General features: G+C 32.8%; 44 protein-coding genes (2 of these 44 running past the window's edge). 41 read left to right on the top strand and 3 right to left on the bottom strand.

Going from position 1 to position 57,671, the window contains the following annotated elements; all coding sequences use genetic code 11:
- The 37 genes from IPK06_03790 to IPK06_03610 form a co-directional block, all read left to right on the top strand.
- Positions 1-1,017, top strand: the end of a protein-coding gene (locus tag IPK06_03790; GenBank protein ID MBK7979132.1) for a glycoside hydrolase family 3 C-terminal domain-containing protein. The gene continues 1,356 nt to the left of window position 1, outside the view; the window shows 1,017 of its 2,373 coding nt (coding positions 1,357-2,373); the start codon falls outside the window, past its left edge; it ends in the stop codon at positions 1,015-1,017.
- Between the two features lie 40 nt (positions 1,018-1,057).
- The gene (locus tag IPK06_03785) at positions 1,058-3,028 is read left to right on the top strand and encodes a DUF4838 domain-containing protein (GenBank protein ID MBK7979131.1); all 1,971 of its coding nucleotides are present in this window, start codon (positions 1,058-1,060) and stop codon (positions 3,026-3,028) included.
- On the top strand, positions 2,928-3,617 hold the full coding sequence (locus tag IPK06_03780) for a DUF4838 domain-containing protein (protein MBK7979130.1): 690 nt from the start codon (positions 2,928-2,930) through the stop codon (positions 3,615-3,617). Before IPK06_03785 ends, IPK06_03780 begins: the two co-directional genes overlap by 101 nt.
- A gap of 18 nt (positions 3,618-3,635) precedes the next feature.
- Complete coding sequence (locus tag IPK06_03775; protein MBK7979129.1) at positions 3,636-5,495, top strand: hypothetical protein; 1,860 nt, start codon at positions 3,636-3,638, stop codon at positions 5,493-5,495.
- Between the two features lie 17 nt (positions 5,496-5,512).
- Entirely contained in the window at positions 5,513-8,482 is a 2,970-nt protein-coding gene (locus IPK06_03770; protein ID MBK7979128.1) for a right-handed parallel beta-helix repeat-containing protein, read from the top strand.
- Between the two features lie 58 nt (positions 8,483-8,540).
- On the top strand, positions 8,541-10,286 hold the full coding sequence (locus tag IPK06_03765) for a hypothetical protein (protein ID MBK7979127.1): 1,746 nt from the start codon (positions 8,541-8,543) through the stop codon (positions 10,284-10,286).
- 11 nt (positions 10,287-10,297) lie between these two features.
- Positions 10,298-11,464 carry an exo-alpha-sialidase gene (locus IPK06_03760; GenBank protein ID MBK7979126.1) on the top strand — a complete coding sequence of 389 codons (1,167 nt, stop codon included), beginning with the start codon at positions 10,298-10,300 and terminating at the stop codon, positions 11,462-11,464.
- Between the two features lie 19 nt (positions 11,465-11,483).
- Positions 11,484-12,650, top strand: coding sequence for an exo-alpha-sialidase (locus tag IPK06_03755; protein MBK7979125.1), 1,167 nt, complete (start codon positions 11,484-11,486; stop codon positions 12,648-12,650).
- Positions 12,651-12,673: 23 nt separating this feature from the next.
- Positions 12,674-13,735, top strand: coding sequence for a galactose mutarotase (locus IPK06_03750; protein MBK7979124.1), 1,062 nt, complete (start codon positions 12,674-12,676; stop codon positions 13,733-13,735).
- 24 nt (positions 13,736-13,759) lie between these two features.
- The gene (locus IPK06_03745) at positions 13,760-14,776 is read left to right on the top strand and encodes a hypothetical protein (GenBank protein MBK7979123.1); all 1,017 of its coding nucleotides are present in this window, start codon (positions 13,760-13,762) and stop codon (positions 14,774-14,776) included.
- 95 nt (positions 14,777-14,871) lie between these two features.
- On the top strand, positions 14,872-15,732 hold the full coding sequence (locus IPK06_03740; protein ID MBK7979122.1) for a DUF3078 domain-containing protein: 861 nt from the start codon (positions 14,872-14,874) through the stop codon (positions 15,730-15,732).
- 61 nt (positions 15,733-15,793) lie between these two features.
- On the top strand, positions 15,794-16,048 hold the full coding sequence (locus tag IPK06_03735) for a hypothetical protein (GenBank protein MBK7979121.1): 255 nt from the start codon (positions 15,794-15,796) through the stop codon (positions 16,046-16,048).
- Between the two features lie 23 nt (positions 16,049-16,071).
- Positions 16,072-17,913 (top strand): hypothetical protein, encoded by a 1,842-nt coding sequence (locus tag IPK06_03730; protein ID MBK7979120.1) that lies wholly within the window; start codon positions 16,072-16,074, stop codon positions 17,911-17,913.
- An 86-nt stretch (positions 17,914-17,999) separates the two neighbouring features.
- Positions 18,000-19,112 (top strand): CPBP family intramembrane metalloprotease, encoded by a 1,113-nt coding sequence (locus IPK06_03725; GenBank protein ID MBK7979119.1) that lies wholly within the window; start codon positions 18,000-18,002, stop codon positions 19,110-19,112.
- Positions 19,113-19,297: 185 nt separating this feature from the next.
- Positions 19,298-22,231 carry a TonB-dependent receptor gene (locus tag IPK06_03720; protein MBK7979118.1) on the top strand — a complete coding sequence of 978 codons (2,934 nt, stop codon included), beginning with the start codon at positions 19,298-19,300 and terminating at the stop codon, positions 22,229-22,231.
- A gap of 39 nt (positions 22,232-22,270) precedes the next feature.
- Positions 22,271-24,331, top strand: a complete 2,061-nt coding sequence (locus IPK06_03715; protein MBK7979117.1) for a hypothetical protein — start codon at positions 22,271-22,273, stop codon at positions 24,329-24,331.
- A gap of 20 nt (positions 24,332-24,351) precedes the next feature.
- The gene (locus IPK06_03710) at positions 24,352-25,374 is read left to right on the top strand and encodes a PorV/PorQ family protein (GenBank protein MBK7979116.1); all 1,023 of its coding nucleotides are present in this window, start codon (positions 24,352-24,354) and stop codon (positions 25,372-25,374) included.
- A gap of 31 nt (positions 25,375-25,405) precedes the next feature.
- On the top strand, positions 25,406-26,572 hold the full coding sequence (locus IPK06_03705; GenBank protein ID MBK7979115.1) for a T9SS type A sorting domain-containing protein: 1,167 nt from the start codon (positions 25,406-25,408) through the stop codon (positions 26,570-26,572).
- Positions 26,573-26,628: 56 nt separating this feature from the next.
- The gene (locus IPK06_03700) at positions 26,629-27,762 is read left to right on the top strand and encodes a hypothetical protein (protein MBK7979114.1); all 1,134 of its coding nucleotides are present in this window, start codon (positions 26,629-26,631) and stop codon (positions 27,760-27,762) included.
- A 1-nt stretch (position 27,763) separates the two neighbouring features.
- Complete coding sequence (locus tag IPK06_03695) at positions 27,764-28,639, top strand: TIM barrel protein (protein MBK7979113.1); 876 nt, start codon at positions 27,764-27,766, stop codon at positions 28,637-28,639.
- Positions 28,640-28,697: 58 nt separating this feature from the next.
- A complete protein-coding gene (locus tag IPK06_03690; protein MBK7979112.1) occupies positions 28,698-30,485 on the top strand; it encodes a metallophosphoesterase family protein in 1,788 nt (595 codons plus the stop codon).
- Between the two features lie 12 nt (positions 30,486-30,497).
- The gene (locus IPK06_03685) at positions 30,498-31,265 is read left to right on the top strand and encodes a DUF1080 domain-containing protein (GenBank protein MBK7979111.1); all 768 of its coding nucleotides are present in this window, start codon (positions 30,498-30,500) and stop codon (positions 31,263-31,265) included.
- A 29-nt stretch (positions 31,266-31,294) separates the two neighbouring features.
- Positions 31,295-32,779 carry a Gfo/Idh/MocA family oxidoreductase gene (locus tag IPK06_03680; GenBank protein ID MBK7979110.1) on the top strand — a complete coding sequence of 495 codons (1,485 nt, stop codon included), beginning with the start codon at positions 31,295-31,297 and terminating at the stop codon, positions 32,777-32,779.
- A gap of 27 nt (positions 32,780-32,806) precedes the next feature.
- Entirely contained in the window at positions 32,807-34,210 is a 1,404-nt protein-coding gene (locus IPK06_03675) for a Gfo/Idh/MocA family oxidoreductase (protein MBK7979109.1), read from the top strand.
- A gap of 2 nt (positions 34,211-34,212) precedes the next feature.
- Positions 34,213-35,277 (top strand): PmoA family protein, encoded by a 1,065-nt coding sequence (locus IPK06_03670; GenBank protein ID MBK7979108.1) that lies wholly within the window; start codon positions 34,213-34,215, stop codon positions 35,275-35,277.
- An 11-nt stretch (positions 35,278-35,288) separates the two neighbouring features.
- Positions 35,289-35,957 carry a DUF1080 domain-containing protein gene (locus IPK06_03665; GenBank protein MBK7979107.1) on the top strand — a complete coding sequence of 223 codons (669 nt, stop codon included), beginning with the start codon at positions 35,289-35,291 and terminating at the stop codon, positions 35,955-35,957.
- A 29-nt stretch (positions 35,958-35,986) separates the two neighbouring features.
- Positions 35,987-36,433 (top strand): DoxX family membrane protein, encoded by a 447-nt coding sequence (locus IPK06_03660; protein MBK7979106.1) that lies wholly within the window; start codon positions 35,987-35,989, stop codon positions 36,431-36,433.
- On the top strand, positions 36,430-38,025 hold the full coding sequence (locus IPK06_03655) for a Gfo/Idh/MocA family oxidoreductase (GenBank protein ID MBK7979105.1): 1,596 nt from the start codon (positions 36,430-36,432) through the stop codon (positions 38,023-38,025). The genes IPK06_03660 and IPK06_03655 overlap by 4 nt, the downstream gene beginning before the upstream one ends.
- A 14-nt stretch (positions 38,026-38,039) precedes the next feature.
- On the top strand, positions 38,040-39,041 hold the full coding sequence (locus IPK06_03650; GenBank protein MBK7979104.1) for a polysaccharide deacetylase family protein: 1,002 nt from the start codon (positions 38,040-38,042) through the stop codon (positions 39,039-39,041).
- 30 nt (positions 39,042-39,071) lie between these two features.
- On the top strand, positions 39,072-40,532 hold the full coding sequence (locus IPK06_03645) for an alkaline phosphatase (GenBank protein MBK7979103.1): 1,461 nt from the start codon (positions 39,072-39,074) through the stop codon (positions 40,530-40,532).
- A 97-nt stretch (positions 40,533-40,629) separates the two neighbouring features.
- Positions 40,630-41,913, top strand: a complete 1,284-nt coding sequence (locus tag IPK06_03640) for a hypothetical protein (GenBank protein ID MBK7979102.1) — start codon at positions 40,630-40,632, stop codon at positions 41,911-41,913.
- Positions 41,914-41,953: 40 nt separating this feature from the next.
- Complete coding sequence (locus IPK06_03635) at positions 41,954-42,799, top strand: glycerophosphodiester phosphodiesterase family protein (protein ID MBK7979101.1); 846 nt, start codon at positions 41,954-41,956, stop codon at positions 42,797-42,799.
- Between the two features lie 121 nt (positions 42,800-42,920).
- Entirely contained in the window at positions 42,921-44,027 is a 1,107-nt protein-coding gene (locus tag IPK06_03630) for a hypothetical protein (GenBank protein ID MBK7979100.1), read from the top strand.
- Complete coding sequence (locus tag IPK06_03625) at positions 44,006-44,911, top strand: T9SS type A sorting domain-containing protein (GenBank protein ID MBK7979099.1); 906 nt, start codon at positions 44,006-44,008, stop codon at positions 44,909-44,911. Before IPK06_03630 ends, IPK06_03625 begins: the two co-directional genes overlap by 22 nt.
- Before the next feature lie 131 nt (positions 44,912-45,042).
- The gene (locus tag IPK06_03620; protein ID MBK7979098.1) at positions 45,043-46,143 is read left to right on the top strand and encodes a hypothetical protein; all 1,101 of its coding nucleotides are present in this window, start codon (positions 45,043-45,045) and stop codon (positions 46,141-46,143) included.
- A gap of 31 nt (positions 46,144-46,174) precedes the next feature.
- A complete protein-coding gene (locus IPK06_03615) occupies positions 46,175-47,095 on the top strand; it encodes a dihydrodipicolinate synthase family protein (protein ID MBK7979097.1) in 921 nt (306 codons plus the stop codon).
- Between the two features lie 5 nt (positions 47,096-47,100).
- Entirely contained in the window at positions 47,101-47,781 is a 681-nt protein-coding gene (locus tag IPK06_03610) for a PHP domain-containing protein (GenBank protein MBK7979096.1), read from the top strand.
- Between the two features lie 4 nt (positions 47,782-47,785).
- Here IPK06_03610 and IPK06_03605 read toward each other — a convergent pair whose 3' ends face one another.
- Genes IPK06_03605 through IPK06_03595 form a run of 3 tightly spaced genes read right to left on the bottom strand, consistent with a single transcriptional unit; the run spans position 47,786 to position 53,292 of the window.
- Positions 47,786-50,089 carry a hypothetical protein gene (locus IPK06_03605; GenBank protein MBK7979095.1) on the bottom strand — a complete coding sequence of 768 codons (2,304 nt, stop codon included), beginning with the start codon at positions 50,087-50,089 and terminating at the stop codon, positions 47,786-47,788.
- A gap of 30 nt (positions 50,090-50,119) precedes the next feature.
- On the bottom strand, positions 50,120-52,030 hold the full coding sequence (locus IPK06_03600) for an AMP-binding protein (GenBank protein MBK7979094.1): 1,911 nt from the start codon (positions 52,028-52,030) through the stop codon (positions 50,120-50,122).
- A 38-nt stretch (positions 52,031-52,068) separates the two neighbouring features.
- A complete protein-coding gene (locus IPK06_03595; GenBank protein ID MBK7979093.1) occupies positions 52,069-53,292 on the bottom strand; it encodes a hypothetical protein in 1,224 nt (407 codons plus the stop codon).
- A 232-nt stretch (positions 53,293-53,524) separates the two neighbouring features.
- On the opposite strand from IPK06_03595, the gene IPK06_03590 reads away from it, so the two are divergent.
- The 4 genes in view from IPK06_03590 to IPK06_03575 are tightly spaced (at most 49 nt apart) and all read left to right on the top strand, a layout consistent with a single transcriptional unit that may run on beyond the window.
- Positions 53,525-54,481 (top strand): TIM barrel protein, encoded by a 957-nt coding sequence (locus IPK06_03590; GenBank protein ID MBK7979092.1) that lies wholly within the window; start codon positions 53,525-53,527, stop codon positions 54,479-54,481.
- A gap of 19 nt (positions 54,482-54,500) precedes the next feature.
- Positions 54,501-55,166 carry a DUF1080 domain-containing protein gene (locus IPK06_03585; GenBank protein ID MBK7979091.1) on the top strand — a complete coding sequence of 222 codons (666 nt, stop codon included), beginning with the start codon at positions 54,501-54,503 and terminating at the stop codon, positions 55,164-55,166.
- Positions 55,167-55,171: 5 nt separating this feature from the next.
- Complete coding sequence (locus IPK06_03580; GenBank protein ID MBK7979090.1) at positions 55,172-56,671, top strand: SUMF1/EgtB/PvdO family nonheme iron enzyme; 1,500 nt, start codon at positions 55,172-55,174, stop codon at positions 56,669-56,671.
- 49 nt (positions 56,672-56,720) lie between these two features.
- Positions 56,721-57,671: the 5' portion of a Gfo/Idh/MocA family oxidoreductase gene (locus IPK06_03575; protein MBK7979089.1), read on the top strand. Its footprint extends 366 nt past the window's final position; the window shows 951 of its 1,317 coding nt (coding positions 1-951); its start codon is at positions 56,721-56,723; its stop codon lies beyond the right edge, outside the window.

The raw sequence follows: 57,671 nt of genomic DNA, 5'->3' as shown, positions 1-57,671 counted from the left end.
AAGATGAGGGAAGATAATGGAATAACTGGCGATCAAGCTCCATTGCACTTTAAGAAAAGGTTAGTTGCTTTTAGTAGAGATAAAAAACTTTCCGCGGAAGAAATAAAAAAATACGAATCCGAATCCGATGCCGCAATTATTACATTAGGCAGAAGCGCCGGTGAAAATTATGAAAACGGATACTTACCCATTACGGAAATCGAAATGAATTTAGTAAAAAATGTGTCTGAAACTTTTCATAAAGCAGGAAAAAAAGTAATTGTAATTCTAAACGTTGGGGGTGTTTGGGAAACAGCAAGCTGGAGAGATTATGCAGACGCAATATTATTGATGTGGCAGCCCGGACAAGAAGGCGGTTACGCTATTGCAGATATAATTTCGGGAAAAGTTAATCCTTCTGGAAAATTACCGGATTCATTTCCGTTTAAATATGAAGATGTTCCTTCATCAAAAAGTTTTCCGGGAGAGCCTAAAGATGAACCCGTAAATTCTTATTATGAAGAGGGAATTTATGTCGGTTACAGATATTATAATACATTTAATGTTCCAACAGCATATGAATTTGGATATGGGCTATCTTATACTACATTTAATTATTCTGACCTAATATTGAGCGGCACAACATTTTCATCAGATTTGAAATGTTCTGTTAAAATTACGAATACAGGAAAAGTTGCGGGTAAAGAAGTGGTACAATTATATATTTCAGCTCCTCAGACAGAAATTGAAAAACCGATTCGCGAATTAAAAAGTTTCGCTAAAACAAAAGAATTAAAACCTGGAGAAAGTCAGATAGTTTCATTTAATATTGATGGGAATTCATTAGCTTCATTTTGGAGCGGAATTAGTTCTTGGGTTGTTGATAAAGGAGAATATGAAGTTCAGATTGGTGCGTCGTCAACAGATATTAAACTTAGAGAAAAATTTAATGTCGAGAATAAAATAATTATTGAGAAAGTACACGATGCACTTTATCCAAACTTTATTTTGAAAGAATTAAGTCAAAAGAGCGAATAAAGGCCGAATGTTAAAATTCATAAACAATTGAGATATAATAATGAAAACAAAATTTATGTTTTTAATTTCATTTTTGTTACTTGTATCAGCAGGTAAAATTCATACTCAAAGTAATTTTGTAAAAACAAATGAATGGTTAAAGGATTGGTTTTTAATTGGTCCATTTACTTTAACAGAAAGTATGGATAACATAAATCATCTTCCGGATTTTGAAAAGGATTTTCTTAAGGATTTTGGCGGAGAATATAATTTTACTTTTGATAAAAATAAGAGCATAAATGAAAAAGGCGAAATTCTTAAATGGAAATTGTTAAACTCAAATGATTCAATAATAAATTTGGACGATGCGGTTTCTAAACGTTCTTATATAACCGCTTATGCTTACAAAGAAATCAATGTTGAAAAGGAAGGAACTTATATTCTTGCGCTTGGGACAAATGACGGCGGAAAATTGTGGATAAATAATAAGGAATTATGGGATCATCAAAGCGGAAGAGGTGTAAAACCCGACGAAGATCTAATTCCGGTTCACTTTGATAAAGGCAAAAATAAAATATTATTGAAGATAGAAGAACGGGGAAATTATTGGGGATTCTGCGCAAGAATTCTTCCTTTCAAAGTAGAATCATTTCTTATGAAAAACGGAGTTTTTGAAATTACCGCCTATCCGCAAGGGAATTCCGAACTAAAATTTATGCTTAATGATAATGTAGCGGATGATATTTTTAAATCCGTAAAATTGGAAATTAAGGATGAGACAAATTTACTTTTGTGGAAAGGTGATTGGGATAAAAATAAAACTATGAAACTCCCGATTTTAAATAATAATTATCAGCAGTACAAATTAAATATAAGTGCTGAAAGAACAGATAACAAAATATGGCAGAAGGAAATAAATTTCTTTTCTGGAAATAAAAAAGAATTTACGCTATTTAAAAACAATAAATCCAATTATAAAATAATTTTAAGTAAATCAGCTTCTGCTTCGGAAAAATGGGCAGCCGATGAATTAAACAAAACAATAAAAGAAATCAGCGGCGTTGAATTTAAAATTGAAGATGACAATTGTGTTTTATCGGAAAATGAAATAATCATTGGTTATAACAAACATTCTGCAAAATTATTAGGCGATACATTCAATAAACCAAATTTAATTGACGAATCATATTTTTATAAAAATTGCGGATCAAATATAATTTTAATTGGAGGAGAAGAACGCGGAACAATGTATTCGGTTTTTTCATTTTTGGAAAATGAATTTGGCGTTCGCTGGTATACTCCGAATGTTACATTCATTCCTAAACGGGATGAATTTATATTCAGCTATTTAAAATTTACCGATTCTCCAGCAATCCGTGTTAGAAATGATTTTTATTATGAAGCGTTTGAACCAATTTGGGCGGCGCATAATAAAATTAACGGCGCAATGGGAACCCGCGAACAGATTGGCGGAGTTGAAGGTTATTGGTCAGTTCACACATTTTATAGGTTTATGCCGCCGGCAGAATACTTTACAGAGCATCCTGAATATTATAGTTTAATAGATGGACAAAGAATTTATGAAAATGCACAATTATGTTTAACAAATCCAAATGTTTTAAAAATTATTACCGAAAAATTAAAAGAAGTAATGCGCACTGAACCTGGTAATTTAATTTATTCGGTTTCTCAAAATGATTGGCGAAATCCTTGTCAGTGTGAAAATTGTCAGGCTATTGTTAAAAAGGAAGGCAGCGAGTCAGGTGCTGTTGTTTGGTTTGTCAATCAAGTTGCGGATAATATAAAATCTGAATTTCCTAATAAATATGTCGGCACACTTGCGTATCAATACACTCGTAAACCACCTAAGAATATAAAGCCGCGTGAAAATGTTGTTATTAGATTGTGCAGTATAGAATGCTGCTTTGCACATGATTTTAAAAGTTGTCCCGAAAACCAAGAATTTCTTTCCGACCTGGAAGGCTTGGTCGGCAATTGCACCTCATTTATATATTTGGGATTATGTTGTTAATTTTAGTCACTATATTTTACCATATCCGAATTTTAATGTTCTGCAATCCAACATAAAAACATTCCAAGAAAATAATTCCATAGGTATAATGGAACAAGCCGCTTATCAAAGTCGCGGCGGTGAATTTTCGGAATTACGCGCTTATTTAATTTCTAAACTTTTATGGAATTCAAACGCGGATGTTGAAGATGTAATTAATGATTTTATGTATGGTTATTACGGCAAAAGCGGACAATATGTTAAAGAATATTTTAATTTGCTTCATTCACAGTTAAATGAAGATACTCACATACACCTGGGATTGGGAGTTGATGATGTAATATTTTCCGAAAAATTTATTAAATGCGCCGATAAAATATTTGACAAAGCAATTATTGTTGCCGAAAATGATGAAATTAAGGAAAGAGTGGAAATGGCGCGTTTGCCGTTAATGTATTTGAAGTGTTCAAGATTTCCGGTTAATTCTAAATATGACGGTACATACGATAAATTTAATGAAATTGTTGAACGTGAAGGAATTACACATTTTGCCGAATCGGGTAAGCCGCATATGGAAGCATTTCATAATTATGTAAACAATGCAAAATAAATTATTGAATGAGGTTTTATGAAGCTGAAAATTATCAGATTATTTGCCGCGATTGTAATGTTGTTCTCATCATTAGTATTTTGCCAAACAAAAACAGATAAAATTGAAGATCAATTTGAATTCGCGAAATCCAGAATAAAAGATTTGCGTCTCAGTTCCTACATTACTGCTCACGCGGTTAGAGATCTTTTGAATAATGAAACCGGAAGACGAGAAGCCCTTTCCGTTTTGAGATGTAATGGAATTACAAAAGTATATATTGAAGTTTACAGAAGCGGATTAGCTGTTGATAAAAAATTATTGAGTGAAGTTAAAAATTATTTTGTGAAAAATAACTTTGAAGTTGTCGGCGGAATAGCGACTGTACCTGGAGATACGTTTGGAGTAAAGCAGGAAGGAAAACTAGGCTGGTTCAATTGGCAGAATGAAAAAACACAAACTGATTTGAAAAATGTTGTTAAAATATCGGCCGAAATATTTGATGAATTTATTGTTGATGATTTTTTATGTACCGGCGATACAAGCGCAGAATCTAAATCGGCAAAAGGAATTAGAACTTGGTCGCAATATAGAAGAGAATTGCTGACAAAAATATCTGAAGAAATATTCGTTAAGCCAGCAAAGGAAGTAAATCCAAAAATTAAAATGATCGTTAAATTTCCGCAATGGTATGATAGATTTCACTTATTTGGATACGATCTTTCTACTAAACCAAAAATATATGATGAAGTTTGGGTCGGTACTGAAACTCGTGGTCAATATACTCAGCGGTATGGATTTGTACAGCCTTATGAAGGATTTATAAATTACAGTTGGATAAAAGATATAGTAAAAGATAAGATTGGCGGAGCGTGGTTTGATCATGGTGATTGTGATAAAAATGACTTTATTGAACAAGCTTACCAATCGGTAATTGCAGGTGCAAAAGAAATAGTAATATTTAATTATTTTGATTTGATAAACGGACATGAAGGACATCATTTATTAAGAAACCAATTTGAACAATTAGCCGATTTGGCAAAGTTTATCAGTGAAAATCCTGTGCATGGGATTAAAGCATACAAACCGATTAATAGCGATGCCGGCGGTGATTTGTATATAATGGATTTTATGGGAATGTTGGGAGTTCCGATTATTCCGGTACATGAATATCCTTCGAATTGTAATGTAATATTTTTGCCGACACAAGCAGCGTCCGATAAGAATATTGCTGAAAAAATTAAATCATCTGTAAACAAAGGAGTAAAATTAATTTGTACTGCAGGATTTCTCTCCGCAATGAATAATGACTTTTTGTATAATATTTCCGGCATTGAGAATATCTCCAAAGCAAATCCATTTAATTCTGATCAGATTATTGAAAATAGTAAAGAAATAAAAATTGAACATGGTTTGGATTTAGAATGTAACCTAAAATTAAAAGAAGCGGATGTTCTTCTAGAAGCAATTCACGAAAATAAATCTATACCATTTTTAACGAAAAATAATTATAAAAATTCTGAGATTTATGTTTTAAATACACATACATTTTCTCAAGAAGATTTTGATAAAGTTGGTGAAGTTTTGTTGTGTCCAAAACCTTTGGGCTTATTGGAAATACCTAAAGCATGGACAAATGAAATAAGAGAAATATTTAATTTAGATAAAGATTATAAAATTGACGCGCCAGCCAGAATTTCAATTCAACCTTTTGGGAAATGTAATTATTTAATTCATAATTATAATAACTCTGTTCAGCAAGTGATTTTAAGTTTTGAAGATAGTTCTATTGAAAAGCTTAAGGATAAATTGACTAATTCAACTTATGAATTTGTTAATGGCAAATTTACAATTGAACTTGCGCCAAGATCGCGTATTTGGCTAACAAAAAACAATTAATCTAAACTGGAATTAAAATGAAATTTAAACCCGAGCATATTAACGCATTTTTTGTTTATCATACTTTATTTATAATATTGGTTCTTACTGGACATTTGTTTTCACAAGGAAGATTTCTCAGAGGTGAAATTTACAAAGAGTATAATCTTGAAAACAAAACCGCCGATTTTTATGTGTCGACAAAAGGGAATGATAATTGGTCAGGTAAATTGGCGGAACCAAACGCAAAAAAAACTGATGGACCATTTGCCACAATTGAAAGAGCAAGAATAGCAGTTATTAATCTAAAGCAAAAAATCTATAAAGAAAAACTTCCGCCGGTTGAAAAAAGATTTATAGGTTCAACTCATAAATTCGGCAGTGGAAATGATATTCTTGTTTTAATAAGAGAAGGAATTTATTCAATTGACAGTTCAATTACTTTTTCACCTAATGATGGCGGAGAAAGAGTAGAAACGGATCTTCCGACTGGAGCATTTGAATACCATAAATTAAAAGATTACTTTGTGACTTATGCTTCTTATCCGGGTGAAAATGCGGTAATCTCCGGCGGTAAAAAAATAGCTAATTGGATCAAAGCCGAAAACGGAATTTGGCAGACAAAAGTAAATTTAAGTAAAGTTAAAGAATTATATGTTAATGGGAAAAGACAAACTCTCGCTAGGGCTCCAAATAAGGGATTCTTTAATACAGTCGGTATTCCAACCGATTCAAGCTCATTTAAATTTAACAAAGGTGATTTAAAGAATTGGGAAAATTTATCTACAAATAATTTGACAATGTTCGTAAGATGGGGAACTGTTTTTGGAAAAATATCTAAAATTGATGAAGTAAATAATATTGCGTATTTAGAAAAACCCAATTCGGAAATAATGATCATTCCTCCAAAATACTTTATTGATAATGTTGAATCAATTTTGGATACTGCCGGAGAATGGTTTTATAATAGTTCAAAAAAAATATTGTCATTTTTACCTTCAAATGAAAATACGAATCTTAATGAAGCGGATGTTTATGTGCCTTATTCTAAATCCCTTTTCAAAGTTATTGGAAAGAAAGATAAACCTATTAGAAATTTAAGATTTTACAATTTGGAATTTACTACAACTTCTTTTGGCGGTGAAGCGACTCTTGATCTTGTATACGCAAATAATTGCGAGATTATAAATTGTAAGATCAACAATGTCGGACAAACTCCAATTAAATTAGGTTTGGGCAGTTATAAAAATTTGATTACAAAAAATAAGATTATGAATTTTGAAGGCAGCGGAATTGAATTAAGAGGTGCGGCAAAACCTGAATCTTGGAATGACATGGTTTATGATAATACAATTTCTTACAATGAAATTGAAGGCGGCGAGTATGCGCATATGGGAATTGGCGCGTCAAACACGCTTAGAACAGAAATTAATCATAATTTTGTCTCCAATGTTGGAAGTTACGGCTTAGCAGTAGGCAGTTGGCCTAATGTAGAAGAATCAAGCGATGGAAATTATTTGGTAGAATATAATCATGTTGAATATGCCACAATGCTGAGAGATGATGAAGGCGGTATAGCGGTTTTTGGTTTGAGTCCGGGTTCTATTGTAAGAAATAATTTGGTTCATGATGTACGACCTGCACCAACTAACGAAAATGTTGGATTCTTTTTTCAAAACATGTCGAAAGGATGGAATGCTTTCGACAATATTTATTACAACTTAAAACAAGCTGAAATGAAATTATGTGCCGCATATATTACAGATAATATTTATAAAGATAATTTTTTAATTGAAAAGCCAGTAAACGATCCCGAAAAATTAATCTTGGGAAATCCGAAATTTTATACCGGTTCTGTAATAATAAATGAGAAAAAGGAATATTTAACCGGTGAAAAAGTTTCGATAAAAAGCGAGGTAAAAAATTTAGGTTCAAGTGGAATAGAAAGTGTTGATCTATACATTGATGGTAAAATTGCTGAAAGTAAAAAGTTTCCTATAATTTCAAATAATATTAGAACAATAGAATTTATTTATCAATTTTATGAACCGGGAAAACATAGAATTTCTATAAACGAAAGTTCAGAATTAGAAATAAATGTAAAAGGTGAGCCGTTAAAATTTGTCGTTAATGATATTCGCTCTTCAATGAATAAATTACCATTAGAAGAAAATGTAATTATAAAAAGTGTTGTACAGAATATAAAAAATGCAAAGCAAGAATTCAAAATTGAATTGTTGGTTGATAATAAAATTGCAGAAACCAAGTCAGTCAGTTTAAATGAGAATGAAATTTCGGAAGTAAATTTTTCTATTATTCCTAATTTAGGAAAACATAAAATAACAATTGGAAATTATGAACCGATTGAAATTGAAGTTTACAAAGGTGAGGAGCAGAAAATATCAGATAAGGATCTTTCTACATTTTGCTCAACAACCGCGCAGCCGTGTAATTTTAATTTCTCAATTGACAAAAATATTTTTGAGATTGAAGCTTCCGGCACCGATTTTTTACACGCCGAGGATTCTTATGGTACAATTTATTTGAATAGAAAGATTTCGGGAAATTTTATTGCCTTAGTTAAAGTTCAGAAATTTGGAGAAGGAGTAAGCGAGTGGTTTAGAGCTGGGTTATTCGTTAGAAATGATATTACAAAAAGTAATGTGGATGAAATTGGATGCAAAGGATCATTTTTAGTTTTTTCTACCCCAAAGAGAAATGGTGCGCAATGGGATGAATTTGCCGATGGCTCGATGCACAATACTAAAAGTTTTAATTATGAAAAGAAAAATCCTTTCCCAGTTTGGTTAAAACTGATTAGAGATGGCAATAAATTTATTAGTTATTTTAGTTACGATGGAACAAATTGGGAAATTGTTAGAGATTCACCGGAAATAAAAGATCTTGCAAAATCAATTAACATTGGAATTGCTGGCGGAACAAATGATCGAAGGCCTTCCAAAGTATATTTTGAAAGTCTTAAAATTATTTGTGAGGAAAGCCAATAATATTCTTTAAAATTTAGAAATAAATTATTTTGTAATCTAAAAAAATGAAAAGTTTAAAATGAGAAAATATCTGTTAGTTTTTGTTATAGTTAGTATTAGCACAATTTTCGCAAAACCAAAATACGCAATTGGATTATTTCATTATAATTTTCAGTACGTTGCCGGCGATTATAGAATTGAAAACAGAATTGTTAAAGAATCACTTTATCCTGCTTTGCAATTCTTCGATCTTAATCCTCAGTACAAAGCAGATTTTGAATTCCAGGGATATGCGATAGAAACCATGGCAGAAGAATATCCTGAAGTCTTAAAATTGCTAAGAAAATTAATTGATCGCGGACAAATTGAATTGGTGATCGCACATTATTCCGATCAATTTTTTATTGCTTATCCGGCATATGATCTTCAGAAATCAATTGAAATTTCCGATGAGATTTTAGAAAAGTATAATCTGAAAAGATCAAGAGTTTTTTTCGGTCAGGAAATTCAATACTCCCCGGGACTCGCGTCAGCGTTAAAAGGAAAATATGATGTTGTTGTTACAAGTTCCGATCCTCATTCTTATTACAGAGATAAAACAATGCCTTTGGTAAATGTTAAATATGGTTATGATTCTATTTTGGGTTTAATTGGTGCCGGAGAAAAGAAACTTAAAAATTTAGATTGGGATTGGTCATTTCTTGATGATGGCGAAGTATTTAATACTTTAGATTATAACAGTAATTTTTATAAAGTACCTGAACAAGAAAAGAAAAGTATTGATGAATTTAAAAAACTAGAGAATGAAGGTTATCTGTTTGTAACAATGACAGAATTAGTTGACATATTAAAAAACGATAAAGATTATAAAATTGCAGATTATCCCTTTATACCTGAAGGTACTTGGAATATGAATGTTTGCGGACCATTTATGTGGATGGGAAGACAAAGAAGCGGCGTTGAAACAGATGGAATTACAAGAGCTTTAAGCTATGAATTACGAGGGGAAATATTAACCGCCGAAAAACTAATTGATTACGCGAAGTCACTAGGGAAAAACATATTAAAACTTCTTGAATTAATAAAAGAAGCATGGAAACATCTGCTGCTTTCGGAAGTGAGTGATTCAAGCGGTTGGACGCCGTGGTTGGTAGAAGTTCAGTACACCGAGAATGAAGTCGCAAATGCGAGAATGGTTCTTGATAAAATATTTAAGGAATTAATTGATATTTTGCCGAAAGAAAACGAATATTTTGAAGTTGATACAAAAACCGGAAATGTGAAAATAAAAAAGGAGCTAAAAGAATTAAAATTTGAGGAAGATTATTTGCCATTTCCAATTTATGTGAGAGCCAAAGATTATAATATTGAAGTAGAAAAATTTAATGGAAATATATACAAGGTTGATATTTACTGTAAAAGACCGAATGATGGCGCGGTTGAAATCGCGTTTGAAACATCTGATAAAATATATTATTCAGCCGGTACTGGTGAAGAAACAATTGTCGAAATTCCAAAAGATCTAAAACAAAATCCGGCAATGGCTTTATCAAATGGATTTTTATATCTGGGAAATGATTATTCTATTATTAAAGATTGCAGCGTTGAGCATTTAGCAGTTACTTGGAGACAAAACGAGAAACGTGCGGTATTTAGAGAGGAGCTAAATAAAAATAATCCAAACACGAGAATGAGATTTTATATTGTAAATGGAAAAAGAGAATTAGCGCATGATTTGGCAAATAAATTAAATACATGGCCGGTTTATAAAGTGACAAATCAAAATAACCAAATAAATTTAGAAAAGATTTTTCCTATTGAATAAAAGGAATTAGAATGAAATTTGTTTATCAAGCTTTAATTTATTTTACCTTAATATCAGTTATTTCAGCGCAGGATTACCAAGCGGATATTATATTTCCATTACAAGGTCAGCACGTTCATGGAAGCAGTATTGTTGAATTGCCGAACGGTGATTTGCTTAGTTGCTGGTTTCAAGGCAGCGGAGAACGCAGCGCAAATGACGTCTCAATTATGGGCTCAAGATTAGTTAAGGGTGAAAAAAATTGGAGCAAACCATTTTTAATGGCAGATACTCCAAATCAGCCGGATTGTAATCCTGTTTTGTTTCTTAATAAAAATAACAAATTATTTTTAGCATGGATTGTCGTTCAATCTAATAAATGGGAAACTTCCATTTTAAAATATCGGACATCAATAGATTACAAAAATGTTGGTGCTCCAATTTGGAATTGGCAAGATATTATTATTATTAAACCTGGTAATGAATTTGTTGATGAGATTGAAACAAAATTCAAGGAAAATACGCATAAAGAATTTGCTTGGTCTGGGTTCGCTCCAATTTACGAAACAATGATTTATGAAGCTTCAAAAGATCCAAAAAAACGGGAAACCGGATGGATGACTAGAATTCATCCATTAATTTTGGGTAACGGAAGAATTTTACTCCCATTATATTCTGATGGATTTAATTTTTCAATATGTGCTATTTCTGATGATGATGGAAGTAATTGGAATTGCGGTTTGCCAATTGTGGGGAAAGGAAATATTCAACCAAGTCTTATTCAAAAAGAAGACGGCACAATTTCGGCATTTATGCGCGATAGCGGAGATGAACCTGGCAGAATAATGATGTCAGAATCATTCGATAATGGAGAAAACTGGACATTTGCAGAAGACTCTGAAATTTTAAATCCCGGCGCAAGTATTGAAGTATTAAAATTAAAAAATGGCAATTGGTTATTAGTTTATAATGATGTTGAAGATGGAAGATATAGTTTGGCGGTTTCAATTTCCGATGATGAAGGAAAAACTTGGAAATGGAAAAAACATCTTGAACATTCGGATAAAGGAGGTTACTCATATCCTTCCGTAATTCAGACAAAAGATGGAAAAATTCATGCAACATATTCGTATCATTTAGGGAACCAACAAAACTCAATTAAGCATGCAGCATTTGATGTAGATTGGATTTTGAATTAATTTTAATAAAGAGTTTTTAATGAAAAAAATAATTTTAGTACTTTTTATTTCCGGTGTTTTGTTTAGTCAAACAAAAATTGAAGAAAATTTAATATTTCCGCTTCAGGAAGAACATGTTCATTCTAGCAGTATTGTTGAATTGCCGAATGGAGATTTTCTTACTTGCTGGTTTGAAGGCAGCGGTGAACGAACGGCTAATGACGTGGTAATAAAAGGATCAAGATTAAAAAAAGGCGAAGTGAATTGGAGCAAACCATTTTTAATGGCAGATTCTCCGGGACAACCCGACTGCAATCCAATTTTATTTTTAAATAATGAAAATAAACTGTTTTTAATTTGGGTTGTTGTGAGAGCCAATCGATGGGAAACATCTGTTCTTAAAGTTAGAACAACAAAAGATTATGAAAACGATTTAGCTCCAAACTGGCAATGGCAAGATATAATTTTGATGAAACCCGGAAAAGAATTTGAAGTAACTGTAGATAAACAATTTAAAGAAAATACGAATGATGAATTGGCTTGGGCTGAATATGCTTTGCCTTACGAGGAACTGCTAATCGAAGCCGCAAAAGATCCTGTGAAAAGAGAAACGGGCTGGATGACAAGAACTCATCCGATAATTTTAAAAAATGGTAAAATATTATTACCGTTATATTCGGATGGATTTAATTTTGGACTTATCGCAATATCCGAAGATGATGGAAATACTTGGAATTGCGGTTTACCGATTGTTGGAAGAGGATTGAATCAGCCAAGTTTGATTGTTAAAAATGACGGAACAATTGATGCATATATGCGTGATGACGGTGATTCGCCGGGGAAAATTTTTATTAGTCATTCTAATGATGAAGGATATTCATGGACATTCGCAAAAAAATCGGATATACCAAATCCCGGAGCAAGTATAGAAATTATAAAATTACACAGCGGCAATTGGCTCCTAATTTATAATGATGTTGATGACGGAAGATATAGTTTATGCGCGGCGCTTTCTGATGATGAAGGAAAAAGCTGGAAATGGAAAAGAAATTTGGAAAAAACAGAAAAGGAGAAAGGCTCATTTTCTTATCCTTCTGTAATACAAGCAAAGAACGGTAAAATTCAATTGACCTATTCATTTAGTAATTCAGAAAATGAAAAATCAATTAAGCATGTAACTTTTATGGAAAATTGGATCAAAGAATAATAAATTAAAATTGCGGAAAGATTATGAATATTGAAAAAACAATTTGGGGAAAAACAAAAAACTCGGAAACGGTTTATTTATTTTCGCTGGTAAATACTAATGGAATGTCAGTAAAAATCTCAAATTACGGAGGAATAATTCAGTCGGTTCTTGTTCCCGATAAAAACGGAAGAATTGAAGACGTTGTTCTTGGATATGATGAAATGGATGAGTATGTAAAACATACTCCTTATTTTGGGAGCATTTGCGGCCGATACGCAAATAGAATTTCAAATTCAAGTTTTGAAATTGACGGAATAAAATACAACGTCACTCCAAATGAAGGAAAGAATCATTTGCACGGAGGCAGTATAGGTTTTGATAAAGTAGTTTGGGAAGCTGAAGAAATAATTAGCGATGATCATTGTGCGATTAAATTAAAATACTTAAGCAAGGATGGCGAAGAAGGTTATCCAGGAAATTTAATAACAATATTGAAATACACGTTGAATAATGAAAACGAATTGGTAATTGAATATCAAGCTGAAACAGATAAAAAGACTCATCTAAATTTAACGAACCATACTTATTTTAATTTAACGGGTGATTGTACAAATACAATTCTGGATCATGAATTATGGATAAACTCCGGGAACTATTTGCCAATCGATACTTTAGCGATTCCAAAAGGAAAAATTGATCAAGTAAGCGGAACTCCATTTGATTTTACCAAACTAACCAAAATCGGTTCAAGAATAAATTTGGATCATGAACAATTAAAAAATGGATTTGGTTACGATCATTGTTTTATTTTTGATAATTTTAATGGAAATTTAAAATTAAATGCTATTTTAGTTGATAATAAAAGTGGGCGAATTGTCGAAATGTTTACAACTGAACCGGCTGTTCAATTATATACGGGAAATCATTTAACTGAAAAATTTATAGGAAAAAACAATATCGCATATTTACCTAGAACCGGTGTTTGTTTGGAAACCGAACATTATCCCGATTCTCCAAATAATATTGAATTTCCAAGTACAATCTTAAATCCAAATGAAATTTTTAACTCTAAAACCGTTTACAAATTTAAATTGAATAAATAATTTCTGAAAAAACCGGAAAGAAAAATGATAACAACAATTGATAGATTTAAAGAAATTTTTAAGCAAATAAATGAGACAAAAATAGGATTATACGGCGATTTTTGTCTTGACGCATATTGGGTTTTGGATCCGCGAGGTTCAGAAATCTCTTTGGAAACCGGACTTCAAGCAGAGTCCGTAAAAAAACAATATTATACCCTCGGCGGAGCTTCAAATGTTGCCGCGAATATTTCTGCGCTGAAACCTAAAGAGCTAAAAGTTTTTGGAATTTATGGGACGGATGTTTTTGGCAAAGAAATGATTTTTCAATTAAAAAGTATTAATGCTAATACGAACGGAATGATAATTCAAAAAGAGAATTTTGAGTCGTATACTTTTTCAAAAAGAATTTTAAACGGAAAAGAGCAGCCGAGAATTGACTTTGGAACTTATAATGTTCGTACGGAAGAATCAGATAATTTAATTTTGGAAAATATAAAAAGCTCAATTAAAGATTTAGATATTTTTATGATAAACCAACAGGTTCCCGGTAGTATTACAAATCAAAAATTTATTGATGGATTAAATAAAATAATTGAAGAAAATCCCGATAAGATTTTTCTTTTGGATTCAAGACATTTTGCATCCAAATTTAATAATGTGAGTTATAAATTAAACAACAAAGAAGCCGCATATTTATCTTCCAATGAATATCTTGATAAGCGAGATTTGCAGGTTGGCGATTTAATGCATATTGCCGATGAATTGTTTAGTAAAACTCAAAAGCCTGTTTTTATTACCAGGGGAGAAAATGGAATAATCGGTACTGATAAAAATGGCTTCTGTGAGACTTTTGGTATTAAATTGCAAGGCGAATTGGATATTGTCGGCGCCGGGGATACGGTTTTTTCGGCAATAGCCTGCGCTTTGGGATGCAAATGCAGTTTACAGGAAACATTAGAATTGGCTAATGTAGCCGCCGCTGTGACGGTTCAAAAATTATTTCAAACCGGAACCGCTTCAGCTGATGAAATTTTGGATCTATTAGTCAAAATCGGTTAAAAACTTCTTATTAAGGTAGTTTAATTGACATTATACAAATCATTGTTTATCTTTGGTTTAGCTAAACAATCGATTGCAAAATTTATGCAAATTTTATGATGAAGTTGAACAAAATTTTTCTCATTATAATTGTGTTTTTCCTTTCTGCCTTTTTAGAAATTCAAGCGCAAATTAAAGACACAGTTGACAGCAGATGGTCAACAACTATGGTTGGTGGATTAAATTTTAGTCAAGTTGCTTTCAGCAATTGGACAAAAGGCGGAGAAAATTCATTAACGTGGACTTTAAATTACGATTTTAATTTTAAGTTTGATGATGATGATATAGGGTTTAAGACAAAGTTTCGTTCGTTATACGGCAGAACAAAGTTTGACGGAAAAGATTACAGAACCAACGAAAATGAATTTTATTTGGATCAAGTACTTTCCTATCATGCAAGCTGGAAAGTCGATCCGTTTTTCAGTAATTCAATAAGAACACAGTTAACAACTGGCTTTGATTATTCAGGTCCCAAACCTGTAAAAGTAGCTGATTTTTTTGATCCCGCAATTATAACGCAAAGCGTTGGGTTTACTTATGACAAGCTTTCGGCGCTTCAAACAAGACTTGGTATTGCGCTTCAACATACAACTGCGGACAGATATACAAAATATACCAATGACGTTTCAACTTCTGATAAAGAGGAGACTTATAAATTTGAAACCGGTTTTGAAAGTGTGACAAACGCAAAAATTAAATTGGACGATAATATTTTTGCCGAATCAAATCTAATTTTGTTTACTAGATTTGAAGAAATTGATGTGTGGGATGTTCGATGGGACAATAGTATGGTTGCAAAAGTGAATAGCTGGCTTAACGTAAGTTTTACTTATAATTTTATATTTAAAAAATCGGAATCCGTAATTGCTCAGATGAAAGAATCTTGGCAAATGGGTATTGTTTATAATTTTATTTAAAACAAATCAATTCTATTTTTTTTCGAAATTATTTAATTCAACCGCTTTATTGGGATAAAATATGAGCATTCCTGAAATTATTGGATATTTTGCGGCTGCTGTTGGCTCACTAATTTTTATTCCTCAAGCAATACAAACCATTAGGACAAAAGATACAAAAGCTCTTTCACTTCCTACTTTTATTTTAATTTCCGTAAATAATTTTTTGTGGATGACTTACGGCATTTTAACAAATGATGCGGCAATTATTTTGTCTCAAGTTTTTGTGCTTCCTTTGGGACTAATAATTTTAATTTATAAATTAAAGTTCGGTTAATTAAATTTCATTGGAGTTATGAAATGAAAAACATAATTAAAAAAGGATTGATTGGTATTTTATTTGTCTTGTTATTGACTGTTTTAATTTATTGGAACAGAATTCACACATCATACAAAATTTATTCATTATTAAACGATATAACTTTCTACCTAAAGAATGGAAGCGATAATTATAATTTTCTCGTGTCGATAGAAGTCGCAAAATCCAACAAATCAGATTCATTGATTGCCAAAATTTCTCACACCGGAGAAAATTATTTTAACGCAGATGTTTTCTATAATCAAAATAACTATATTATTAAGAGCGACAACGATTCAACAAAAGTATTTATGTCACCTTCAAATGTTATTGTTGCGGGCGGCGGCAAAGACAAGAAGAATTTTGACGTAATTAAGCTTATCGGCGACGTCTTGGCGAAATATCCGCAGTCCAAAGAACTGCTTGAATCCTCCGCAGTAAAAAAATTGGGATTGGCTTCATGGATTTTGTTTAATTGTTCATTTGATGAAAAAAATGAAAATGATAAATTATATTCTTCGGTAAACACAAAAATTGACTCAACTCTAATTCAATTATTATTAAATAAAGAAAACGGCAACGATGTTTCGCTAATTCTTACAAACGACAAATCTAAAGCAGTTATTCATTTTGAGGAAATCAACAGTATTGTAAATTCACTATTCCCTCAAAATAAAGAAACAAAAGTTATTAAAATTAAACGTGAGGAATTGAATACCGCTATATACCGCGGAGCTTTAAGAACCGGCGGGCTATTGCTTTCAAGAATCGAAGCTCCAAAAATTATCAGAAAGGAAAAATTGTTTGGCAAAGGTAAGTTGATTTACAAAGATAATAACAGAGTTTTACTTGCTAAAGGTTCACATAAAGAAATAGGACAAATTCACGGAGCGCTTCTTAAAGATGAAATTAGAGATATGGTTGATGCAACACTATACACAATGTGCTGGGTTTACACTAATGAAAAAAGATCGTGGTTTATTGATGATTTTAGAGATGCATATAAAAGACTGAAACCGTTTATTCCTCAAAGATATGAAGATGAAATGGTTGGCCTTTCAGAAACGTCCGGAATTAGTTTGGACGAAATTCATTTAACAAATGTATTCCCTGAATTATTTCATTGTTCCGGATTTGCTGTTTTTAATTCTTCAACTTCAAATGGAAAACTTTTCCATGGAAGGGTTTTGGATTATATGACAGAAATAGGACTTCAATTCAATGCTGTAGTTTTCATTATTCAGCCAAAAGGCTACAACTCATTTGTAAATGTTGGATATGCCGGATTTATTGGATCAGTAACCGGAATGAATGATAAACAAGTTAGTTTTGGAGAAATGGGAGGAAGAGGAGAAGGAGAATGGGATGGAATGCCGATGGCATTTTTAATGCGCGACGGATTAGAAAGTACTAAGTCCTTATCAGAAGCTGTAAAACTTTTTGAAGATACTCCGCGCACTTGTGAATATTATTATGTTATTGCCGACGGTAAAATTCCCGATGCAAAAGGATTGGCTACATCACCTAAAAGATTTGAAATTATTAATCCGAATACTTACCATAAACAGCTTGAAGAACCTGTTCAGGACGCTGTGATTATGTCTGCAGGAAATCGTTATAAAGATTTAGTAGCAAGAATAAAAGAAAATTTCGGCAAAATAGATTCGGAAAGCGCTATTCATTTAATGGATAGACCTGTTGCGATGAAAAGTAATTTACACAATGTATTATTTGCTCCGCAAACTATGGAGTTTTGGGTTTCAAATGCCGGCGTAAATACACCAGCGGCAAATGAACCTTATGAATATTATAGTTTTAAAGAATTGCTTAATCAACTAAATTAAATATTCCATTGAATATTTCAGAAATATTTAGTCCTATCAAAAAGGAAATTTACCAAAGCGTAATTCTTACGTTTGCGCTATACTTCGTGTTTCTATCTTTTACTTGGAATTCAACTGAGACTACTGATATTTTAATATCTTCATTTTATTTTGTTTCCGCGTATTTAGTTTTTTTTCTTATTGGTTCTCCAAAAGTGGCAAAATATTTATCTGCATTAATAAATTTCAATATTCGTAAAGCCATTATATTCCCTATTGCTGTCATTATTTTTTATTATTCTTACATTGTGCTAAATGGTGATAATCCACTAAAAGGAACAACATTTTTATTCCCGTTTTTTATTTTATTTCCTACCTTAATATTTATCGCCAAAAATGATAATCTATATAAAATCGATTGGATTGATTTTTTTACTTTCACTTTGTTTTTACTTCCGACCACGCTAGTTAAATTTGAACCGAATACAAATATGCCCATTAACGGCGGCGGATTTGATTCACTTTTTAGAATCGTAATTATAATTGTTTGTGTATATAGTTTTTCTATTGTCCGTAAATTAAATGATGTTGGTTTCTTTCCCGTTTTTAATTTGGGTTTCTTAAAGATTGCGGTTATTTCATGGCTTTTATTTTATGCCGCAGCTTTGTTAATTGGGGTCAATTTCGGATTTTTTAAATTTATCGGTTATAACGATTTTTCAATAAATTTTATATTAAGTATTTTTGGTAAAATTTTAATTGTTTTTCTGCATACCGCAATTTTTGAGGAACTTTTTTTTAGAGGACTTCTTCAAAATTTACTTTCTAAAAGAATTTATCAATCACAGAAATGGTTAATCTTTTGGAAATGGGGGATGATAATTTTGTTAATCCTTTCTCTTTTAACTGGCTACTTTATGAAAGGAAATTACGGCTGGGTTATTCCTTCAGCAACTATCGCGATTTTCATTGCGGCATATTTAATAGAAAAGAAAAAAATAGATAAAATCGGAACGTATACGGCTCTCGCAATTACAAGCGTTATTTTTGGAATTGTACATTTTCATGCCGGTTCAATTGTATTTGTCGCTTTAGCCTCAATAGCCGGCTGGTCCTACGGTTTTACATATCTGAAAACTAAAAATGTTTTTTATGCGGCATTAGTTCATGCCTTAGTAAATAATACATATTTACTTTTAGGCATAGAATTATTAAAATGATTAAAATTTAAATTCGAGATAGCAATTTTATGTTAATTGTGTAATAATAATTTAATTTGCATTTTGAAAATAAAAATCATAACTTGAATTGATAGAGACAAACGATTGCCTAAATCGTTATCTAACTAAATGGGTTAATTATTTTATTATTGGATTGATATTTCCATTTATATGGAGAAGATCATATGAAGCAAATAATTACTTTTTTATTACTTGTTTTCACATTTACATCTACTGTTTTCTCTTCAACAACAGGCAAAATTCGAGGTACCGTAATTGACGCGGTTACCGGCGAACCATTAATCGGCGTAAATATTTCACTTAAAGGAACAAATTTAGGCGCCGCTACAAATATTAATGGCGTATTTATTATTCTAAGAGTTCCTCCTGGTGTTTACGATGTTGAAGCAAGCATGATTGGATATAAATCCTCAATTTTTACAAAAGTGAATGTAGAAGTCGATAGAACAATAAACCTTGACTTTAAACTACAGCAAGATGTAATTCAAAGCGAAGAAGTTGTTATAACGGCAAAAAAGGAATTGGTTAAATTAGATGTATCTGCTTCCGAAACAAATATTCAAGCCAATGAAATTAAAGAATTGCCTTTTGCAAGCAGAGTTGAAGATATTATTGGAATGCAGGCTGGAGTGCAGGGAAATTTGGTTGAAGGTGATTTACAGATAAGGGCAGGCGACGCATCCGAAGTGAACGTACTAGTCGATGGTTATTCCACTGTTGATAATAAGATGGCAAAAGTTTCATTTCCAATAAATAAGGGAAGTATTCAAGAAATTAAAGTACTTCGCGGAGGATATAACGCTGAATATGGAGAAGCTCGTTCAGGTGTAATAAATATTGTTACAAAATCTCCAAGTGATGAAATTCACCTTGCTTTGGATTACCAATTTGAACCGGCCGGATTGCGGCATGATGGCCCTAATTATTATAATCCATCGGTATATTGGCCATATAGACTGTATGACGGACCCAATTCCGATTCAGCTTCTTACTTAGTAAGGTATGAAGGAATTACACCGGATACGGTTAAATGGGAAGGCTGGAAAGCATACTCGGATAGATTATTAAATGATAATAATCCCGATAATGATTTAACTCCAACTGAAGCACGAGAATTATGGAAATGGAGACATAGACCAGTTAAGTACGGAAACTTACCTGGGCATAATCTGGATTTGACTTTCAGCGGCGGAACCGATGCTTTACCTTGGCATTTAAATGCGCTTGCAGGCATAAAATATATTAACCGTCCTTTTACATATCCTCAAGCACAGGATAGTTATCTTGAAAACGGATTTTCCTTAAAATTAGTTAATAGGCTCGGCGATAATACTCATCTAACAATTTCCGGTATAACGTCAAATGTAAATACTGTTTCTCGCGATGATGCAAACAGTTCATGGAGCAACGAAATAAAAATATCATATGACGGCGGAAATTTTGATCCGTTTTATTTCTTCAACAAACCGCAAGTTAATTATACAACTACACTTGTCGGGTTAAATTTAATACAAGTATTTTCACCTACTCTTTATACAGAAGTTGACGCAAATTACTTTAGCGCAAAATGGGATACTGAGCGTTATCCTAATTCAACAGCAGAGGACGGAAAATATTTTCACGGAAGATTATATTATGATCCTCAATCGGGATTTATTCCGCTCGATTTAGGCGCAAATGACGATATAACTGGCAACAGAATGTACGGCAGGGCAAATACTGTTGATAATTCAAATAGTGATAGATTTACTATTAAAATGGCAATGGTAAACCAATTTCATCCGGCACATGAATTAAAAACCGGATTGGAATTTAAATTAAATCATCTTATTGAAGACAGAGTTCATATGCATAATGACGATCCAGCCCAGTTATTTGTTTGGGGATATGACGTTTCTCCAATTGAACTTAGCGCATATGTTCAAGATAAAATTGAATTTTATGGAATGGTTGCTAATGTTGGACTACGATTTGACTATTATTCCACAAATGGAGAACTGCCCGATGTAACAAGAACTTTGGATTACGCTACTAATCTTGATGTCTTAAATGCATTTTTAGATGGAACATTTCCTAAAAATTCGCCCTCTGATAAATTTTATGTAAGTCCAAGAATTGGAATTTCATTTCCAATTACTACAAATAGTAAAGTATATTTTAATTACGGTCATTTTGTTCAGATGCCAAGAACCGAAGCAATGTATTCTACAACCGCTCATTATAATTTTAGACTGCAATGGTTAGGAAATTCAAATTTGGGTTATCAGAAATCTTATAATTTCGAACTTGGTTATGATCAAAATGTTTATGATTGGCTTCAGCTTCACATTGGCGCGTTCTATAAAGATTATTCTGATGTTGAAAGCGGAATTGTTTTCGCGCATTCCGATCAGAGTATTGTACTTGAATCATCTGTTCAACGTGAGTATAGGGAAGTAAGAGGACTCGATATAGAAATAAGAAAATCTACGGGTAGATTTTTAACCGGATTTTTCAATTTCAACATTACGCAAAAAAGCGTAAGCGATCTTGAAGTTCCGAATATAAGTCAGATTCCCGTAATTACAGATAATCCCGCAATCGGAATTGACGGAGAACTGAGAGGAGTTCCGCGGGCTCTTCAAGAGGAATTAACTCCATACGGCAGAGGTGTAGTAATTTTAACAGCTCCAGAAGATTGGGGTCCAAGAATTATGGATTATCCAATTTTACACAAAACAATGTTAAGTTTTAGTCTTTTTTATCAAGGACCGGTATTAGTTGAACATCCGGATGAGGACTTTAGAATCCAGCATCCAAATGTTAAATTTTACACAATTCCATATTTCAGCTCAAATTTAAGGATTAGCAGAAATTTTGATATTAGAAGCATTTTTGATCTCGAATTTTACTTTGATATTAGCAATTTGGTTGTAAGCCAATACAGAACGGCAATTCCGAATTCAAAAGATTATTATGACGACCTATATGCAAATGGAAAAACAGATGAAGTTGGAAGTGAAAATGTTTCGAATAAAAATATTTTGAGAACTGAAAGTAAAGTTTTATATCAAGGACAACACAGAACATATATTTTTGGAATAAGGGTAAATTTATAAATGCATGAAAATCAAAATTTGGATTTTTCGGAGGTTGTTATGTCAATCCAGTTAAAAAAAATAATTTTCTTTTTGATTTTTCTTTCGCAAATATTTTTAGAAAATAATTTTGCACAGGCAACAAGAAGTCATGAAATTGGTCCTTTATGGGAAACGATGTTTTCCAGCGGTTCAATTCCTAATTATGCTCCTCTGCAAAACCAAATGACATATCCCGGCGGAGATTACAGGACAATGACCAGAAAAAATCTTGAAGGGCTTGGAATTTGGATTGGTTTAAAAAATTGGACTGATAAGCAAAATATTTTTCACAATACTTACGTATCCGAAGGCGGGTTTGAAAATAAGGAGGCATTCGAATTTATTTATCCAATTTCAATTAGAAAAAGAGTTAGAAATAGATTGCCCAATGTGTCTGTTAATGGAACCGTTGAAGAGAGATTTTTAGATACGCGTTCACTAAGCACAAAATCTTCATCTGTTATTGCTGATGAAATGATTGATTCCAAATACTCAACAAATTCTGGTGTCAGCGTTAAAATGTCAAGTTATGCAATCGCTAATCACAATCACAATAATTATATAATTAGAGAATATACATTTACAAATGACGGTAATGCCGACGGAACCGAAAGTACTATTGAGCTGCCAAATCAAAATTTAACGGATGTTTATTTTGGATTTGAATATTTACTTTTACCCGGCGGCGATAGAGGTCATCAAATAGTAAACCAAAATGATGAATGGGCTGTATTTTACGGAGGTAATTCAGGCGATACATTAAGAGGTTTATTTTATGTCTATGATGGAAATGCGGATGATAACCACGCGGCGTATGATGATATTGGCGATCCCGATCCAACAACAGGTGAGTTCCTTTCGCCACAGTATCCGGGATTCGGTGTTCTTCATGCTGACACATCGCCAACTGACGCGAACGATGATAAAAATCAGCCCTCAACCGTAAAAATTGTGCCTAGAAGAATTATGAAATCATATACTAAAGGCAACACTGAAAACGAAATGTATTTTGAAATGAGTTCCGGTGAAAAATCAACCGGCACATTAGGAACCGCGTCAACTCCTTATGATCCATTGGTTCAGGAGCCGGTTGCCTTGTTATCGTTTGGTCCCTACAATTTAAATTTTGGCGAAAGTATTAAAATTGTATTGTATGAAGCCGTTGGTTCCATTTCGCAAAAGCTTTGTGTTGAAGCTGGAAATGAATGGAAGAATGGAACTTTAAATTATAATGGAAAATCCGGGAATGAAGCTAAAAATGCTTTATTGGCAACCGGTTTAGATTCATTACTTAAACACGCTTATAATGCAGAATTTGCATGGAAACTTGGACTGCAAAATCTGCCAACACCTCCACCTGCTCCGGATAACGTTGAAATAATATCAGGTCCGGGGAAAATAGATCTTAAATGGCAGTCGGTTTCTGATATTGCTGATTGGCAAACCGGTAATTATGATTTTGCTGGTTATAATATTTATAGAACTGAAGGTTCTTATACAAATATTTACCAGTTAATAAAAACATTTCACGGTGATACAACAGAATATGTAGATAGAAATGTAGAAAGAGGAAAAAAATATTATTATTCAGTAACAGCTTTTGATAACGGGACACAAAATACTACCGGAATTAAACCTGGCGAACCTCTTGAATCAAGTAGATATTATAACAGAAATTTTTCCGTAGCAGCGTCTCCGTTTATTGGCGCACATTCAAACTTGGATTCTGTTTATGTGGTTCCTAATCCTTATCATGTGCAAGGCTTAGCGTATGGCGGAACTGTTGTTGAAGATTATACCGATGTACCTAGGTTAGAAGATAAAATTGGATTTGTAGGATTGCCCGCTAAAGCAACTATAAGAATATTTTCAATGCACGGCGATTTGCTGGCAACAATATTGCATCCAAATCCTGATAATCCTAATTCAGTTCCAGAATCAGCTGATGAAGAGTGGTTTCAAATTACGGATTATTGGCAAACTATTAAAAGCGGTGTTTATGTTTATTATATAGAAGGCTGGGATTTAAATGGTAAGCCCGTTGGCTCAACAAAAGGTAAATTTGTCATAATTAGATGATGTAAATATTTGGAGTGATTATGAAATTAAAATTATCGATATTGGCAATTATTTTACTTATTACATCGCAAAATTATTTAGCGCAAAAGAAAAAAGCAGGTCAAAGCGGTATGACGTATTTAGCCATAAGTCTTGGCGCAAGAGAAAGCGCAATGGGCAATGCCAGTGTAGCAAGCGTTAACGGTACTCAAGGATTATTTTATAATCCCGCTGTTTTGACCAACATTGAAGGATTCGGCTTTTCAATGAATCATGTATCTTGGATTGCCGATACAAGGTTATATGCATTTGGAGCAGCTTATGATTTTCAAGACTACGGTGCACTTGGTATTGATTTGGTATATATGGATTATGGTCAAATCATAGGAACTAAAAGAGTCGATAAAAGTATAGATGATAGAGGATTTATAATTACAGGTGATTTATCAATTTCGGATTATGCGGTAGGGTTAGCTTATGCTTATCCTGTAAATGATGTTTTTTCTTTTGGTGTAAAGTATAAATTCATTCACGAAAATTTGGGGAATGCCGAAATTGCCGTTAAGGAAATAGATAGAGAAAATGGAATTTATGAATATGAAACAAGAGAGTGGCAAATAAATCATTGGGGATTTGACTTTGGCGGATACTATAAAGTTGGATTTAAAGATTTGACAATTGGCGTTGCGTTTCAAAATTTTTCCACTGATATGAAATACTGGACTGAAGTGTTTCAGCTGCCTTTGGTTTTGAGAATGGGTTTGGCAATGGATTTAATGAAATTATTTGAAAACGGCCACTCTGATTTTCAAATCAATACTGCTATGGATGTGCTTCATCCAATTGATTATACAGAAAGAGTTCACTTAGGGACTGAAATTGTATATAAAGAAATATTTGCTTTACGTTCCGGGTATAAATTTAATTATGATGTTGAAGATTTCAGTTTTGGAATTGGAGTAAAATTTGATCTTCAAGGTTATAAAGGAAGTTTTGATTATAGTTACACACATGCACAGTTTTTCGAAAGTATTAATCGCTTTAGCATAAATTTTAATTTTTAGTTTATTATTCAAACTAATTGGAGGAGGCAAAATGAAGATGTTAAACCGTTTTTACAGTATGTTGATTTTTATTTTTTTAATTTCTGCTAATTTTACTTTTTCACAGGAAGTTGGAGACATTCTTTGGGAAGATCATTTTGAAGATATGTCAGATACTGCAATGCACAACGATGTCGGCTGGTTTTACTACAGTGAAAACGACGGCTTGATGAACGCGATTGTAAAACAAGCTGATGGTAAAGCTTTTCTTCAGACCGGCAATTTTGCGAACTTTGTCGGAGCTGTAGTTGCGTCAAGTAATGGCGTTTCTTTCTTAAATGAAGATGATGAAGAAGCAACACATAAAGCACTTATTGAAGAAAATAAAGGTCAGCCTAATCAGGAAATAACCTTTAATGTAAATTTTAAGAAAATTACAAATTCGTTTTTTGCTGTAAGCATGCGCTTAGTTCAAAGAGATACTTCTGAGTCATTACCTGATTCTGATCCGACACATGAAGGATCATATGTTTTATTCTTTAGTCCTTTAACAGATCAAATCACTTTATCAAGAGTGTTGGGTGACGTTGAAGGAGGCGATGAGGGAGGAGCACAATACGATTTCTTAAATCCTGCACAATGGCAGCATTTTGCAGCTACAACTGATTTTGATCTTGAATTAAACGTAAATTATTGGGTTAAGTTCTACGCATATAACGGCGATTTAAAAATGAAAATATGGGAAGGTGAACTTGGTGATGAAGAAGCAACTTGGTTCTTGGAAGGCACTGATCCAAGTCCGAGAGTTTCAGGATCATTTACAATGTTCAGCATAATTTCATCAGACCCTTCAGTTACAGATCAAGTTGAAATAGACGATGTTGTTGCAAGATTAGTTGGTGAACCGGTTGGTGTTGAAGATAACATTAACCAATTACCATTGAACTTTGAACTAAAAAACAATTACCCAAATCCATTTAATCCTACAACAAATATTGAATTTAATTTGTCAAAAGCTGGTCACACCATGTTGAAAATTTACTCAATAACTGGTGAATTAGTCAGAACATTAGTAGATAAAGATATACAAGCCGGCGAGCACATACTAATATTTAATGGAAAAAATGATTCCGGCAGAGAACTCGTAAGTGGAATGTACATTTATGAATTATCTAACGGTTCAAACATTTCTGCAAAGAAAATGTTTTTGTTAAAATAAAAATTATTAAAATTTAAAGGTAGAGTTGAAAAGCTCTACCTTTATTTGGAGAAAAAATGTTAAGAATATATTTAAGAATTTTCGCTTTAGTAATTTTAGTAAATTTAATTTCATCAGCGCAAAATGATCTTCCAAACCTTTTTACAATAGGAACAGGCGATGATGTAATTAAAGTTATTGTTGTAAAAGGTACACCTTATGAAATGGGATACCAGCTTGGTGAAACGTTGAAAGACGATGTAGATAAATGTATGTCATATTTTCTTAAATATGCTGAAATTGGAGAGCCTTCACGCTATAATAATAAGGTGTTGGATGAAGCTTGGATTTCTGTTGAACCTTATATAGATAATCGATTTAAAGAAGAATTAAGAGGACTTGCGGAAGGTTCCGGCATTGATTGGGACAAATTAAAAAGAGCGCAAATGATTCCTGTTGTTGGAGATTATGCGTGTTCCGGAGTATCGGTATGGGGATCAGCAACAGAGAACGGTAGTTTATTGCAAATAAGAAATTTAGATTTTACAATGGGCGGCGGACTTCAAGATTTTCCAGTAATAGTTATTTATCAACCTAATGAAGGAATACCGCACGCGTCTGCTACATTTGCCGGATATATTGGAGCTCATACCGGAATAAATGCAAAAGGAATAGTTTTAAGCGAAAAAGGGGCTTCACCTAAAAGAGAATATCCGTTTGATCTTGATGGAACTCATTTCTCAACTCTTTTTAGAGATCTTTTATATGATGCCAATACATTAAATGAAGCATTACATAAAATTGAAACTACAAAGTTAATTAAAAGATATCATCTATATATTGGCGACGGTAAAAAAGAAACAATGGGCGCCGCAAAAATATTAGTTTCTACTCCTGATCCGGTTAAATTAAAAATTTGGAAAGATAACGATCAAACTGACGAAGTAGCACCAAATATTTTTAAAGACGCTTGTTATTATACAATGGATAATGAGAAAGCATTTAAGTTTTTATCTGATAATCACGGTAAAATGAATGCCGAAAAAATGATTGAACTTTCTAAATTGGTTGCCGACGAAGATGGAAACTTAGAGGACGTTGTTTATGACGCGACAAATCTTGAAATGTGGGTTGCTTATGCTAATGGAAATGAAGTGGCAAGCAAAAGGCCGTATATTCATATTGATCTTAAAAAATACTTGTTAAAATAAAATGGAAAATAATTTTTCGCGTAAAGAATTTATTAAGCTTCTTACACTGACTGCTGGAGCTGCTTGTTTTAACGGCTGCGGTATTTTCTCCCAGACAGGCGAAAATTCTAAGATGAAACTTGGACTCGTTACATATCAATGGGGAAAAGATTGGGATATTCCGACATTAATTAAAAATTGTGAACTTGCGGAAATCTATGGTGTTGAGCTTAGAGTTGAACACGCGCATGGCGTTTCAATTGAACTTAACAAAGAGCAAAGATTAGAAGTTAGAAGAGAATTTGCGGATAGTAAAGTTAGAATAATAGGTATGGGAACTAATCAGCAGTTTGATTATCCTGATCAAACCGAGTTAAAAAAATCAATAGAAACCGCAAAGGATTTTGTAAAGTTAAGTTATGACATTGGCGGAAGCGGAGTTAAAGTAAAACCGAATGGATTTCATAATGAAGTTCCGCGTGAAAAAACAATTGAACAAATAGGCAAATCTTTGAATGAATTAGGGAAATTTGCGGAAGGGTTTAATCAGCAGATAAGACTTGAAGTTCATGGAAAAGAAACACAGGAACTGCCGAACATTAAAGCAATTATGGATATTGCCGATTGCAAAAACGTTAAAGTCTGTTGGAATTCAAACCCGGAAGATTTAATAGGCAAAGGTCTTGATTATAATTTTAATTTAGTTAAAGATCGATTGGGCGATACGGTTCATGTAAGGGAATTAAATCTTAATGATTATCCATATAAAGAATTAATGCGTCTTTTGATTAATAAAAATTATAAAGGCTGGATATTATTGGAATGCAGAACGGAACCGGAAGATAAAGTTAAAGCGTTAATCGATCAAAGACGTTACTGGGAAAAATTAATTTCATAATTTTTATTTATAAATTTAATACTGTTTATTTCAGAAAAAATATTTGTAGCTATTGGCAATGAATTTTAATTTTAAAAACATTTTATTACTCAACATACTATTATTTGTAATCTCCAATCAATTTTGTTTTTCTCAAAATCATTCTGATGTTAAATCCGTTATTGATGAACTTGTAACAAAATTTTATAATGATTTAACAGATCAAGAATTAGAACAATTAAATGAAGAAAAGATTATTAGTAATTTAAGTGAAGCAGATTTAAAAATTCTTTCAACAAAATATTGGACATTTGATATCAATGTTCCTGCAACTGTTTATATTATGCAGGATAGATCACAAATCAGTATCCCGTTTTGGCTGGAAAGTGCGAAATTTGTTAAAACCGAAATGGTGGTTAAAAACGAACATACAATTTATACTGTTTGGGAAAAGAAATTTCCTGCAGGTAAAGTGGAATTGGGTATAAACGGTTTTGATAAACATCGGCCGCATTATTTTGTTTCTGTTTCGCCACAGAATAAAAATGATGTACTAATAATTTCTGATTGTTATCCCGCAAATCAGTTCATTTCTCAAATGGATATTGGTTCGTTTACTTACCATGATTGGGACGAACTTTTGCTGACTGAAGTTCCGGAAATCCTTAAAGGCGGAAAACTGCTTACCACAATTAGAGGAAGAGCCAGGGAAGCGCATTTAATTGACGCGTTCAGATCAACAGATTATCCTTCTTCAGTCGTGCCTGATCAAATTGTATTAACATTGAGTAATGATCCGTCAACTTCGCAGTCTATACAATGGAGGACAAATACAAAAATTAAAAATTGTGTTGTAAAATATTGGGTTAAAAATGATTCTGCAGAGAATAACTTTGAAACTAAAGCTGAATATATAATAATTGAAGACAGATTATTAAAAAATGACAGATATATAAACCATTATACGGTTGAACTAAAAGATCTTAAACCGGAAACAATTTATAATTATCAAATTGGAAATGCTGACAACCAGATTTGGAGCAAGATTTTAGAATTTAAAACAGCGTCGAAATTGTCGAAACCGTTTTCATTTATTTATTTGGGAGATACACATAAGTCAGAATCTTTTGGTCAATTGGTAAATTATGCGTACAGCAATAACCCAGATGTTTCTTTTTTTAGTATTGGCGGAGATTTAGTCAGTACCGGATTAAATAGAGACGAGTGGGATCAATTCTTTAAATTTTCCGAAAATGTATTTTGCAGTAAACCGATTATGCCTACATTGGGAAATCATGATAGTCAAGATGGATTAGGTTCAAAAATGTATCAAGATTTATTTGATTTACCTAAAGATGGTCCGGAAAAATTAAATCCGGAAACCACATATAGTTTTAATTATGAAAACGCGTTTTTTCTTATGTTGGATGTGACGGCTCCAATTGAGATTCAAACAGAATGGATAGAAAATCAGCTTAAAAATTCAAACGCAAAATGGAAATTTGTAATGATGCATTTTCCGCCTTATTCAGCTGATGACGATTATCCTTTAATTCAAAAAGAATGGTGTACACTATTTGATAAATATCACGTAGACGTTGTATTCAGCGGGCACGTTCATTATTACTTAAGAACAAAACCTCTTTATGCAAATAAGCCCGTTAACTCAACTTCTGAAGGCACAGTTTACTTAATTTCAATTTCAACAAAAGATACGGATAAACCAAGTAAGAAAAATGATTTTACTGAAGTTCAGTTTGGAGGAGAATATTTATATCAGCTGATTGAAATAAATGGAGATAATTTTAATCTAGAAGCAGTTAACAGTGAAGGCAAAGTTTTTGATAAATTTGAAATAAAAAAATAGTATGGAGAAAAAATGAGATTTTTTTTGATGTTATTTTTCATTGCAATGATTATTTCATGCACTTGTAATAATAATTTTGATAATACAATTGGTGTAAAATTAAATGCGTTAACCGAACAAGAAATTAATGATGGTTGGGAATTAATGTTTGATGGAAAAACATTTGACGGTTGGCGTGGAATTGGAATTGATTCAGTTCCTCAAGGTCATTGGAAAATTGAAAATGGATGCATAAGAAAAATTAAAAGCGGTGACGTGCCGCTTAGACCGGATGGACAGCCGTTAAAAGGCGGTGATCTGTTGACAGATAAATTATATAAAAATTTTGAATTTCAATTTGAATGGAAAATCAGTGAAGGCGGAAACAGTGGGGTTAAATACAATGTTGATGAACAAGTTTCTATTTCTAAAGGAACATCGAACGCTTTGGGATTTGAATATCAAGTATTAGATGATTCTAAAAACGATGATGGTGTGACTCCTACTCATAGATCAGCGTCTTTATATGATCTTTTTGAAGCTAAAGATAAAATATTAAAACCTGTTGGAGAATTCAATTCCGCAAAAATTATTTTCAACAATAATAAAGGTGAACATTGGTTAAATGGTAAAAAAGTTGTAGAATATGATTTAGATTCACCTGAGTTTAACGAAGCATTTAAAAAAAGTAAATATGTTAATATTGAAAATTTCACCAAACATAAAATTGCGCATATCGTTTTACAGGATCATGGAAGTGATTGCTGGTACAGAAATATTAAAATAAAAAAACTTAAATAATATTAGTACTTTAAACTCAAGGTATTAAAATGAATAAAAATATTTCAAGAAGAGAGTTTGTTAAAAAAGGCTCAATGGGTTTGGCGGCAGGTACCGTTTTTATGTCAACAACCGCAAAATCATACGGAAGAATTATCGGAGCAAATAACGCAATCAATATGGCGGTAATTGGAATTAGAGGAAGAGGAAGCGGTCACATTGAAATGTTCGGAAATAATAAAGACGTTAGAATAAAATATTTTGCTGATATTGATGAAAATCTTTTCCCTCAAGCGTTAAAGGAATTTTCAAAAATTGCTGATTATACTCCGCAAACTGTTTGGGATATGAGAAAAGTTTATGATGATAAAGATATTGACGCCGTAAGTATTGCTACTCCAAATCATTGGCACGCTTTAGCTTCCATTTGGGCTGCACAAGCCGGAAAACATGTTTATGTTGAAAAACCTTCCACTCATAATGTTTGGGAAGGACGAAAAATGGTTGAGGCTTCCAGAAAATATAACACTTTAATTCAAGTTGGTTTTCAAAACAGATCTTTTATAAATACTCAGCGAGCGATGAAATTTATTCACGAAGGGAAATTGGGAAAATTATTTTTGGTTCGCGGACTCTGTTTTAAAAGAAGACCGGATATTGGCATTTATCCAGATGGACCAATGAAAGCCGATGAAAAATATAGAACCAATCTTGAATCGAATGATTATGAAACTCCTTACACTGAAGAATATTTAAGTAAGGTTCATTATGATATGTGGCTTGGTCCCGCTCCTAAAAAAGTATTTAATAGAAACAGATTCCACTATAATTGGCATTGGCATTGGGATTATGGAAACGGTGATACAGGTAATCAAGGACCTCATCAATTCGACGTTGCAAGATGGGGATTGAACACAAAAGATTATCCGGTAAAAGTAAGATCATTTGGAGGTTATTATAAATTTAAATCTTCACAAGAAACTCCGAATACTCAAACATCAATTTTTGAATATAAAGACGGTACAATATTGGAATTTTGTACTAGAGGACTTTATACAAATCCAGAAGGAATATTTTTACCTGATTTTAAATTTTCAACTTCCGGACAAATATCCGCTGATTCAAAGGCAAAGCCAATTACTATTGGCACTTTATTTTATGGTACAGAAGGATGGATGCAGATTGACGGAGGTGGAAACTGGCAGACATTTTTCGGATATAAAAATGAGCAGGGACCGACTTCTGGCGATGCTGACGGTTCTTATGACCCTATGAATCTTAAGGGCTCGAATGATCAAAGTCATTTTGAAAATTTTATTAGTGCGGTTAAAAATGGTAACCGTGCAAATTTAAATTGCGATATAGAAGAAGGTCATCTATCAAGTGCATTGCCGATAATTGCCAACATATCTTATAGATTAGAACGCGAATTAAAACTTGACGGAAATAATGAAAAATTTATTAACGATAAAGAAGCGGATTCAATGTTGACCAGAGAATACAGAAATGAATATAAAGTACCGGAAAAAGTTTAATAAAAATTTAACATTTTAGGAGTGAATATGAATTCAAATAGAAGAGAGTTTATTAAGAAAGTCGGATTAGGAACAGCGGCAGTTGCGGTAGGTTCTTCTGTTTTAAAAGCGGGAACAGCATTTGCGAAATCCGAATCAAAAGTAATTGTAACAGACGCAATGCATTATAGCAGAATTATTGGAGCAAACGACAGAGTTCAAGTTGGCGTTGTTGGATTCTCTGGTAGATTTAAAGGATCTTTAAGCAAGGCATTTAGCGCAAACTCAAAAGATATGAATATGGAGTTTGTAGCTGTTTCCGATATTTGGAATAAAAGACGTGATGAAGGAGTTGCGTATTTAACAGAAATGCAGGGATCGAAAATAACCGGTTATAGAAATAATGAAGAACTATATGAAAAATCAAAAGTTGACGCGGTAATTATAAGTACCGCAGATTTTCAGCACGCGTATCATGCCACTGAAGCCGTTAGAGCTGGGCGCGACGCTTATGTTGAAAAACCATTGGCTGAATCAATGGAAGATAATAAAATGGTATTAAAAGCAGTAAAGGAAACCGGAAAAATTGTTCAGCTTGGTTCGCAAAGAAGAAGTGGAAGCAATTACCAGACGGCGGAAAAATATATTAAGTCGGGAAAATTTGGGCCAATAAAAATTGTTGAAATGTCATGGAACGTTAATCAACCTGATAGATGGAGACTACCGGACGTTGTTGCCGGACTAAAGGAAACTGATGTGGATTGGAATAGATTTTTAGTAAATCGTGAAAAAGTTCCTTTCAATCCAAGAATTTATTGTGAATATAGATTGTTCTGGCCTTATTCGTCAGGAATTCCGGGTCAATGGATGGTTCATCAAATTGATACTGTGCATTGGTTCACTGGATTTAACAATCCATTAAACGTAATCGCTAACGGCGGTATTTATATGTGGAACGACGGCAGGAAAAATGCTGATACATTAACGGCAATTTTAGAATACGGTCCGGCTAATGATCCTGATCCGACCAAAAGATTTCAAGTTGTTTATTCTTCAAGATTTACAAATTCAGCCGGAGGAGTAAAGGAAATATATTATTCAAATGGCGGTGAACTTAATCTTGATACTAATAAAGTTACATCTAATGGCGGTTTGACAAAAGATCACGCAGAAAAATATCCTCAATTCGGCTTGAAAGAAAATTTACTTGCGGATTATGAATTGGCGACTACACAATCGCAGGTTGTTACAAGCGCAAATACTGGAACCGATTCTGATACAGTTAACCATATGAAGAATTGGATGGAATGTTTAAGAAGCAGAAAACAGCCGAATGCTCCAATTGAAGCCGGATACAATCATTCAGTCGCAAGTTTAATGGTAACCGAATCTTTACACAGAGGTAGAAAAGTTAAATTTGATGAATCAAAACAAGAAATAGTGGATGCATAATTATGAATTCAAAAAAAATAATTTTTATTGCGCTTATTTTTTCATTTACTGTCGGATGTTCGTTATTTGTAAATGAAAAATCCGGGAATGAAATAACATTTAAAAATAATACGCAAGATAAAAAAATTGACGTGCTTGTAAATGGCAGTCTTTTTACTTCATTTATTTATAATGATAATTTATCTGTGTTAAAGAAAACCGTTTTGTTTCCATTAATTGCCGCAAACGGAGTTTCAATCACAAGAGGCTATCCGCTTGATCCAAAACCAAATGAAAGGATAGATCACCCTCATCATATTGGCGCGTGGTTAAATTACGGAAATGTAAATGGATTGGATTTTTGGAATAACTCGGACGCTATTCCTGAAGCTGAAAAAGATAAAATGGGAACAATTCGACTTGATAAAATTTTAAAAATGCAGGACGGAAAAAATGAAGGGCTTCTTGAAGTTTCGGAAAACTGGTTAAATTCAAATAATAAAACAATATTAAGAGAAAAAACAGAATTCCGTTTTATTGCCGATAAAAATTCAAGAATAATCGATAGAATAGTAACATTAACTGCTCAAAATGAAAAAGTAATTTTCAACGATAACAAAGAAGGAATGGTCGCAATTCGTGTCGCAAGGCAATTAGAGCATCCAAGTAAAGATCCTGTTACATTGAGCGACGCTCAAGGCAGAAAAACGGATGTTCCGGTTTTGGATAATACCGGTGTAACTGGTCATTATTTAAGCAGCGAAGGTATTGAAGGCGATGATGTTTGGTCAACAAGAGCGCGTTGGGTATCACTTGATGGAAATATAGAAGGGAAAAATGTGACAGTTGTTATTTTTGATAATCCTAAAAATGTCGGCTTTCCTACATATTGGCACGCAAGAGGATACGGATTATTCGCTGCAAATCCTTTGGGACAAAATGTTTTCAGCAAAGGTAAAGAAACATTAAATTTTACTTTGAATGCTGGGGAATCGGTTACTTTTAGATACAGAATACTCATTCAAGACGGTAAAATGGATAAAGAAAAAATTGAAAAATGTTACAGCAGCTTTGTAAGCAGTAATTAAAGGAAATAAAAATGATTAAGAAAATTTTAATTCTTTTTGGTTTGTTTTTATCGGGATTTACGGGAAACAAATTAAATATGCAATGGGAATATTTATTCAACGGTAAGAATTTAGACGGATGGGAAAAACGCGGCGGCGAGGCTGCTTATGAAGTACAAGATAGTATGATAATTGGAATTACGGGAAAGAGTACGCCGAATACTTTCTTGTGTACAAAACAAAATTATTCAAATTTTATTTTAGAATTAGAATTCCTAGTTGACGATAGAATGAATTCTGGTATTCAAATCAGAAGCAACAGTTTGGATTCCTATATGAATGGCAGAGTTCACGGATATCAAGTAGAAATTGATCCGTCTGAAAGAGCATGGAGCGGAGGAATTTATGACGAATCAAGAAGAGGGTGGCTTTATGACCTGAGAAATAACGAAGCCGGACGAAAAGCGTTTATTCACAACAATTGGAATAAACTTCATATTGAAGCAATAGGAAATTCAATTAAAACTTGGTTGAATGGTGTTCCGGCTGCAAATTTAAATGACTCTTTGACTAAAGATGGATTTATAGCTTTACAGGTTCATCAGATGGAAACACCAGGCATAAAAGTAAAATGGAAAAATATAAGAATTATGGATCTTGGTACAGCGACTGAATTTCCGCAGCTTATAGAAACTAATTGATTTATCTTAAAAATTTGTGAAAAATTATAATGAAATATTCAAACATTCAATTTATTCTTTTAGTATTAATTCGTTTTGTTCTTGGCTATCATTTCCTTTATGAAGGTTTTGATAAATTGTTCGATGAAAATTGGTCATCGGCGCCTTTTCTTATTCAATCAAATTGGATCTTTTCTGATTTTTTTCATTCATTAACAAATGATCAAATGATTTTAAAAATTATTGATCTACTAAATATTTGGGGACAAATTTTAATAGGATTTGGCTTAATATTAGGACTGTATGTTTCAATTTCCGCATTTATGGGAGTATTAATGTTATTGCTATATTATATTGCAATTCCGCCGTTCCAATCAAATTTACTTTTTGTCGATAAAAATATGATTGAACTTTTATGTTTTCTGGTAATTGCTTTTTTCCCAACGAGCAAAGTTTTTGGTTTGGATTTTTTAATTAAAAGTACGAGAAGCAAATGAGTGACAAAGATTCAAAAGTTGATAAGAAAGTTTCGAGAAGAGATATAATAAAAAGCCTTTCATCAGTTCCAATACTAGGTTTTTTTGCTTATGATTTCTGGAAGAAGAAATCATTGGAAAAAATAAAAGATAAAGCAATTAATTTGAATTTAGGTTTGAAAGATGATTCACAAAATATTCCGCAGAAGAATAATATTACATCAGGTAATGTTATTAAAGTTGGAATTATTGGTGTTGGCGGCAGAGGTACCGCGCTTCTAAAAGCAGCCGGGTTTGTAGATGCTGATGATTATAATAAAATTTATAAGCAGGCCCAAGATGGAAATAATTCGGCGAAAGCAAGGCTTGCATCGTATCAAAATCAATCAATATTAAATGTACAAATTATTGGCATTTGCGATGTTTTTGATATGCGCGCTGAAAAAGGAATTCAAATAGCTTCAATGGGAATTCAACCTGATGGAAGTCCGGCAAATGTTAAAAATGTTAAAAGATATTTGCGTTATCAAGACCTTTTGGCAAATCCGGAAATTGACGCAGTGATAATTGCAACTCCTGACTTTCATCACGCTCATATGACAATAGATGCTGTAAATGCAGGAAAGCATGTGTATTGTGAAAAAGCAATGACTTTAAATGAAGATGAACTTAATAAAGTTTACAACGCGGTTAAAAACAGTAAGGTTGTTTTTCAATTAGGACATCAAAACAGTAAAAACGAAACATTTAAAAAAGCTAAAGAAATTGTTGATAAAAATTTGTTGGGTAAAGTTACACTCGTAGAAACTACAACAAATCGAAATTCAAAAGACGGAGCTTGGATACGGCATTTAGATTCAAATGGAAAACCAAAACCTGGTTCTATAGAAACAATTGATTGGGAACAATGGCTGGGCAATACTCCTAAAGTTCCATTCAGTATTGAAAGATATTATGGCTGGGCTCGTTTCTTTGCTTATGATACAGGTCTCGCTGGACAACTTTTCTCGCACGAAGTTGACGCGTTAAATCAAATAATGGGGTTCGGTATTCCAAAATCAGTAACTTCATCGGGCGGAATTTATTTTTATAAGGATGAACCGCGTGATATGCCAGATACATTTCAATCTGTAATTGAATTTTCCGATAGAGAATTTACAATGCTGTATTCGGCAACGCTTGCAAACAGCAGAAATCGCGGAAGAGTTTTTATGGGTAATGACGCTAGTATGGAAGTTGGAGATTCGCTGTCTTTATTTGCGAATTCCGATTCGCCGCAATTTAAAGATAAAATTAAAAATGGAATTATTGATCCCGATAAGCCATTTTACAATTATCCCGAAAAATCAAGAACAAAAATAGACGGAATTACATCCGCAACAGAAAAATACTATGCAGAAAGAGGTTTAACCGATACTACCGTAAATGGTAAACAAATTGATACCACCCACTTACACATTAAAGAATGGTTTGACGTTATCAGAAATGGCGGTGAAACCGGATGCAATATAGAAAAAGCGTTCATTGATACTGTTTCGGTTTTAATGGTTCATCGATCGTTTGTAGAAAACAAAAAAGTAGAGTGGGATCCTGTTAATAGAAGAATAATCTAAAACGGACATATATCATGCATAATTCCAATCATTCAAATTTTAATAAGTTACTATTAATTTTATCATTACTTTTTGCAATATATTCAAGTGAAAATAATTTATCTGCACAAGATTTTAGCGGCGCGAATTGGGCGGAAAAACTTGGATTTCCCAAAGGGAAAAAAGTTATAATTTTTCATGCCGATGATATTGGGATGTGTGATGAAGCTAATAAAGCCGCGTTTAATTATCTTCAAAATAACGAAATTAATAGTGCGGCTATTATGGTTCCGTGTCCTAATGCCGACGAAGCAATTTCCTGGGCTATTGAAAATGATGATAAAGATGTAGGATTACATTTAACTTTAACGAGTGAATGGAAAACATATAGATGGGGAACTGTTGCTAACAAAAAATTAGTGCCAGGTTTATTAGATTCTTTAGGTAAGATGTACAGAAGTGTAGAAGAAGTTGTAATGCATGCCTCAGCTAAAGAAATTGAAACAGAAATTCGTGCCCAAATTGACTACTCAATATCGAAAGGAATGAAACCCGATCATATTGATACTCATATGGGAACATTATATGGTTCGCCTGATTATGTAAAAGTATTTTTTAAAGTCGCCGAAGAATATAGAATTCCTGCCAATGCGATTGATCTTTCAAAAGAAGCGGTAGCGCAGCATTTTAAAAATGCCGGATATCCGATAAATGAAGAAGTTATAAATTTGGTAAATGAATATAAACTTCCAAAATTGGATTTTTTTTCGAGCGTGCCGAACTGCAATACGTATGAAGAGAAAAGAAAAAATCTATTCAATCATATAAATGAATTACCTGCTGGATTGACCGAAATAATTTTCCATCCTTCCATTGAAACCGAAAATTTAAAAAGTATTACAAATTCTTGGCAGCAAAGAGTTTGGGAATCTCAATTGTTTTCTGACCCGGTAGTTAAACAATTTTTAGTCGATAATGATATTATTTTAACTAACTGGAAAGAGATAATGAAGAAGTATAACTCTTTATCAAAGTAGCCTAAAATTTTTTTTAATATTGGAGTTAAATTGAAATTTACAAAACTACCTTTAGTGTTGTTGTGTATTGCTTTTATTCAAAATTGTACAACTGTTGATGAAACAAATTTCCATAAGAATGTAGCGCCTAAAAATATTATTTTATTTATTAGTGATGGCTGTGGATTTAACACGGTTGACGCTGCAAGCTATTATCAATATGGCAAAACCGGTGAACAAGTTTATGAAAAATTCCCGGTAAAATTTGCAATGTCGACATACTATGCAAATGGAAATAAATATATCTCGGATTCTGCTTGGTCTAATTTTGAATGGTTAAAGAAAAATCCAACGGAATCTTCTGCCGCCGCTTCTGCAATGGCAACGGGATTTAAAACAGGTAAAAGAGCCATTTCATATGATTCACTCAATAAGCCGCTTGAAACTATAGTAGATAAATTTGAAAAATTCGGAAAATCGACCGGGGTAATTTCAACTGTACCATTTAGTAACGCTACACCCGCGGCATTTGTTGCTCATAATGAAAACAGACAAAATTATAAAGAAATTGCTGAAGAAATGATTTTAAAGAGCAAAGCGGAAGTAATAATGGGCGGCGGACACCCGTTTTATAATCCCAATGGAACATTGGTTTCCGCATTGGCTGAAAGGTACATAGGTCATAAAGAAGTTTGGGATATGAATAATGGCGGAAAGCCGATAAGCGATGAAGAAGGAAAATTATTGTCCGAATCGGAATTTCGATATGTCGGCGGAAAAGAGGTTTGGGATAAATTATCAAGTGGAATCATTGGGAATGATGCAGATAATGATGAGAAAATTGATAGTTGGACTTTAATACAAGACAGAGAATCTTTCCAAAAATTTATGTCCGGAGAAACTCCCAAAAGATTAATAGGTGTATTTAAAAGCGGACAAGCATCACAAGTTGAAAGAGATACAGCTAACGAAAAATGGGTACCATTTTCGGTTCCGTTTATTCAATCAATTCCAACTTTAGAAGAGATGACTTTAAGCGCTATAAATGTTCTTGATAATAATGAACACGGATTTTTTTTAATGGCTGAAGGCGGAGCAGTCGATTGGGCAGCTCATGATCATATTCTAAACCGCACAATTGAAGAGCAAATAGATTTTAATAAAGCCGTTGAAGCCGCGTGTAAATGGGTCGAGGAAAATAGCGATTGGGAAGAAACTTTAATAATTGTGACAGCAGATCATGAAACGGGGTATTTGCTCGGACCGCAGTCAAATTTACCAAACACAAATTCCAAATTCGAAAAATGGAAAAAACTGCAAAATAATGGCAAGGGTAAAATGCCGGGTGTTGAATGGTTTAGCGGCGGACATACAAATTCGTTAGTTCCGTTTTATGCAAAAGGAAGAGGATCCGAAATATTTAATGATATAGTTAAAGGAAAAGATCCTGTCTATGGTGAATATATTGATAACACGGATATCGGACAGATTATAAAATCATTCGTAAAATAATAATTAAAAATATATCATATATATTTCTAATTGAGTTTATACAAACGATTGTCTAAATTTAATTTACGTATTTTATTCATAATTCCTACTAATTAAAATGAATTTAAAAAACATTACTCCAATATTATTTTCAGCACTTTCACTTGGTTTGGCTTGGGCTATTCGCGGTAGTTTTGGTCATGAATACGGCGCAGCTTGGGCAGGAGCTATTGGAACATTTGCGGTTGTCGTAATTTCCAGAAATAAAAATTGGATAAGTAACGCGCCGGTTTTAACCGCATTAGGAGCTTTGGGTTGGGGCGTTGGCGGAATGAGCAGTTATGGAGTTGTGATAGGATATTGCAGAAGTATCGATCTGCTGAATGTACTGTACGGATACTTAATGCTGTTTGTTATCGGCGGAATTTACGGGTTTATCGGCGGCGGTTTTTTTGGACTTGGACTTGAATCCGAAAAAAATAAACGACCTAATTGGGCAAACCTTATAACTCAAATGACTGCCGGAGCAATGTTAACTTGGGGATTTATAATTTATCAACTTGAGTGGTTTATGACACCGCCAAGGTCAGAACTTTGGGCAGCTGCTTTTGGAGCTTCGCTAGCTTTAGGATGGTATTTGTGGAGAGAAGATTTCAAACAATCATTAAGGATTGCGTTATTCACTTGCGTTGGCGCCGGCATCGGATTTTCATTCGGTAATTTTATTCAGGTTGTTGGAAGTGTAAGCGGAATAAATTACAACTGGTGGAATGTAATGGAATTTATTTTAGGTTTTAGCGGAGGAATTGCTTTAACATATTCGGTATTTACTTCGGGAATACATAAACAAATTACATTTTCAAAAAGTAGTAATTTTTTTGCTTTTATTTTTCTTTTTATAATTCTGCCTTTTATAAATTTTGATCAATCATTTTCATTTGAATATTTTAATAAACTTTCTTCACTTCAAACGAGTTTATCAGGCAATGATTTTTCTATTTTGCAAATTGGATTGGGTTGGTTAATGATTTTAATAATTTCAGTTTTGGCATTTATAACATTACGAAAATTCGAATCTACAAATAATAGTAAATACATGAATTATTTGTTCACACTGATTTTCCTTTATTACAACGTATTTTTAATAATTAGAAACGGACTTTTTTATTCCGGATTTGAATTGAGTAATTCTAATACGCTTTATATACCAATCTTTGCGGTTATCATATTATTACTTTACCAAAGCAAATATGAATTGAAGAATTCAATTTCGGATAATCCAATGTTATCAAAACAGTTGATTACTTTTGCTGTCAGCGCTTTGGTTGTTATAATTATTTTATCTATAATTTCAATCAATTTACACAATGGTTTGCCCGGAGCGCAGTTGCGTTTCCAATGATTAAAATTAAGATTTGAATTATTTTAGTTATATGAGAAAAATGAAATATAAAATTTTTGATGAATTAGATCGGCTTAAAAAAAGATTTATTTTTGCTTTAGTTTTCATTTCATTTTTATGTTATGGTCAAACGTCGATTGAAACAAATAATTTTCCTAAACCGAAGAATGGTAAAACCTATGTTATTGCTCATCGCGGTGCGCATAAAGATTCTCCCGAAAACACATTATCTGCATATAAAAAAGCAATTGAGCTTGGCTGTGATTTTATTGAAATTGACGTAAGAAAAACTAAGGACGGAAAATTCGTAAGTATGCACAACTCAAGAATTGATGAATATATTGATGAAAAATCAGGTAGGGTTAATGAGTTTACTCTATGTGAATTAAAAAATATGAAAATTTATAAAGATAAAAATATTACGGATAATTTTGAAAGAATTCCAACTTTAGAAGAAATATTAGATTTGTGCAAAGGGAAAATAGGCATTTATTTGGATTTGAAAGAACCATACATAGATGAAATTTCGGCAATTATTAAAAAGTATAAAATGGAGAGGGAAGTCGTTTGGTATATTCCGTTTTCATATTTGAATGAAATTAAAAAATTGAAGGAAGTTTGTGAAGAATGCATACCGATGCCCGATCCAGAAGAAAAAGTAAAATTAAATTTCTTGTTGAATGAAATTAAACCACAAGTAATAGCAACTGATATGAGTCAATTAGACTCTGAGTTTGTAGCTGTCTCTCACCAGTATAATTCAAAAGTTTTCGTCGATGAAAATTCCGGAAATGAAGAGGAATGGAAAAATATTATTGATATAAACTGTGATGGAATTCAAACCGACGATCCCGAAAAGCTTATAAATTTCTTAAAAAAGAAATAATATTTATCCGCAATTATATTGAGATAAAGCAAAGTAATTAATAATAATTTTAGTTAATTTCCAGCCGCTGGATTTTCCGATATGTTTTGCTTTTATTCAACATTCAATTCAAATTAATTTTATGAAAAAAATCTTTTTTGCTATAATACTTTTGAAATTAATTGCGTCCGCTTTATCGGCTGAAATTATTTCGGGTCCGAAAAGTATTCCCAAAATTCAAGAATTAATTGATCAAAGTAAAAATGGCGATACCGTTCTTGTTCCGCCAAATATTTATTACGAGAATATAAATTTTAATGGGAAAAATATAGTTGTTGCATCTTACTATTTAGTTTACGGCGATTCATCTTATATTCAAAATACGGTTATAAACGGAATGCGCCAAGGTTGTGCCGTAATTTTTGAAAACGGTGAAGATTCAACCGCGGAATTAAACGGTTTTACTATTAGAGACGGAGCAAGTTATTCCGATTCATTATACGGCGGCGGAATTACTATAAGAAATAATTCATCCGCTAAATTAAAAAATCTTATAATTGATAGGAATTATACGGAAGAATGCGGCGGAGCAGGTATTTTGTGTATCGAAAATTCTCAATTGCAAATGGAAAATTTATTAATTAGCAATAACATTGCTATCGATGGTTCCGGCGGCGGTGTTTCAGTGAAAAATTCCATAATAAAAATGCAAAGAGTAAAGATTAAAGATAACGAAGCAAAGATTGGCGGCGGCGTTTACTTAACAAAATCAAAATATAATATTATTGATGTTATCATTAATGAAAATATAGCGACATTTGGAGCTGGAATTTATTTCGATATTGAAAATATTCAAGATAATTTTAAGCATACAAAAGTATATAACAATACTGCTTCCACTCGTGGCGGAGGAATATTTACTAAATCACAATTTGAATTACTTGAAAATTCACATAATTCAATTTTTCTAAACAAAGCCAACTACGGAAGTACCGATATTCATTTTGAATCTTTTTTACCGGAATCAAATTTTCAAATTTATTTAGATACTGTCACCGTTTCTCAACCGGAAAAATATCATATAAATATAATTGATAAAATTAATTTGAATTTTAAAACAGCAATTTTTAATTCGGTTAATTCCGATCTTTATATTTCACCAGAAGGCTCTGATTCAAATAGTGGTATTAGCGAGGATGAACCGTTAAAAAGCATATCTTTCAAACTTTGCAAAACGGGAAAGATTTGAATGGCGGCGGTATTTTTATTTCGGGCAAAAATGTTTTTTTGAAAAATCTATTAATAAAAAATAATATTGCCGAAAATGAAGGAGGGGGAATTTACATTGATAATTCAGAAAAGGTTATTTTGAATAATTTGACCATCGCATTTAATAATTCCAAAATAAATAATCACTCCGGCGGAATTTATTTTAACGGCGAAAAACTTTTTATTACCAATTGTATCATTTTCAAAAATATACCTAAAGATATAAAGCTCAAACACACCAATTTTAATAACTCTGAACTTACAATTTCAAATTCAGATTTGTTCGGAGGAATAAAATCAATAGAAAATTCTGATAGCGTTAAAATAAATTGGAATGAAAATAATATTGAATCCGATCCAATGTTTATCGGCGGTGTACCGCTTAGTTATGGATTAAAGATAATTTCTCCTTGCTTAAATGTTGGAACGCCTTTTCTAATTTTACAAGGAGATACCATAATTAATTTATCTTCGGATGAATATATTGGTTCTGCTCCTGACATGGGCTCGATCGAATCGGATTATTTAATTTCAATCACCGATGAAGAAAATTTACCTTCGGAATTCCAATTATTGCAGAATTATCCGAATCCTTTCAATCCAACAACAACAATTGAATATATTATTCCAAAATCCGTAAATGCTAATTCATTTCATAATACACAGCAAAAAAGTGAAGACAATGTGAAAGTAATTGTTTTCGATATTTTAGGAAAAGAAATAAAGACACTCGTTAACGAATATCAAAAGCCGGGATATTATAAAATCCAATTTAATGCGGCAAATTTACCAAGCGGAATCTATTATTATCAGTTAAAATATGGTAATTTGTATCAATCAAAAAAAATGCTGTATCTAAAATAAATTTAGAATAAGCATTTATTAAATAAATTTTATGTATGAATTTATTTATCTTGATTCTCATAATTTCAAGTTATAAATTAGGCAATCGTTTGTTTAATCGTTTTTGATTGTTTGAATTATTAGAGTAAGAAATGCCGTTTCCGCAATTTGACAGAAATAAATTATTAATTAAACCTCTTTCGGAAAGATTGAATAAGGTGATTATTGAAAATGATCATGTTCCGATCGATTCTGAGCCGAAGAACAAATCAGCAGAATTCCTAGAATTAATAGAACTTACAGCCGAAAGGATTAAATTTGCCCACGAGAACAAAGCTTCAGTAATGTTAACAATGGGAGCACATACAATTAAAAATGGAATGGCCCCGACATTAATTAAACTATTAGAGGAAAAGTGGATAACTCATTTGGCGACAAACGGCGCAGGAATTATTCATGATTGGGAATTTGCGTTTCAAGGATTAAGCAGTGAAGATGTAAAGGCAAATGTTAAGTTAGGGCAATTTGGAATTTGGGAAGAAACGGGAAAGTATTTAAATCTCGCTATAATTGTCGGAGCCTTTGAAGGAAAAGGATACGGCGAATCTGTCGGCAGTATGATTGAAAATGAAGGCGTCAATATTCCTTCGAATGATGAAATTGCTGAGATAGTAAATAATTACAATAATGATCTAGAAAGATCTGCCGCGGCAATTGATCTCTTAAAAATTAAAAGTGATTTCAATTTACAATCCGGCTGGATGAAAATAAAGTTTCCGTATAAAAAATATTGTGTACAAGCGGCGGCTTATAAATATGGTATTCCGTTTACAAGCCATCCAATGTTCGGTCACGATATTATTTACACGCATCCATTTAATTACGGAGCGGCAATTGGGCGTGCGGCACAAAGGGATTTTCTAACTTATGCTAATTCTGTAAATAATATTGAAAATGGAGTTTATATGTCGGTCGGTTCCGCGGTTATGTCTCCAATGATCTTTGAAAAATCTTTGTCTATGTCGCAGAATTTGCACATTCAAAATAAAGAGCATATCGATAATCATTTTATGCTAATTGTAGATCTTGCAGAAGCAACATGGGATTGGTCAAAAGGCGAACCGCCAATCACAAATCCCGCATATTATTTAAGATATTTAAAGACGTTTAACAGAATGGGCGGAACAATGAAATATCTTTCCGCGGATAACCGAGATTTTTTATTGGCGTTATATCAAACTCTGATTAAATAAAATTTTATATAATTATTGAAAAGGAAATTTAATGGATCAAAATGAAAGAACATACAAAGGTATTTATCCGGTTTTAATTACTCCTTATAATGATGATTTAACCATTGACTTCAATGGTTATCAAAAAATGATTGAATGGTATATGACTTTCAACCTTGGAGGAATATATGCTAATTGTCAGTCGAGTGAAATGTTTGAACTGACTGAAGCTGAAAGGTTAAAATTAATTTCCGATGCGGTAAAAATAGTTAACGGTAAAATACCTGTTGTAGGAACCGGAAATTTTGGTAAAAATGTTAATGAACATCTTGAATTCATTAAAAAAGTTTCAGATACCGGTGCTGATATTGTTATGTTGACCGTTCCTGAATATTTGAATACCGATGAAGAGCTCGAAAAATATTATTTGACAATTGCAGAAAAAACAAATATTAAACTTGGCATTTATGAATGTCCGGTTCCCAGAAGATATTATCTAGGTTTCGATTTAATAAAAAAAATTGCGGAAACGGGTAAGTTTTTTGCTTATAAAGAAACAAGCTGTGAACTTGATAAGATAAAGAAAATAACTGATATTACTTCATCGACAAATTTTGCTCATCTGCAGGCTAACGTTCCTTATTTACTTGAATCTATTAAATATGGAACGCCTGGTTCTATGAACATCGCCGCAAATTGGATGCCTGATCTCGTTGTAAAAGTTTATGAGCTCGGTAAAATGAATGACCCGCTTGCGGATAAATTAAATAATGCACTTTGCGGAATGGAAATGGCTCAAAGATCGGTTCATCCGATGGGAGTGAAATATTTAATTAGTAAAAGGGGAGTACCGATAAAACCACTTACACGATATCCAAGAAAATTATCTTTGGAAGAAATTTACGGACTTGAATTAGCCGCAAAACATTGGTTTACAGATGACGGAAAACTTAAAATTCTATTAGACACTTAGAACTTATGGAAATTCTTAACCCTGGAAATGAAGATTATCATATCCATTCTATAAATTATTCTGACGGATTAAATACAATTGACGAAATTGTAAAATTTGCTGGCGAAATTGGTTTAACGAAAATAGCGATTACAGATCATGACCAAGCATATTTGGATTCTCGGAATTTTCCTCGAAAATCATACCGTGGTATAATAAAACGATGGCAGAATGTTTTTAATGACGTTGAAGTTAAATTTGGAATTGAAGCCGATATTTTAAATTCCAAAGGAGATGTTTGTATGGATATTCAAGGGGAAGAGTCTGATTTTATTGTATTATCTACTCATCAAAATCCTCCGTATCAAGAAGATTCAAATACCATAACTCAAGCATATTTAAATGCTATTGAGAGGTTTCACGATAAAATTAAATTTTTAGGCCACCCTTGTTCCGTTTATCACGGAGATAATGTTGACATTGTCGCGGTAACAGAATTATGCAATAAATATAATGTAGCGTTGGAAGTAAACGGGGCAAATCTTTCAACAAACAGAACCAACTTAAAAAAATTGCACCAAATGCTTTCAATTGCAAATTTTATTTATGTCAACAGCGATTCTCATACTCTTTACGAACTTAAAACTGTTCGTAAATTCGCTTTTGAATATCTAAAAGAAAAAGGATTTATTAGTAATATTTTTTAAAATATTAATTTATTACCGGCCTTTTATCTCCCATATATTTACTTGCGCCCAAATTTTCTTTTTTAAAATTTTTGCACGAAGTTAAATTTTCATCGTTAGATTTTGGCGTAGAGATTAAACCAAAATATCTTCCCATCCAATAATCATGAATAAAGTCAGTTGGATCCATAACTCTGTTCCCGTTTGATCTGCCGTCTAGATTAAATGAATTTCTATTTCCGGAGGATTCTCGCGGGTTAATTAACTTAGTTCCGCCTTCATACGAAACATAGCCGGGTTCAACAAAAAGATCGTCTCTATGAGAATTTGTATAATTATACTCAATACAGTTTAGAGTCCATGATCTTAAGTAATCAACTGCTTTTTCTTCTTCGCATTCGTTTCCTGTCATTACTCCATATGAAAAATTATACCAAGAAGAATGTTCAATTCTCTTTGTTTCCCAGGATCGTTCAAGACTTCTTAAATAAATTGATTGAAGCACCGGATCATCAACATATCTTAATAAAGTAAAATATGACCAAAATGCTAAATTGTCATCCCATGGCGCTATATTTTCAGGCGGGAAGGTATTCTTCTGTCTTACTGTATAATTTAAATAACCCCAATCAACTAATTGCTGAAAAGCATTAACAAATTTATTATCACCGGAAACGGCCAACGCGGATTTAGCAATTGCTTGAGCTTCAAGTCCGTTTAACCCTTTATCAACCCAGCCGTATGGATTTAAAAGATAACCTGCGTCCCATCGTCCCCAGCGAGTTGGTTTTCCATCCATATCAATTAGTTTCCATCCATTGTCAACAATATAACCGGCAATTTTTTCTATATGTTCCTTAGCTAATTTTTTTTCTTTGCCTTCAGCTATTAAATCGTGAAAAAGGGAGACAGCATAAAAGTGAGCCATTATTTCGTCGCTTGAAGTGTCGCCTTTCCAATACCATTTGCCGTCTTCGGTTTTATACCATTTAGCCGGTAAACCGCCGCTGCCTTGGGTACTTCTATCATCATCATCGCCGGTTGCCGACCATATAGCGCGTGCAATAAAACCATCGATCGGTGTTATTTTTTCAAGCCAGATCATAGCATAAAATGAATTTAGAGCTTCCTGTTTTGCAGATTCGTCGCCTGTTGCTAAATATTTATAGCACATTGCAGCTAGATACGGTGCTGTATGTCCGCCGTCGTTATCGCTTATTTCCCTTATCCATTTTTTATCTCTTTTGTACAGCATATGTATGAAACCCAATCTTTTATGTTCCCAATTTTCAAGATGCTTCTCAAAATAATCAGCTTTCTTCTGCAAAGTGAAAGGTTCATAGGTAATTATTCCCACACCTTTATTTGTAGCGATGCAAACTTTATCATTCCCAACGGCAATTTCATTTACATATTCTCCAGGCAGCCAATTATCCGCTCCGAAAAATTGCCAATCATTTTCTAACATTCTTATAGCCCCATTTTGTGTTCCTATCCATAAATCATTATCAAAACCTTTTTCCATACAAGTCGTTTTTTCATAAGGCAAACCGTCTTTTCCAGTAATTGCTGATAATGTTGCGCCGCGCAATTCGCCCAAACCTCTATCTGTGCTTATATAAATTTTATTTCCCAAGGTTAAAATATCAGTAGTATTTCTTGAAGGAAGTTTACCCCAATCAATAAAATCTTGATTAATAATTTTTCCGTCGAACAAAGCTAATTCACCATAACGAAGAATATAGAGCGTTCCGCTGTAAGAAGTCAATTTCTGAACCGGTCCAATTTCAACCGGATCAGCATGAAGCTGTGTTCCATCTTCCATTAGCATTGTCATATTGCTTGAATAATAACCGCCTTCAGGTTTAATATTTTTAAGTATATTGTTTTCTATAACAAATACATCGTCATTTGTGGCGGCGTATACTTTATTGTTGTGCAGGCACAAATCAACAAAAATATTTTTATCAATTAACTTCCAATCGGTTTTAAATTTAAATAAACCGTTTTTTGTAATTGCCCATAAAGAATTATCAAGCGATATAAGTTTGATTACATCTTTCGGTGAGTCGTTTAGTTTTTGAATTTTGCTCTGCCGCAAGGCATAAATTTCATTTTTCATTACAATATAAAATTCATTATTAAAATTTACAATTGAAGCAACATCTCCGTTTGTAATAATTTTTTCCGAAAATTCTTGAAGATAGACTTTGTCTTCGACTTGTTTCCACATTGGTTCATCATGTTTATATATTTTTTGTGCGGTTAAAAAATTAAATGAAATTAAAAAAATAAATACAAGTAATTTTATTGCTTGATGATGTTTCATAAAATAATCCATAAATTATTTAATTATTATTTAATTAGACCAATGAGACAAAATATGATTATTCTGAGCATTATTCATATTTTTCCCTTCGGCTGAAAACAAGAATTCAAGTCTGTTACTATAAAATTCAGTAATTTTTCCTCTAACCATTTTAAGTGTGCTGTTCAAGAATTTATTTTGTTCGGTAAATCCTTCGCCTAAAATTCCAACCGCGGCGGGAAGCCATCTTTCGGGGAACATGCCTTCGTATATTCCGCCTTTTTTATATTTGTCAATTTCACCTTGAAGGATATTAATAATTTCTTTTTTCCCTTCATCTGTATTTATTTGTAATCCTTTCTTTTTAATTTCTTCCAACAAAGAATTTTTATTTGGGAACAATAGCGCGGCAGTATATGGAGATTGGTTATTATAAAGCATTACTTGTTCAATGAAAGGAGATTGATCTACAAGCGCTTCCTCAATTCCTTCGGGACTGAATTTTTCTCCGTCGCTCGCAATTAATAAACTTTTAAATCTTCCAAGAACATATAAAAATCCGTCAGAATCTAAGTATCCCATATCACCTGTATAAAGCCAGCTATTTTTAATTGTTTCCGAAGTAGCTTTATCATTTTTCCAATATCCTGCCATAACATTTTCACCTTTGCAAATAATTTCTCCTTTTTCTCCTTGCGGAAGTTCAACCCCGTCTTCATCAACAATTTTCACTAATAAATTCTTAACTATTTGTCCTGAAGAACCCATTTTATGTAAGCACGGAACATTAGCCGAAATTATTGGCGCGGCTTCGCTTAAACCGTATCCTTGAAACATTGGGATTCCTATGGCATAAAAAAATCTTTGTAATTCTATATCTAATAAAGCTCCGCCGCCTATGAAGAATTCTAATTTACCTCCAAAATTCTGTCTTATTTTACTGAATAAAATTTTATCATAAAATTTATATAGAGGCAGTTTTAATTTGCTTATTCCTTTTGCTTTCCTAAAACCATCGCCGTTTAATTCATATCCTAATTTAAGAGCTTTGTTAAACAATGCTTCGACTTTTGCTCCTTTTGATTTAATACCTGCTTCAATATTCTTTCTGAAATTTTTAGCAAGCGCAGGAACGCTCAAGATGAATACAGGTTTTGCTTCTTTAATATTAACCGGAATATTTTTTAAAGTTTCTAATGGAGTGTTTCCAACTTGAACCGAAGACATACTAGCGCCATTTTTCATTAAAAGATAAATTCCCGCGGTATGAGCAAATGAATGATCCCATGGCAAAATTAAAAGTGAAGAATAATATTCGGGAATAGGGAAGATTGCCGTTGCCTGCTCAACATTGGCCGTATAATTTCTATGAGTAAGAATAATTCCTTTCGGGTCAGCTGTTGTTCCCGAAGTATAACATATATTTGCGTAATCATCGCCCTTTACCGATTGCCAAATATTTTTAAAATCTTCGGAATTATTTTTAAGAAATTCTTCTCCTAATCTTAATACTTCATTTTTGGAAAGTTCATTTTCATTTTTTGAATTAATTTCATCAAGAACAATTACTTTTTCCAATTCGGGCAAATCAATTTCAATTTTTCTTATTTTATCTAACTGGGTTTTTGAAACAATTACAAATTTACAACCTGAATGAGCTAAACGAAATTTCAAATCGTTTAATTCATCGATCTTAACGGAAATAGGAACATTAATAGCGCCTAAATAAACAATTGCCATTTCACTCATCACCCAATCATTTCTGCCTTCACTAATCAAAGCTGCGCGATCGCCTTTTTTTAATCCCAATTTCAATAAGCCCGCGCTGAAATTGTAAATAAGTTTATGCATTTCTTTATATGTCGTGCCCGAATATTTGCCATCGATTTTTTCCAGCATTAAAATGTTATTTGGAAATTTTTTTACACTTTCTTCAAACATCATTGGAATTGTCAGTTTCATAATATCTCCATCAATAATTTTACTTATATGTTCTATTTTTAATTTAGGAATTTTACAGAAATAAAATTTGCAAGGTTTTTCATAACTCGCTCATTTCCCAAATCGTTTAAATGGCGGTCTTTAAAATCAACACAAATATCATCTCCGCCCACAATTTGAAAAGTTAACAAGTTTTCATTTGGAACAACTGCTTTTATTTTATCGATAAAATTAAGATCAACTTTAAAATAATTTTCCGGATGATAATAACTTTTAACATACTTTACACAATTTCTATTCACAATATCAAAGTCATTTCTAATTGGATAAAATACAAACATTTCGGCTTTATTTAATTTACATATTTCATTGATTTTACTGTATATCAATTTAGTTATTTGAATTGAATATTTATCCCTTGGTGAATTAGGAATAATGTAGGGAGAAAAATGACTTCTCCCATCAATAAAATTTTCGTAAGTCAAAATTGTAATATTGTTTGAATCGGCTAACTGTAAAATATTTTCTGAATACTTGTTAAGATCAATTTCAAATGATTTAACGTGATTATTATTTATCCTTTTGTGTGGTTTCGGCAGTTCATAATACCAATCATCTAAAATCAATTGTTCAATAGTTTTTTTCTTATAATTTTGCAAGGCGGTAAAAAAAAGCTGAAGTAAAGAGCTATGCTTATAATAAGAATTTCCTTGATAATATGGACCATCCAATTCATTGTTTAAAATTTTAAATGTTGGTTTTAAGTGACCTGCCAATATTCCAACGTTTCTATCTGGAAAAGTATTTTCCCAAAAGTCGTTTTTGGGAGTTGCCCAAATCAAAATTAAATCCGCGCGATAAGATTTAAAATATTTTTCTAATGCAATTAATTGCTGATCTTGTCCCCAGCCCGATGCCGCAAGTGAAAAAACTTTTACCGGTCGATTGTTTAATACATTTAAATCATTTTCCAATAATATTTCGGGCATCTTATCTCTTAATGAAGTCGCAGCTTCAACTTGACTGTCACCCAAAATTAAAATTACAAAATCGTTGCTATCATATTTGATTTTTTGTCCGCGCAAACCCAATTGATTGGGATAATCATTTACTTCATTAGAAAGGTCTCTTCTAGGTGAATCATTCCAGCCCCAGCCGGAATTAAGCGGTTTGTAAAAAAATCTGAGAGTTATTTCAGCAATAAAAATTAGAATTAAAATTGTTCCAAGTAACAATGCCAAATTTATAAGAAGACTTTTGTTTTTATTAATAAAATTTTTCAATTTTTTTTGTAGATTTTATTGAAATTATATAATTATAAAATGCTATTTTAATAAACACAAATACAAATTATAAAATTTTGTAGTCAGTTTCTTTATTATTTGTGTTAAACAATCGTTTTCATTATTATTACAAAAAATAGGACAAATTCATTTACAAAATGAAAACATCAAACCCAAAAATCAAACCGGATATTAGAATCTCTAAAAATGATTTTTCAAAACTGAGGTTAAAATGAAAATTAAAAATAGTACAAACTTAAAAAAATATGGAAGAAGAAATTTTATTAAAGCTGCATCATTAACCGCGGCAGGATTATCGATAGGTGTCAATGACATTCTAGCAAAATCAAATCCGAGTTCACAAAGTGAAAACAAAAAATTTAAGATGAAATTTGCCCCGCATTTTGGAATGTTTGAAAATAGTGCCGGAAAGAATTACATAGACCAACTTAAATATATTTCCGATCAAGGATTTACTGCGTTGGAAGATAATGGGATGAAATCCAAAAGCATTGAAGAGCAGAATCAAATTGCAAAAGAAATGAAAAGACTGAATTTATCTATGGGTGTTTTTGTTGCTCATAATATTTATTGGGATAAACCAAACTTAACAAATGGAAATAAAGAATTAAGAGATGAATTTTTGCAAGGTATTAAAGAATCGGTGGAAGTTGCCAAAAGAGTAAACGCGACTTGGATGACGGTTGTGCCGGGACACGTAGATCTTAGGCTCGAAATGGATTATCAGACTTCAAATGTTGTTGAGTCTCTTAAACAAGCGTGCGCAATTTTAGAACCTCACGGATTAGTTATGGTTTTGGAACCATTAAATTTTTACAATCATCCGGGATTGTTTTTGAAAAAGATCTCGCAGGCATATCAAATCTGTAAAGCAGTAAACAGTCCTTCATGTAAAATTTTGGATGATTTATATCATCAGCAAGTTACCGAAGGAAATTTAATTCCTAATATTGACGCGGCTTGGGATGAAATTGCATATTTCCAAATGGGTGATAATCCAGGCAGAAATGAACCTACAACAGGCGAAATAAATTATAAGAATGTTTTTGAGCATATTTATAAAAAAGGTTACAAAGGTATATTGGGAATGGAGCACGGCAAAAGTAAAGAAGGGAAAGAAGGTGAAAATGCCGTTATTGAAGCATACAGAAAATGTGATGATTTTTAAATAAATGTGTGAGGGAAAAATGCATAAAATATATTTATGGATTTTTGGATTTTCTTTTACTCTCGTTTCATGTTGCTCATTAAATAAAGTAAATTTTAAGAATTCGAATATAATTATTCCCGATAAGAAAATTGAATTATGGAATGGTAAAGATTTTAAAAATTGGATTAAATATTTTTCGGATAAAAATGTAAACGCTGATGAAATCTGGAAAATTTCAGAGGGAATTATACATTGTACTGGAAATCCAATCGGTTATCTTAGAACAAAAAACGAATACGCTAATTATAAACTGACAGTTATTTGGAGATGGCCTTCGGAACCGGGTAACAGCGGTGTTATGCTCCATTGCCAATTACCCGATCAGGTTTGGCCTAAAAGTATTGAAGCACAATTAATGTCGGAAAACGCCGGAGATTTTTATGTTATAAGCGGCTCGGATTTTAAAGAATTGGTTGACAAAGAATCCAGAAGATTGGAGAAACAGAATAAGAACAGCGAAAATACTCCCGGAGAATGGAACAAATATGAAATTATTTGTAATGATAATTCAATAACACTTAACGTAAATAACGTTTTTCAAAATAAAGCAACAGAGTGTACTTTAAATTCCGGCGCCATTGCTTTTCAAAGTGAAGGTAAACCGATTGAGTTTAAAGAAATATATATTGAACCTATTGACTAAAAATTATGAAATTCAAATTCCTAAAAAACAGTCCTAAATTTTCAAAAATATTTTTCCTTTTATTGGGAATGATAATTTATTACGCGTTAAATTATGCTTACGAAGAATCTTCCACAAACGAATTTTGCGAATCATGCCATGTTCATCCGCAGGCAACTCAAAGCTGGAAAATTGGTCCCCATGTTTTTAATGAAAGCGGAGTAACCGTTAATTGTGTTGACTGCCATTTGCCTCCCAGCGGTATTGATAAATTTTACGCGAAAGCAACTACTGGTATGAGAGATTTGTACGGCTATATTTTCAAAGATTCTTCCGATTTTAATTGGGATAAAATGTCACAGCGTGAATTTGCCGAAAAACACGTTTATCAAGAAGGATGTTTGAATTGTCATAAAAATTTATTTCCGCCGGAATTGAACAAAAAAGGTCAGGACGCTCATCTTTATTTTGATCAACATAAAGAAGAAGTTTTGTGTATCAATTGCCATCTTGAAACAGGTCATTATCACGAAAAGAAAGTTGAGCTTTCAGTCATTTCAGACCAAAAAGAAATGTACTCGGAAGCTGCTAAAGTTGATAAGTTTGAAAATTTTATTGAAAAAATTCCGGGTACAAGTATTAATTTTGAAATGATCGCAATCCCATCAGGAAAATTTTTATTTGGAACGGACGATCAAGAAGAAATAAAAAAAGCTAATGAAATTCCCGCTAATGAAGTTTCATTAAGTAAATTTTGGATTGGCAAAACCGAAATTACCTGGAATGAATATATTACTTTTATGAAAGAAACAGGTACTGAAGGAAGAACGGAAGATCAAATTATAAAAGCTAAACAAAATAAAGATGTTGACGCAATAACGGGACCAACTCCGCCATACGGTGATCCGGGTCAGGGTTGGGGCAAAAATTTAAGACCCGCAATTACAATGACACATTATGCTGCAATAAAATATTGTGAATGGTTATCGAAAAAGACTGGAAAAAAATACAGACTTCCAACTGAAGCGGAGTGGGAATATGCCGCTCGCGGAAATACAAAAGGTCCTTACTTTTTTGAAGGCAGTCCATCCGATTTTACCAGTGAAGGATTTTGGAAATCTTTATTCGGAGCGGATACCAGCAATATTAATTCTTATTGTATTTATAAAGAGAACAGCTTAAATAAAACGAATACACCAAATTCCGTAAAGCCTAATCCATTTGGATTGATAAATACTTTGGGAAATGTAAAAGAATTTTGCTCGGATTATTATTCAGAAAATATTCACGAAATTTATAAAAATCAGAAAAACATTAAAGATCCTATAGGACCCGGAAGTGGAGATGAATTTGTTATTCGCGGCGGTTCTTATTTAAGCGATGCGGTTGATTTGAGAATTACGGCAAGAGAATCAACAAACCAAAAAGCATGGCTTAGAACCGATCCTCAAATCCCAAAAAGTTTATGGTGGTATTCGGATTCCAAGGATGTTGGATTTAGAGTTGTTTGCGAATTTAATAACTGAAAATTTTCGCTTAATCAAATAAATCTATAAAAAAGCAAAGAGGTAAAAGATGTCTGAAAAATTTAACAGAAGAGATTTTATCAATATTGGAGCTTTAGCCGCAACGGGAATTATTGTTGGATGCAACACGGTTTCTGAAAAGAAACGAACAATGGATGAAAAAAAGTTTCTTGATCAAGCCCCTGACGGAAAAGAATTAAAAGCAGGATTGATAGGATGTGGTGGCAGAGGAACCGGTGCCGCAATTGATTTTCTAAGTGCCGGACCTAATTTGAAAATTCATGCGCTTGGAGATGTTTTTCAAGATCGATTGGAAGGATGTAAAGAAAAAATTAAAACGGAAAAACAGCAGGTTGTTCCTGATGAAAACTGTTTTGTAGGATTTGACGCGTTTGAAAAAGTAATAAATTCAGGAGTTGACGTTGTTATTCTTGCTACTCCGCCTCATTTTCGCCCATTGCATTTTGAAGCAGCCGTTAGCGCTAGAAAACATGTATTTATGGAAAAACCTGTAGCCGTTGATCCTGTTGGCGCAAGATCGGTTATCGCAACTTCAAAAAAAGCGGAAGCATTGGGCTTGGTTGTTGGCACAGGCACGCAACGAAGACATCAAAGAGATTATGTTGCGACATTTAAAGAAATTTTTGAAGGTAAAATTGGTGATATAGTTTCAGCTAACTGTTATTGGAATCAAAGTCAGTTATGGTACAGAAACGCTCAACCCGAATGGGCGGAAATGGAATATATGATTCGCGATTGGGTAAATTGGACATGGCTTTCAGGTGATCATATTGTTGAACAACATGTTCACAATATAGATGTAATCAATTGGTTTACGGAAAAACATCCAATCAAAGCGGTTGGTTTCGGATCGAGACAAAGACGTGTTACAGGCGATCAATATGATAATTTCAGCGTTGATTTTGAATATGATAACGGAATGCACGTTCATAGTATGTGCCGACAAATTAATGGATGTACGGATAATGTTTCAGAATTG

The organism is Ignavibacteriota bacterium, from assembly GCA_016713565.1.
GTDB lineage: Bacteria > Bacteroidota > Ignavibacteria > Ignavibacteriales > Melioribacteraceae.
Note: the sequence above shows the minus strand (reverse complement) of the source record. Positions and strands in the feature narration are given on the sequence as shown.

Bases quoted from the DNA above. Each gene is read 5' to 3' on its own strand.
- IPK06_03615 (MBK7979097.1), top strand. From the start codon at position 46,175: ATGGATCAAAATGAAAGAACATACAAAGGTATTTATCCGGTTTTAATT.
- IPK06_03655 (MBK7979105.1), top strand. From the start codon at position 36,430: ATGAGTGACAAAGATTCAAAAGTTGATAAGAAAGTTTCGAGAAGAGAT.
- IPK06_03685 (MBK7979111.1), top strand. From the start codon at position 30,498: ATGAGATTTTTTTTGATGTTATTTTTCATTGCAATGATTATTTCATGC.
- IPK06_03680 (MBK7979110.1), top strand. From the start codon at position 31,295: ATGAATAAAAATATTTCAAGAAGAGAGTTTGTTAAAAAAGGCTCAATG.
- IPK06_03580 (MBK7979090.1), top strand. From the start codon at position 55,172: ATGAAATTCAAATTCCTAAAAAACAGTCCTAAATTTTCAAAAATATTT.
- IPK06_03745 (MBK7979123.1), top strand. From the start codon at position 13,760: ATGATAACAACAATTGATAGATTTAAAGAAATTTTTAAGCAAATAAAT.
- IPK06_03610 (MBK7979096.1), top strand. From the start codon at position 47,101: ATGGAAATTCTTAACCCTGGAAATGAAGATTATCATATCCATTCTATA.
- IPK06_03755 (MBK7979125.1), top strand. From the start codon at position 11,484: ATGAAAAAAATAATTTTAGTACTTTTTATTTCCGGTGTTTTGTTTAGT.
- IPK06_03620 (MBK7979098.1), top strand. From the start codon at position 45,043: ATGCCGTTTCCGCAATTTGACAGAAATAAATTATTAATTAAACCTCTT.
- IPK06_03630 (MBK7979100.1), top strand. From the start codon at position 42,921: ATGAAAAAAATCTTTTTTGCTATAATACTTTTGAAATTAATTGCGTCC.
- IPK06_03660 (MBK7979106.1), top strand. From the start codon at position 35,987: ATGAAATATTCAAACATTCAATTTATTCTTTTAGTATTAATTCGTTTT.
- IPK06_03640 (MBK7979102.1), top strand. From the start codon at position 40,630: ATGAATTTAAAAAACATTACTCCAATATTATTTTCAGCACTTTCACTT.
- IPK06_03780 (MBK7979130.1), top strand. From the start codon at position 2,928: ATGATTTTAAAAGTTGTCCCGAAAACCAAGAATTTCTTTCCGACCTGG.
- IPK06_03760 (MBK7979126.1), top strand. From the start codon at position 10,298: ATGAAATTTGTTTATCAAGCTTTAATTTATTTTACCTTAATATCAGTT.
- IPK06_03585 (MBK7979091.1), top strand. From the start codon at position 54,501: ATGCATAAAATATATTTATGGATTTTTGGATTTTCTTTTACTCTCGTT.
- IPK06_03765 (MBK7979127.1), top strand. From the start codon at position 8,541: ATGAGAAAATATCTGTTAGTTTTTGTTATAGTTAGTATTAGCACAATT.
- IPK06_03650 (MBK7979104.1), top strand. From the start codon at position 38,040: ATGCATAATTCCAATCATTCAAATTTTAATAAGTTACTATTAATTTTA.
- IPK06_03665 (MBK7979107.1), top strand. From the start codon at position 35,289: ATGATTAAGAAAATTTTAATTCTTTTTGGTTTGTTTTTATCGGGATTT.
- IPK06_03695 (MBK7979113.1), top strand. From the start codon at position 27,764: ATGGAAAATAATTTTTCGCGTAAAGAATTTATTAAGCTTCTTACACTG.
- IPK06_03675 (MBK7979109.1), top strand. From the start codon at position 32,807: ATGAATTCAAATAGAAGAGAGTTTATTAAGAAAGTCGGATTAGGAACA.
- IPK06_03600 (MBK7979094.1), bottom strand. From the start codon at position 52,030: ATGAAACTGACAATTCCAATGATGTTTGAAGAAAGTGTAAAAAAATTT.
- IPK06_03715 (MBK7979117.1), top strand. From the start codon at position 22,271: ATGTCAATCCAGTTAAAAAAAATAATTTTCTTTTTGATTTTTCTTTCG.
- IPK06_03730 (MBK7979120.1), top strand. From the start codon at position 16,072: ATGAAAAACATAATTAAAAAAGGATTGATTGGTATTTTATTTGTCTTG.
- IPK06_03605 (MBK7979095.1), bottom strand. From the start codon at position 50,089: ATGAAACATCATCAAGCAATAAAATTACTTGTATTTATTTTTTTAATT.
- IPK06_03775 (MBK7979129.1), top strand. From the start codon at position 3,636: ATGAAGCTGAAAATTATCAGATTATTTGCCGCGATTGTAATGTTGTTC.
- IPK06_03770 (MBK7979128.1), top strand. From the start codon at position 5,513: ATGAAATTTAAACCCGAGCATATTAACGCATTTTTTGTTTATCATACT.
- IPK06_03690 (MBK7979112.1), top strand. From the start codon at position 28,698: ATGAATTTTAATTTTAAAAACATTTTATTACTCAACATACTATTATTT.
- IPK06_03750 (MBK7979124.1), top strand. From the start codon at position 12,674: ATGAATATTGAAAAAACAATTTGGGGAAAAACAAAAAACTCGGAAACG.
- IPK06_03740 (MBK7979122.1), top strand. From the start codon at position 14,872: ATGATGAAGTTGAACAAAATTTTTCTCATTATAATTGTGTTTTTCCTT.
- IPK06_03710 (MBK7979116.1), top strand. From the start codon at position 24,352: ATGAAATTAAAATTATCGATATTGGCAATTATTTTACTTATTACATCG.
- IPK06_03735 (MBK7979121.1), top strand. From the start codon at position 15,794: ATGAGCATTCCTGAAATTATTGGATATTTTGCGGCTGCTGTTGGCTCA.
- IPK06_03720 (MBK7979118.1), top strand. From the start codon at position 19,298: ATGAAGCAAATAATTACTTTTTTATTACTTGTTTTCACATTTACATCT.
- IPK06_03590 (MBK7979092.1), top strand. From the start codon at position 53,525: ATGAAAATTAAAAATAGTACAAACTTAAAAAAATATGGAAGAAGAAAT.
- IPK06_03700 (MBK7979114.1), top strand. From the start codon at position 26,629: ATGTTAAGAATATATTTAAGAATTTTCGCTTTAGTAATTTTAGTAAAT.
- IPK06_03635 (MBK7979101.1), top strand. From the start codon at position 41,954: ATGAAATATAAAATTTTTGATGAATTAGATCGGCTTAAAAAAAGATTT.
- IPK06_03670 (MBK7979108.1), top strand. From the start codon at position 34,213: ATGAATTCAAAAAAAATAATTTTTATTGCGCTTATTTTTTCATTTACT.
- IPK06_03705 (MBK7979115.1), top strand. From the start codon at position 25,406: ATGAAGATGTTAAACCGTTTTTACAGTATGTTGATTTTTATTTTTTTA.
- IPK06_03785 (MBK7979131.1), top strand. From the start codon at position 1,058: ATGAAAACAAAATTTATGTTTTTAATTTCATTTTTGTTACTTGTATCA.